The 57671-nt window shown below is 64.1% G+C and carries 38 protein-coding genes (1 of these 38 running past the window's edge); 16 read left to right on the forward strand and 22 right to left on the reverse strand.

Annotation, left to right across the window (positions count from 1 at the left end; genetic code table 11):
• Window positions 1-43: 43 nt before the first annotated feature.
• The 7 genes from ilvC to OUZ45_RS14645 all read right to left on the reverse strand — a co-directional run bounded on the left by ilvC (window position 44) and on the right by OUZ45_RS14645 (window position 8821).
• The gene (gene ilvC, locus OUZ45_RS14615; protein ID WP_266170859.1) at window positions 44-1060 is read right to left on the reverse strand and encodes a ketol-acid reductoisomerase; all 1017 of its coding nucleotides are present in this window, start codon (window positions 1058-1060) and stop codon (window positions 44-46) included.
• Complete coding sequence (gene ilvD / locus OUZ45_RS14620) at window positions 1057-2763, reverse strand: dihydroxy-acid dehydratase (RefSeq protein WP_266170860.1); 1707 nt, start codon at window positions 2761-2763, stop codon at window positions 1057-1059. The genes ilvC and ilvD overlap by 4 nt, the downstream gene beginning before the upstream one ends.
• 186 nt (window positions 2764-2949) lie before the next feature.
• The gene (gene leuB, locus OUZ45_RS14625; RefSeq protein ID WP_266170861.1) at window positions 2950-4047 is read right to left on the reverse strand and encodes a 3-isopropylmalate dehydrogenase; all 1098 of its coding nucleotides are present in this window, start codon (window positions 4045-4047) and stop codon (window positions 2950-2952) included.
• 11 nt (window positions 4048-4058) lie between these two features.
• Window positions 4059-4643, reverse strand: coding sequence for a 3-isopropylmalate dehydratase small subunit (gene leuD / locus OUZ45_RS14630; RefSeq protein ID WP_266170862.1), 585 nt, complete (start codon window positions 4641-4643; stop codon window positions 4059-4061).
• Window positions 4644-4830: 187 nt separating this feature from the next.
• Window positions 4831-6243, reverse strand: coding sequence for a 3-isopropylmalate dehydratase large subunit (leuC, locus tag OUZ45_RS14635; RefSeq protein ID WP_266170863.1), 1413 nt, complete (start codon window positions 6241-6243; stop codon window positions 4831-4833).
• The gene (locus tag OUZ45_RS14640; RefSeq protein ID WP_266170864.1) at window positions 6240-7181 is read right to left on the reverse strand and encodes a branched-chain amino acid transaminase; all 942 of its coding nucleotides are present in this window, start codon (window positions 7179-7181) and stop codon (window positions 6240-6242) included. Before OUZ45_RS14640 ends, leuC begins: the two co-directional genes overlap by 4 nt.
• On the reverse strand, window positions 7178-8821 hold the full coding sequence (locus OUZ45_RS14645) for a 2-isopropylmalate synthase (RefSeq protein ID WP_425601697.1): 1644 nt from the start codon (window positions 8819-8821) through the stop codon (window positions 7178-7180). The genes OUZ45_RS14640 and OUZ45_RS14645 overlap by 4 nt, the downstream gene beginning before the upstream one ends.
• 506 nt (window positions 8822-9327) lie before the next feature.
• On the opposite strand from OUZ45_RS14645, the gene OUZ45_RS14650 reads away from it, so the two are divergent.
• Window positions 9328-9903: a hydrolase gene (locus OUZ45_RS14650; protein ID WP_266170866.1), complete on the forward strand. Its 576-nt coding sequence runs from the start codon at window positions 9328-9330 to the stop codon at window positions 9901-9903.
• Between the two features lie 182 nt (window positions 9904-10085).
• Here OUZ45_RS14650 and thrC read toward each other — a convergent pair whose 3' ends face one another.
• The 4 genes from thrC to OUZ45_RS14670 all read right to left on the reverse strand — a co-directional run bounded on the left by thrC (window position 10086) and on the right by OUZ45_RS14670 (window position 13803).
• Window positions 10086-11420: a threonine synthase gene (thrC, locus tag OUZ45_RS14655; protein ID WP_266170867.1), complete on the reverse strand. Its 1335-nt coding sequence runs from the start codon at window positions 11418-11420 to the stop codon at window positions 10086-10088.
• The gene (locus tag OUZ45_RS14660; RefSeq protein ID WP_266170868.1) at window positions 11417-12397 is read right to left on the reverse strand and encodes a homoserine kinase; all 981 of its coding nucleotides are present in this window, start codon (window positions 12395-12397) and stop codon (window positions 11417-11419) included. The genes thrC and OUZ45_RS14660 overlap by 4 nt, the downstream gene beginning before the upstream one ends.
• The gene (locus OUZ45_RS14665; protein ID WP_266170923.1) at window positions 12394-13500 is read right to left on the reverse strand and encodes a homoserine dehydrogenase family protein; all 1107 of its coding nucleotides are present in this window, start codon (window positions 13498-13500) and stop codon (window positions 12394-12396) included. The genes OUZ45_RS14660 and OUZ45_RS14665 overlap by 4 nt, the downstream gene beginning before the upstream one ends.
• Window positions 13501-13644: 144 nt before the next feature.
• On the reverse strand, window positions 13645-13803 hold the full coding sequence (locus OUZ45_RS14670) for a hypothetical protein (protein ID WP_266170869.1): 159 nt from the start codon (window positions 13801-13803) through the stop codon (window positions 13645-13647).
• A gap of 202 nt (window positions 13804-14005) precedes the next feature.
• Between OUZ45_RS14670 and OUZ45_RS14675 the strand changes: the two genes are divergently transcribed.
• Window positions 14006-14587 carry a hypothetical protein gene (locus OUZ45_RS14675; protein WP_266170870.1) on the forward strand — a complete coding sequence of 194 codons (582 nt, stop codon included), beginning with the start codon at window positions 14006-14008 and terminating at the stop codon, window positions 14585-14587.
• Window positions 14588-14624: 37 nt separating this feature from the next.
• Complete coding sequence (locus OUZ45_RS14680; RefSeq protein ID WP_266170871.1) at window positions 14625-15482, forward strand: NIPSNAP family protein; 858 nt, start codon at window positions 14625-14627, stop codon at window positions 15480-15482.
• Window positions 15483-15529: 47 nt separating this feature from the next.
• Here OUZ45_RS14680 and OUZ45_RS14685 read toward each other — a convergent pair whose 3' ends face one another.
• On the reverse strand, window positions 15530-16879 hold the full coding sequence (locus OUZ45_RS14685) for a hypothetical protein (protein WP_266170872.1): 1350 nt from the start codon (window positions 16877-16879) through the stop codon (window positions 15530-15532).
• 325 nt (window positions 16880-17204) lie between these two features.
• Between OUZ45_RS14685 and OUZ45_RS14690 the strand changes: the two genes are divergently transcribed.
• Entirely contained in the window at window positions 17205-17507 is a 303-nt protein-coding gene (locus OUZ45_RS14690) for a DUF6916 family protein (RefSeq protein ID WP_266170873.1), read from the forward strand.
• A gap of 22 nt (window positions 17508-17529) precedes the next feature.
• Here the strand turns inward: OUZ45_RS14690 and OUZ45_RS14695 are convergent, their stop codons facing one another.
• The 4 genes from OUZ45_RS14695 to OUZ45_RS14710 are packed head-to-tail and all read right to left on the reverse strand — an operon-like array spanning window position 17530 to window position 19752.
• A complete protein-coding gene (locus OUZ45_RS14695; protein ID WP_266170874.1) occupies window positions 17530-18099 on the reverse strand; it encodes a GNAT family N-acetyltransferase in 570 nt (189 codons plus the stop codon).
• An 8-nt stretch (window positions 18100-18107) separates the two neighbouring features.
• On the reverse strand, window positions 18108-18644 hold the full coding sequence (locus tag OUZ45_RS14700; protein WP_266170875.1) for a phage tail protein: 537 nt from the start codon (window positions 18642-18644) through the stop codon (window positions 18108-18110).
• 52 nt (window positions 18645-18696) lie between these two features.
• Entirely contained in the window at window positions 18697-19227 is a 531-nt protein-coding gene (locus tag OUZ45_RS14705; protein ID WP_266170876.1) for a phage tail protein, read from the reverse strand.
• A gap of 18 nt (window positions 19228-19245) precedes the next feature.
• Window positions 19246-19752, reverse strand: coding sequence for a phage tail protein (locus OUZ45_RS14710; RefSeq protein WP_266170877.1), 507 nt, complete (start codon window positions 19750-19752; stop codon window positions 19246-19248).
• Between the two features lie 335 nt (window positions 19753-20087).
• On the opposite strand from OUZ45_RS14710, the gene OUZ45_RS14715 reads away from it, so the two are divergent.
• Window positions 20088-27323 carry a putative Ig domain-containing protein gene (locus OUZ45_RS14715; protein WP_266170878.1) on the forward strand — a complete coding sequence of 2412 codons (7236 nt, stop codon included), beginning with the start codon at window positions 20088-20090 and terminating at the stop codon, window positions 27321-27323.
• Between the two features lie 101 nt (window positions 27324-27424).
• Here OUZ45_RS14715 and OUZ45_RS14720 read toward each other — a convergent pair whose 3' ends face one another.
• Window positions 27425-29410, reverse strand: a complete 1986-nt coding sequence (locus OUZ45_RS14720; protein WP_266170879.1) for a bifunctional 2',3'-cyclic-nucleotide 2'-phosphodiesterase/3'-nucleotidase — start codon at window positions 29408-29410, stop codon at window positions 27425-27427.
• A 311-nt stretch (window positions 29411-29721) separates the two neighbouring features.
• Between OUZ45_RS14720 and OUZ45_RS14725 the strand changes: the two genes are divergently transcribed.
• Window positions 29722-31440 (forward strand): LTA synthase family protein, encoded by a 1719-nt coding sequence (locus OUZ45_RS14725; protein ID WP_266170880.1) that lies wholly within the window; start codon window positions 29722-29724, stop codon window positions 31438-31440.
• A gap of 212 nt (window positions 31441-31652) precedes the next feature.
• Here OUZ45_RS14725 and OUZ45_RS14730 read toward each other — a convergent pair whose 3' ends face one another.
• The 5 genes from OUZ45_RS14730 to OUZ45_RS14750 form a co-directional block, all read right to left on the reverse strand.
• Complete coding sequence (locus OUZ45_RS14730) at window positions 31653-33683, reverse strand: alkaline phosphatase family protein (RefSeq protein ID WP_266170881.1); 2031 nt, start codon at window positions 33681-33683, stop codon at window positions 31653-31655.
• A 313-nt stretch (window positions 33684-33996) separates the two neighbouring features.
• Window positions 33997-35160, reverse strand: a complete 1164-nt coding sequence (gene nagA / locus OUZ45_RS14735) for an N-acetylglucosamine-6-phosphate deacetylase (RefSeq protein ID WP_266170882.1) — start codon at window positions 35158-35160, stop codon at window positions 33997-33999.
• The gene (locus tag OUZ45_RS14740) at window positions 35160-36194 is read right to left on the reverse strand and encodes an SIS domain-containing protein (protein ID WP_266170883.1); all 1035 of its coding nucleotides are present in this window, start codon (window positions 36192-36194) and stop codon (window positions 35160-35162) included. Before OUZ45_RS14740 ends, nagA begins: the two co-directional genes overlap by 1 nt.
• Window positions 36195-36237: 43 nt before the next feature.
• Window positions 36238-37305, reverse strand: coding sequence for a LacI family DNA-binding transcriptional regulator (locus OUZ45_RS14745; RefSeq protein ID WP_266170884.1), 1068 nt, complete (start codon window positions 37303-37305; stop codon window positions 36238-36240).
• A 121-nt stretch (window positions 37306-37426) separates the two neighbouring features.
• Window positions 37427-38713: a sugar MFS transporter gene (locus OUZ45_RS14750; protein ID WP_266170885.1), complete on the reverse strand. Its 1287-nt coding sequence runs from the start codon at window positions 38711-38713 to the stop codon at window positions 37427-37429.
• Between the two features lie 411 nt (window positions 38714-39124).
• Here OUZ45_RS14750 and glk point away from each other — a divergent pair, with 411 nt between their 5' ends.
• From glk to OUZ45_RS14800, 10 genes are all read left to right on the forward strand, one after another.
• The gene (gene glk / locus OUZ45_RS14755) at window positions 39125-40216 is read left to right on the forward strand and encodes a glucokinase (protein WP_266170886.1); all 1092 of its coding nucleotides are present in this window, start codon (window positions 39125-39127) and stop codon (window positions 40214-40216) included.
• Window positions 40217-40311: 95 nt separating this feature from the next.
• Window positions 40312-43083, forward strand: coding sequence for a TonB-dependent receptor (locus OUZ45_RS14760; protein WP_266170887.1), 2772 nt, complete (start codon window positions 40312-40314; stop codon window positions 43081-43083).
• A 214-nt stretch (window positions 43084-43297) separates the two neighbouring features.
• A complete protein-coding gene (locus OUZ45_RS14765; protein ID WP_266170888.1) occupies window positions 43298-45628 on the forward strand; it encodes a family 20 glycosylhydrolase in 2331 nt (776 codons plus the stop codon).
• On the forward strand, window positions 45625-46698 hold the full coding sequence (locus tag OUZ45_RS14770) for an acyltransferase family protein (RefSeq protein ID WP_266170889.1): 1074 nt from the start codon (window positions 45625-45627) through the stop codon (window positions 46696-46698). Before OUZ45_RS14765 ends, OUZ45_RS14770 begins: the two co-directional genes overlap by 4 nt.
• Window positions 46699-47285: 587 nt before the next feature.
• Window positions 47286-49028, forward strand: a complete 1743-nt coding sequence (locus tag OUZ45_RS14775) for an alkaline phosphatase family protein (RefSeq protein WP_266170890.1) — start codon at window positions 47286-47288, stop codon at window positions 49026-49028.
• A 220-nt stretch (window positions 49029-49248) separates the two neighbouring features.
• Entirely contained in the window at window positions 49249-51573 is a 2325-nt protein-coding gene (locus OUZ45_RS14780; protein WP_266170891.1) for a TonB-dependent receptor, read from the forward strand.
• 171 nt (window positions 51574-51744) lie between these two features.
• Window positions 51745-52839, forward strand: a complete 1095-nt coding sequence (locus OUZ45_RS14785) for a glycerophosphodiester phosphodiesterase (RefSeq protein ID WP_266170892.1) — start codon at window positions 51745-51747, stop codon at window positions 52837-52839.
• Window positions 52840-52907: 68 nt separating this feature from the next.
• Window positions 52908-54239: an alkaline phosphatase family protein gene (locus OUZ45_RS14790; protein WP_266170893.1), complete on the forward strand. Its 1332-nt coding sequence runs from the start codon at window positions 52908-52910 to the stop codon at window positions 54237-54239.
• A gap of 405 nt (window positions 54240-54644) precedes the next feature.
• On the forward strand, window positions 54645-56918 hold the full coding sequence (locus OUZ45_RS14795) for a TonB-dependent receptor (RefSeq protein ID WP_266170894.1): 2274 nt from the start codon (window positions 54645-54647) through the stop codon (window positions 56916-56918).
• A 182-nt stretch (window positions 56919-57100) separates the two neighbouring features.
• Window positions 57101-57671 carry the 5' portion of a lysoplasmalogenase gene (locus OUZ45_RS14800; protein ID WP_266170895.1) on the forward strand. The gene runs 167 nt beyond the window's last position, so the window shows 571 of its 738 coding nt (coding positions 1-571); it begins with the start codon at window positions 57101-57103; its stop codon lies off the right edge, out of view.

Raw genomic sequence — 57671 nt, forward strand, 5'->3', positions numbered from 1 at the left:
AAATGGCGGCGCCCATCACCGAAGCGATGGGCGCCAACGGGGTTTAGCCGACCTTCTTCAACGGCTCGGTTGTCGGCTTAGCCGCAGCGGCCTGCAACCACGGCATACGCGCACGCAGCTTCGCGCCGACCTGCTCGATCGGATGCTCCAGATCCGCCTGCTTGAAGCGCTTGTAGTTCGGCAGACCGGCTTTGTGCTCGGCGATCCAGTTGCGCGCGAAGGTGCCGTCCTGGATGTCGGCGAGCACGGCTTTCATGCGCTCCTTGGTGGCGGCGTCGATCACGCGCGGGCCGCTCACGTAGTCGCCGTACTGCGCGGTTTCGGAGACGAACTCGAGCATGCGGGCGATGCCGCCTTCGTAGAACAGGTCCACGATCAGCTTCAGCTCATGCAGCACTTCGTAATAGGCGATCTCCGGCTGGTAGCCGGCTTCCACCAGCGTCTCGAAACCGGCCTGCACCAGCGAGCTGGCGCCGCCGCACAGCACGGCCTGTTCGCCGAACAGATCGGTCTCGGTCTCTTCCTTGAAGTCAGTCTTGATGAGCAGTGCGCGACCGCCGCCGATGCCGTCGGCATACGCCTTGGCCTTCGCTTCGGCCTGGCCGCTGACATCCTGGTGCACCGCCCAGATGCACGGCACGCCGCGGCCGATCTCGTACTCGCGGCGCACCAGTGCGCCCGGGCCCTTCGGCGCGACCAGGATCACGTCGATGTCGGCGCGCGGCTCGATTTGCTTGAAGTGCACGTTGAAGCCGTGCGCGAACAGCAGAGCGGCACCTGGCTTGATGTTCGGTTCGATCGACTCGTGATACAGCGCCGGCTGCACCATGTCGGGCGTGAGTACGGCGACCAGATCGGCGCCGCGCACGGCTTCTGCTGGCTCGGCCACATTGAAGCCTTCGGCGCGGGCCTTCTCCCACGACGGGCCGCCCTTGCGCAGGCCGACCACGACATCCAGGCCAGAGTCGCGCAGGTTGAGGGCGTGCGCGCGGCCCTGGCTGCCATAGCCGAGCACAGCGATGCGGGCCTGGGCCAGCGTGGGGTTGGAAGTGGTACTCATGCAGTGACTCCTTCGGTAGCGGTGACTTGGACGTGTTTGGGGATGGAGACAGCGGTGTCGGGATGCGTGGTGGCGCCGTCGGAGGCGGAGCCGACCAGGCGCGCGTATTTGGCGAGCGCGCCGGTAGTGACCTTCGGTGCGGGTGGCTTCCAATGCTTGCGGCGCTCGACCAGGTCGGCGTCGGTTTCGATTTCGCGCAAGCCGGCGTCAATGCGGATCAAGTCGCCGTCGCGCAGCAGTGCGATGGGGCCGCCGCGTGCGGCTTCAGGTGCGATGTGGCCGACCATGAAGCCGTGTGTGGCGCCGGAGAAGCGACCGTCGGTGATCAATGCGACGTCGTCACCCAGGCCACGCCCGATCAATGCGGCGGTGACGCCGAGCATTTCGCGCATGCCGGGGCCACCGGCCGGGCCTTCGTTGCGGATCACGATCACATCGCCCTTGGCGATGCCACCAGACTGCACGGCGGCGAAGGCTTGCTCCTCGCTTTCGAATACACGTGCGGTGCCTTCGAAATGGCTGGCGCCTTTGCCAGCGAGTTTGAGGATGCAACCTTCCGGCGCGAGATTGCCGTACAAAATCGAATAGCCACCGCGAGGCTTCAGCGGCTGGCTGACCGGATGCACGACATCCTGTTGTTCCGCACGTGGTGCAGCGGCCGCTTCTTCGAACAGGGTGCGGCCGGTGACGGTGGGCGCATCGTCGAGCATGCCGGCAGCGATCAGTTCCTGCGCCACGCGCGCGCTACCGCCGGCACCGAACATTTCGACGGCGGTGTAGCGGCCGCCCGGCAGCAGGTCGGCGATCACCGGCGTGTGCTTCGAGGCCGGCTCGAAATCCTCCAATGTCCACGGCACACCGGCTTCGCGTGCGATGGCGAGCAGGTGCAGCACCGCATTGGTAGAGCCTGCGGTGGCGGCGACCATACGCGCGGCATTGCGCAGCGAGGTGCGGTTGAGCAGGGCGCGTGGCGAGCGTTCTTCGCGCAGGCAATCCATCACCAGCTCGCCGCAACGACGTGCCGCCGCGGCCTTGGCCGGATGCGTGGCGGGAATGTCGTTGAAACCCATCGGCGACAGGCCCAGTGTGGTCAGCACCATCGCCATGGTGTTGGCGGTGAACTGTCCGCCGCAGGCACCGGCACCGGGGCAGGCGTCGCGCTCCACCGAAGTGAGTTCGGCATCGTCGATCTTGCCCGCGCCATGCGCGCCGACGGCTTCGAACACCTGCTGGATGGTGATCGGATGGTTGTCGTGTGTGCCGTGCGCAATGGTGCCGCCATACAAAGCCACTGCCGGAATATCCAGCCGTGCCATCGCCATCGCGGCGGCGGGGATGGTCTTGTCGCAGCCGCACAGCACCACCATCGCGTCGAGGCAGTGACCATCCACAGCCAGCTCGATCGAATCGGTGATCACCTCGCGGCTGATCAGCGAGGCGCGCATGCCCGGCGTGCCCATCGCGATGCCGTCAGTGACGGCAATGGTGTTGAACTCGATCGGCGTGCCGCCCGCCGCGCGAATACCTTCGGCGACGTGTTCGGCCAGTTCGCGCAGATTGAGGTTGCACGGGCTGACGTTGGACCAGGTATGCACCACCGCCACCAGCGGTTTGGCGATGGCGTCGTCGTCGAGGCCGGTGGCGCGCAGCATGGCGCGCGCAGGCGCGCGATCGGCGCCGGTCTTGATGAGGTCACTGCGCATGAAGGCTCTCGGAGGTGTGGCGAACGGAAGGTGCCCTCCCTGCGTGCGAGGGGGTGCGGGACGGGGCGCAAGGAGAGGCGGACACCCGGGGCAAGGTGCTTAGCGCCCTCGATACCCGCTGCACGCAGGGAGAGGCAGACAGTGCAGAGGCCATGCGGCCTCCGCGATAAGTGAGGCTGGCCTTGCTCAGCCGCATGCGCGCGCTCCGGCGAAGAAGGCTTCAGACGTGGCGGCGTGATCTTCGAGTGCGGCCAGCACGGCATCTCGCACGGCATCGGTGCCGGCCTGGCCTCCGATGTCGCGACTGTGTGGACCACGTTCCAGCACATCCGCTACCGCGGCTTCGACAGCGATCGCTTCGTACTCCAGGTCCAGCGAATGACGCAGCAGCATCGCGGTGGAAAGAATCGCGCCGATCGGATTCGCCACGCCCTTGCCGGCTATGTCTGGCGCGGAGCCGTGAATGGGTTCGTACAGACCGGCCTTGCCTTCACCCAGCGACGCGGAGGGCAGCAGGCCCAGTGAACCGGCGAGCGCAGCGGCCTCATCGGTGAGGATGTCGCCGAACAAGTTTTCAGTGACGACGACGTCGTAATGCGACGGTTGGGTCAGCAACAGCATCGCCATCGAATCGACCAGCTGGTGTTCCAGCTTCACGTCCGGATAGTCGGCGGCGACGCGCTGCACCGTGCTGCGCCATAGACGGGAGGTTTCCAGCACGTTGGCCTTGTCCACCGAGGTGACTTTGTGGCGGCGGCCGCGCGCGAGTTCGAAGGCGCGGCGGGTCACACGCTCCACTTCGGCCACGGTGTATTTGCACTCGTCGATGGCCGTGTCGGTGGTGCGGGTCTTGGCGCCGAAGTAGGCGCCGCCGGTCAGTTCGCGCACGAACAGCACATCGACGTTCTTCAGTTTCTCGTTCTTCAGCGGTGACAGCGCGGCCAGCGCGGGATGCACTTGCAGCGGGCGCAGGTTGGCGTACACGCCGAGTGCGGCACGCAGAGCCAGCAAGCCTTGCTCCGGACGCACCGGCGCATGTGGATCGGACCACTTCGGTCCACCCACCGCGCCCAGCAGCACCGCATCGGCGTTCTTGCACGCTTCCAGCGATGCGGCCGGTAGCGGTTCGCCGGTGGCGTCGATGGCGCAGCCGCCGATCAGATGTTCTTCGTAGCTGAACTCGTGACCGAAGTGTTCGGCTACGGCGTCGAGTATGGCCACGGCGGCGGCGGTGACTTCGGGGCCGACGCCGTCGCCGGGCAGGGTGACGATGCGAGCTTTCATGCGGCCCTCTTTCATGCTGCGTGCTCCATTTGGTTTTCGTAAGCGGTGATGGCGTCGGCGTGTTGCAAGAGGTAACCCAGCTGGTCGACGCCGTTGAGCAGGCAGTGGCGAGCGAAGGCTTCGAGCGTGAACGGCACGTGGCCCCCATCGGGCAGCGCGATGAATTGCCCGCGCACGTCAATGGTCAGCTCGATACCCGGGTGCGAGAGCAGCCAGTGGTGCTCGGCCTCGGAGATCACGATGGCGAGCAGGCCATTCTTCAGCGCGTTGTTGCGGAAGATGTCCGCGATCTCGCTGCAAATCACCGCCTTGATGCCGTAGTCCAGCAGTGCCCACGGCGCGTGCTCGCGCGACGAGCCGCAGCCGAAATTGCGGCCAGCGACCAGGATCGAGCAGCCCTTGGCCTCGGACTTGTTCAGCGGGAACGCCGGGTTGTCGCTGCCGTCCGGCTGATAGCGCCAGTCGTGAAAGCACAGCTTGCCCAGGCCGGCGCGCTCGGTGGTGGTGAGGAAGCGTGCAGGGATGATGCGGTCGGTGTCGATGTTCTCGTCCGCCAGCACGGCGGTACGGGAGTGGATGCGGGTGATCGGATTCATTAGAAAACTCCCGAGGGACGGACTCCCTTCTCCCCTTTGGGGAGAAGGTGCCCCGAAGGGGCGGATGAGGGGCGGGTGCTCGCGGAGACGTACATCGAAGCCCGCTTCGAACCTACGGTGTCGCAAGAGTGGCCCCTCACCCCAGCCCTCTCCCCAGAGGGGAGAGGGAGACCAAGGCGCTGCGTATTCATGCCGCCACCTCCGTCAGGTATTCGCGCGGATCGGCAATCACGCCAGCCAGTGCCGACGCGGCAGCAGTGGCCGGACTGGCTAGCACCGTGCGCGCCCCTTTGCCCTGACGGCCTTCGAAGTTGCGATTGGAAGTGCTCACCACCAACTGCCCCGGCTGCGCCAGGTCGCCGTTCATGGCGATACACATCGAGCAGCCCGGCACACGCCACTCGGCGCCGGCTTCGGTGAACACCTGGTGCAGGCCTTCGCGTTCCGCATCGCGGCGTACCGCTTCGGAGCCCGGCACCACCAGCATGCGCACGCCGCTGGCGACGCGGCGTCCACGCAGGATGTTGGCGGCCTCGCGCAGATCGGACAGGCGCGAGTTGGTGCAGCTGCCGACGAACACCACGTCCACCGGCGTGCCCTGCATCGGCTTGCCCGGTTCGCTGCGCATGTAGTCGAGCGCACGGGTTTCCTGTGCGGAGCGCGCGGCGGGCACGGGCTTGTCCATCGCGATGGCCATGCCCGGATGGGTGCCGTAGGTGACGGTGGGTTTGACCTTGCTGGCGTCGATGCGCACTTCGCTGTCGTACTGCGCACCCGCATCGGTACGCAGCGCGCGCCACTTCGCCACCGCAGCATCCCAGGCGGCGCCCTGCGGTGTGTGCGGGCGGCCCTTCAGCCAGTTGAAGGTGGTGTCGTCCGGTGCGATCAAGCCCGCACGTGCGCCGGCTTCGATCGACATGTTGCAGACGGTCATGCGCTCGTCCATCGACAGCGCTTCGATAGCGTCGCCGCGGTACTCGATGACGTAGCCGGTGCCACCGTCCACGCCGATCTCGCCGATGATGTGCAGGATCAGATCCTTGGCGCCAACACCCTTGGGCAGATGGCCGTCCACATGGATCGCCAGGGTCTTCGGCTTGCGCTGCAGCAGGCACTGCGTCGCCATCACATGACCGACTTCGGTGGTGCCGATGCCGAAGGCCAGCGCGCCGAATGCACCATGGGTGGAGGTGTGGCTATCACCGCAAACGATGGTCATGCCTGGCTGCGTCGCGCCCAGCTCGGGGCCGATCACGTGCACGATGCCGCGGTCGTTGCTGTCCCAACCGTGCAGCGCCACGCCGAACTCACGGCAATTCGCTTCCAGCTGCGCGACCTGTGCTTTCGCCTCGGCATTTGCGTACGGGCGCTCGCCGTTGGCGGCGGCGGGCAGGGTGGGTGTGGAGTGATCCAGCGTGGCCAGCATGCGATCCGGGCGACGCAGTTTCAGGCCGCGCTCGCGCAATTCGGTGAAGGCCTGCGGCGAGGTGACTTCATGCACCAGGTGCAGGTCGACGTAGAGGATCGCTGGTGTATCGGTGGTTTCGGGTGCGACGACATGCGCGTCCCATACCTTCTCGAACAAGGTCCGCGGACTCATGCGGCCTCCTTCGCGGTGGCGTCGGCATGTACGGGCGTCAACCAGTTCCAGCGGTCTTCGGTGCTGCCATCGAACAGGCCGAAGAACGCCTGCTGCAATGCGCGTGTCACCGGCCCGGGACGGCCGGCGCCGACGGGTTTGCGATCGACCGAGCGCACCGGCGTGATCTCAGCAGCGGTGCCGGTCATGAACACTTCGTCGGCGCTGTACAGCGCTTCGCGCGGCAGGTCGCGTTCTTCGACCTTGATGCCCAAGTCTTCGGCCAGCGTCATCACCGTGTCGCGGGTGATGCCGGCGAGGATGCCGGCGCTGGTCGGCGGGGTGAGCAGCTTGCCATTCTTCACCACGAACACATTCTCGCCCGCGCCTTCGCTGAGCAGGCCGTTGTGGCCTAGCGCGATGCCTTCGGCGTAGCCGCCGCGGCGCGCTTCCAGTCCGATCAGCTGGCTGCTCAGGTAATTGCCGCCGGCCTTGGCCCAGCTCGGCACGGTGTTCGGTGCGGGACGTTGCCAAGAGGACACGCACACATCCGCGCCGTGTTCGCGCGCATCGCCGAGATAGGCACCCCATTCCAGCGCCATGATCGCCACGTCCACCGGTGCGCCGTCCTTCGGCAGTACGCCCAGGCCGCCGGCGCCGCGGAAGACGATCGGGCGCACATAGGCCGAGCCCATGCGGTTCGCGCGGATCACTTCCATGCAGGCGGCGTTGATCTGTTCTTCGGTGTAGCCGATCTCGATCTCGTACACGCGGGCCGATTCGAACAGACGGCGCGTGTGATCGGCCAGGCGGAAGTAGGCGGGGCCTTGCGGCGTGGCGTACACGCGCTCGCCCTCGAACACCGAGGAGCCGTAGTGCAGCGCGTGGGTGCTGACGTGGACGGTGGCTTCCGTCCACGGCTTGATGTGGCCGTTGTGCCAGAGAAAAGGCGTGGTCATGCGAGGTTCTCCTTTTGCGCGCGTCCATTCGCGCGAAGGTCAGAAAGCGGCCTTCCATGGCCGCACTCATTAAGTCCGGTCTGTCGTTCGATGCGGTTGACGATGGCGAGCGCGGCGAGGGCGGTCGCTTCGACGATGTCGGTGCTGACGCCGTTGCCGCGCCAGTCGCGCGCGGCGTGGCGGGCGGTGAGCTGGGCCTGGCCCTGGGCGTCGCCGCCTTCGCTCACGGCGCGTACCTGGAACTGGGTCAGTTCGAGCGCAGTGTCGGTGGCGCGCTGGAATGCGCGCAGCACGGCATCGACCGGGCCGTCGCCGATGGCGGCCTCACCGATCTCGCGGCCGTCGTCGTGGGACAGCTTCACCGAGGCCGACGCGCTGCCGCCGAGATGCGAGGCGGTGTTGAGATGCACCAGATGCCATGGACCGGCAGCGTCCGGGTCCTGGCCCAGGGCCAGCGCTTCCAGATCTTCGTCGTGGATCTCTTGCTTCTTGTCGGCCAGCGTCTTGAAGCGCGCGAACACGCCGTCCATCAAGCCGTCGTCCAGCTCATGACCCAGTGCCTGCAGGCGCTGGCGCAGTGCATGACGGCCGGAGTGCTTGCCCAGCACCAGCTTGGTCTCGGCGATGCCGACGTCCTGCGGGCGCATGATTTCGTAAGTGCCGCGATGCTTGAGCATGCCGTGCTGGTGGATGCCGGACTCATGCGCGAACGCGTTCTCGCCCACGATGGCTTTGTTGCGCGGCACGGCCTGGCCGGTCAGCTGGGTCAGGAGGCGCGAGGTGGGATACAGCTTGCGGCTATCGATACGCGTGCCCACGCCGAAGTGTGGCGCACGCACGCGCAGTGCCATCACGATTTCCTCCAGCGAGGCATTGCCGGCGCGTTCGCCGATGCCATTGATGGTGCATTCCACCTGGCGCGCACCGGCGCTCACCGCAGCCAGGCTGTTGGCGACCGCCATGCCCAGGTCGTCGTGGCAATGGGTGGAGAACACCACGCGTTCGGCCCCCTTTACGTGCTGGCGCAGGTAAGCGAACAGCTCGGCCATTTCGGCCGGCGTGGTGTAGCCGACGGTGTCGGGTGCGTTGAGGGTGGTAGCTCCAGCGGCGATGGCGGCGCTGAAGACTTCGGCCAGGTACTCAGGTTCGGTGCGCAGTGCGTCTTCGGCGGAGAATTCGACTTCGTGACACAGGCCATGTGCGCGTTCGATGGCGGCGACGGCGGTATCGATCACCTGCGCCTTGCTCATGCCCAGCTTGTGTTCGCGATGCAGCGGGCTGGTGGAGAGGAACACGTGGATGCGCGAGTGCTGCGCTGATTCCAGTGCGCGTCCGGTGGTATCGATATCGCCAGGCTGACATCGCGCGAGGCCGCAGATGGTGGAGTTCCGCACGACTCTGGCGATCTCAGCGACAGCAGCGAAATCGTCGGGCGACGCCTGCGGAAAGCCTGCTTCGATGATGTCGACGCCAAGCGCTTCGAGCGCGTGCGCCATGCGCAGCTTGGCGCGTCGATCCATGGCAAAGCCGGGCGCCTGCTCGCCATCACGCAAGGTGGTATCGAAGATGCGCACGCGGTCGGCAGCTACGTCACTCACGTCGCTGCTCTCGCCGCTGTTGGGTTGATCCTGGGGTTTCATCATCAGCTCCGCTGAGGCGTCGCCGAGGGCAATAAAAAACCCCGCATCCGTTTCCGGGTGCGGGGTTCTTTGGGGTATCTAGGTTAGTTTTGCTTTACCTGGACACAAGCCCTCAGCCCGCACCTCCGTTGGTAATAAGGAGTACGAGTACGAGGGTAAGAAGGAGGTTGCCGCGCAGTCGCAGCAGGCCGTAGAGCGTCGGGGGACGGCTCTTTTCGGCGGTGCTGAGGTGGTTGTTGCGTTGCGACATGTGATCGAACGTAACGGCGGTCGCTAGGGCTTGTCAACAGTTTCTTGTGGAATGATCTGAAAAAGTTTGATCGATCACATTTGGACGTCCAGATGTCTGGATGGAAATGCTCTTCGCGCGTGATGCGTACCCCCGCGTACTGAAGGCACGACTCCGTTGCGACTGAAACTTTGTCTGTCCACTGAGCGGGGCCGCTTCGACGTTGGGGGTAGTGAAGGCGGATAATCAAAGGCTTTCCACCACCTCTGGAGTCCCGATGGACAAGCTCGACTCTCGCAGCACCGCCCTGGTTTTGATCGACCTTCAAATGGGCATCGCCGGTTTTGCCGGTGGTCCGCATTCGGCGGACCAGGTGTACGAGCGTGCCGGCGCCCTGGCCGCCCGATTCCGCGCGCTGAAAGCCCCGGTGATCCTGGTGCGCGTGGGCTATGCCCCTGATTTTGCTGATGCGCCGCGGCAAATGGTCGACCGCCAGCCGCCGATTCCGCCGGGCGGTCTGCCGGCACATTGGTGGGACTTTCCGGAGCAGCTGGCCGTAGCCGACAGCGACATTCGTATCGTGAAGCGGCAATGGGGTGCCTTCTACGGCACCGATCTTGACCTGCAGCTGCGACGCCGCGGCATCCAACGCATCGTGCTGGCCGGCATCACCACCAACAACGGCGTGGAATCCACGGCGCGTGCGGGTTGGGAGATGGGGTATTCGCAGGTGTTGGTCGAAGACGCCATGAGTGCGGCGAACGCCGAGTTTCATCGCTTCTCGATCGACAACATCATGCCGAGACTGGGACTGGTGCGTAGCACGGCGCAGATATTGGAGGCATTGAGATAACGCATCTTGCTCCTCCCCTTGCTCGCAGGGGGAGGTTGGGAGGGGGTGAGCCCTTGCGAAAACCTTTCCCGAAGCGCTTTCTCAAGTGCTCACCCCTCCCCAATCCTCCCCTGTCCCACGGGACTAGCTTTGCGTCGCAAACAAGGGAGGGAGCCGCGTTTAGCCCCTGGGAAAGGGGAATTTCAGCTCGCACGCCTTGCTTCAATGCTTTCACCCGAATCGAGCAGCCACCGCTTCAACGCTTCGTCACTCGCCTCCAGCGGCTCCGCCTGCGCGGATCGATTAAGCATCGCTGCCAACGCGGACGGCACCGGCACGGGCCGGCCGAGCAGTGGCTCGATCACGCTTTCGAACTTGGCTGGATGAGCTGTGGCGACCACGGTCCAAGCATCTTGCGCACCTTTCAACTGATCGAGTCGATGCATGGCGGTAGCGGTGTGCGGGCAGAACACCTCGTGATGATCGGCGGCGTGGAACAACACGGTGTCGCGAATGGTGGCGTCGTCCACGCTATGCGCGTGTACCTGGCGGCGTAAATCGGCGTCGTGAGGAAAGGTCCAGCGCAGGCGTTCGAAGTTGCTCGGTGCCCCCACATCCATCGCGTTGGCGAGTGTGGCGACAGCGGCACGTGGCGTGTATGGCGCACCGGCGAAGTAGTCGCTCAAGGTCTCGTTGGCATTGCAGGTCAGCTCCACCTGGCCGACTGGCAGGCCCATCTCGCGCACCCACAAGCAGGCAAGTGCGTTGCCGAGATTGCCGGTGGGCACGATGAAGTTCAGCGGACGGTGATGCTCATGGTGCCAGCGCAGCGCGGCGTGGGCGTAATAGGCCATCTGCGGCAGCAGGCGGCCGAGGCTGATGCTGTTGGCGGAAGAGAGTGGTCGCTGCGCCTGCAGTGCGGCGTCATTGAGCGCGGCTTTCACCATGCGCTGGCAATCGTCGAAGCGGCCCGACACGCGCAGCGCCTGCACGTTCTCGCCGAAGCAACCGAGCTGATGCGCCTGGCGCGGTGAGACCAGGCCGTCGGGATAGAGGATGACGACTTGCACGCCGGGTTGGCGATGGAAGGCCGCGGCCACGGCGGCGCCGGTGTCGCCGGAGGTGGCGACGAGGATGGTCAGTGGTCGAGGATCCTTGCGATGCAGGCGGCGGAAACAGCTCGCCAGAAAGCGCGCGCCGAAATCCTTGAACGCCGCGCTGGGGCCATGGAACAGCTCAAGCATCGACGCGCCCGGATGGTGCGGCAGCGGGCGCAGCGGCGCGTTGAAGGTGAACGCCTCCGCGCATATCGCCGGCAATTCGTCGGCCAAGGCATGGCCGGCGAAGAACGGCATCAGCAGGCACGAGGCGGTATCGGCCAGGCTGCCGTGCGGATCGAACGCGGCCAGATCGAGTCGAGGCAAGGCTTCCGGCACGTAGAGACCACCGTCCGGCGCGAGTCCGGCGGCGATTACTTCGTCGATGCGTGCGCCGGACGTTACGCCACGGGTGCTGTGATAAAGCAGCGGTTCGCTCATGCCTTCCTCTCGGCGTCGACCAGCGCGGCGGCCGGGCCATTGATCGGCGACACCAGCACATCGCTGGCCAGGCCGGCTTCGGCGAAGGCGGCGGACATGGCGGCCGAAGCCTTCAGTGCTTCGTCGCGCTGCTCGAACCAGCCGAACACGCTAGGACCGGCGCCGGAAATGCTGGCTCCCAAGGCATGGTGATCCATCGCGGCTTGTTTCACGCGGCCGAAGTTCGGGATCAGCGGCGCGCGGCGCGGTTCCACCAGCACATCCTTCAGACCGTCGCGCACCAGCGCGGCTTCACCGCGATAGCAGCCCGCCAGTACCAGCGCCAGGTTGGCGCTTTGCGCAACGAACTCGCCGAGTGGGTAGTCGCCAGCCAGGGCCGCGCGTGCCTTGCGTGTCTCGAGCACCATGTGCGGATGGACCAGCGCGCAATGCCAATGTCCCGGCACCGGTACACGCACCAGGCGATCGCGCGTGGCGAGCACCAGGCCGCCGAGCAGCATGGGGCCGACATTGTCGCCATGGCGTCCGCCGCTGGCGACGGCTTCGCCTTCCAGCGCAAAGCCGTACAGCGATTCGGCGGGCAGGGGCCGTTCCAACAGCGCATTGGCCGCCACCAGCGCGGCCACGCAGGACGCGGCCGAGCCGCCCATGCCTGAACCCAACGCGATGCCTTTGTGCAGCACTAGCTCGAAACCATGCCGCAGGCCGAGCGCCTTGCGCAGCGCCATCAGCGCGACGCCAGCGGTGTTCTGGCCGGCGTCCATCGGCAGCGCATCCACGCAACCGTCGATGGCCGCGATGCGCACGACAGGCTCTTCGATGCGGCGCACTTCGGCGCGATCGCCGGCACCGGCGACGCTATGGCCAAGAATGTCGAAGCCGATACCGACGTTGCCGACACTGGCAGGTGATAGAGCGTGAGCTGAGAGAGCGCGTTGCGGTACGACAGACATCGGTTCCACCCATTGAGCATTCATGCGCGCGCCTCCAGCGATTCGGCAATGCGCAGTAGATCGCCGAATACACCGGCTGCCGTTACCTCCGGCCCGGCGCCCGGCCCCTGCACCAGCAGCGGATTATCGTGGTAACGGCGCGTGGTGAATTGGACCACGTTGTCGGTCAACCGCGTATGGGCGAACGGATGAGATGCGGGCAGTACGGCCAATTTCACGCTAGCGCGGCCCTGGCGGTCGAGGCTGGCGACATGGCGCAGCACACCGTTTTGTGCGCGGGCCGTGGCCAGTTGCGCAGCCATCGGTGTGTCGAGCTGAGCGAGTTGGGTCATGAAATCGTCGATGGACAGCGCGGCGAGTTCGGCCGGGACCAGGCTCTGCACCTCGACATCGTCCAGCGACAAGGCCCAGCCCGCTTCGCGCGCGAGGATCACCAGCTTGCGCGCCACATCCATGCCGGAGAGGTCGTCGCGCGGGTCCGGTTCGGTATAGCTCAGCGCGTGCGCCTCGCGCACCAGGGTAGAGAACGGCTGGCTGCCGTCATGGCGATTGCACAGCCAGGCCAGCGTGCCGGAGAACATGCCATCGACGGCGAGCAGTTCGTCGCCGGTATCGAGCAGGTCGCGCAATGTCTGCACCACCGGCAAGCCCGCGCATACCGTGGCTTCGTAGCGGAAGCGCATGCCGGCGCGACAGGCTGCGCGAATGGCTTCCCAGCGCTGCAATGGGCCGCTGCCAGCGAGTTTGTTGGGTGTCACCACGTGCACACCTTCGGCGAGCCAGTCGGCGTAGTGCGAGGCGACGAAGTCATTGGCACTGCAATCGATCAGCAAAGCATGGCGGTGGTCATCGCCGCGAACATGCGCGGCGAATTGCTGCAGGTCGGTAGGGCGCCAGGTCTGGGCGCGATCACAACGGTAGTTGAGTTCCGGATCGTCGCAGTCCAGCCACATGCGCTTGCTGGCGGCCACGCCGCACAGCTTCAGTTCGAGTCCCCCCGCCGCCAGGCGTCCTTGCGCCGCACGCAGTTGAGTGAGCAGGGCGCTGCCGACACGACCGGGGCCGATCAGACCCACGGCCAGCGTACGGCGTCGTGGAGTGGTCGTCGGCAGCGCCCGTTCAAGCAGCGGATGTTTGGGCGGCTCCTGCTGAGCCTGTTCGAGTTGCGGGGCAAGAGCGTTCACGGTGGTCTCCTGGGTGGAGCCCCGTCTCGCTGGCGGTTCGGTGTGTGCCGGCCCGCCTCATCGAGGGCGGGGCCGTTGCGTGTGATGTTACTCGCGCGCGGACACCCACCCGTAGCCGGTGGTACCGGTACCGGTGGTAATCGTCGTGGCGGACATGGTTGCGGACATGACGCCGGCGCTCAGCGGCATGCGCCCGGTGCAAACCGGGGCGTGGTGCATGCGTGCTGGCTGGGATAGCGGCGACATGTGGCCGACCATACGAGCCATGCTGCGCTGCAGTCAACAGGTTTATTTGAAACTTTGTCGGGCATGGCGCCTGCCCGCCGGGAGTCATTCAAGGGGTGAAATTAATCAGGGCGAATGGCGCCCTATATGGCATTTACCTTGGCTGGCACGGCGTGGAGGGGGCTCTCCGCCGCATCCACAACACCTCCATCAAGGTACTGCCATGACGATCAGACCGCTCTTTCTCGCCGCTGCCGTTTTCGTGGTTCCGTTGGCGTTGCCCACGCCTTTGCGTGCCTCCTCGCCCCTGGTGAAAGAGATGGCCGGCAGCGTCGCGCACGACGGTTCCAAGGATTTGGACTTTCTCCATGGTGGCCCATGGCACGTGCACAACCGCCAGCTGGCCAAGCGCCTGGTTGGCTCGAAGGAGTGGGTGGAGTTCGACGCCACCGACGAGTTCGCTGCCCTGCCGGGCAACATCGGCAACGAGGAGCACTACCGCACCGATCACTGGAAGGACTTCGTCGGCATTTCGTTCCAGCTCTACAACGCGCAGACGCACCAGTGGAACGAGTACTGGGCGGACAACCACGGCGCTCCCGGCGTCCTGCAACCGCCCGTCACGGGCGGGTTCACCGGTGACATCGGTCTGTTCGAAGGCTCCGATACCTATGAGGGCAAGCCGATCACCGTGCGCACCCGCTGGAAGCGGCTTGGCGCGAATCACGTGACCTGGGAGCAGGCCTTCTCGCCGGATGGCGGCAAGTCCTGGGAAACCAACTGGTTCATGGACTTTACGCGCTGATGCACCGCTGTCTTCATCTTCAAATCAAAGGCTATTCATGAATCACTTCGAACGTTTGCTGGTGGGTGCTCTCGCATCGGCCATTACTTGCACAACCGCTATGGCGCATGAAGCACAACCCAGCGCGCCCGCTCCCATGGCCGAGAGCGTGAAGCACTTGCAGGAATTCCAGGTCATCGAGCTACGCCGCTACACCACCTCGGACGGCGCACGCGCACGCTTCGCCAAGTACTTCGATACCTATTTCCCGGAGGCCTTCGAGCAACTCGGCGCGATGGTGTTCGGGCAGTTCCTCGAGCGCGACAACCCGAACCACTTCACGTGGCTGCGCGGATACAAGGATCTGAGCGCGCGCCCCATCGTCAACGCCGCGTTCTATTACGGGCCGCTGTGGAAAGAGCACCGCAGCAAGGTCAACGCGATCCTGCCCGACAGCGACAATGTGATGCTGATGCGCCCGTTGCATGCCGAGCAGGGCATCACCGTGCTGCCTGCCATCGATCCGGTCGATGAAGACAAAGGTGCACAGGGCGTGGTGGTGATGCAGATCTTCGCGGTGAAGAAAGGCAGCGAAGAAGCGTTTGCGAAACAGGCGGAAACCGCGTTCTCCCGCTATCACATCGACGGCGTGCATGAGGCCGGCGTGTTGGTGACGCTGGATGTGCCCAACAATTTCCCGCAGCTGCCCATTCGCACGGATGGGCCATGGCTGGTCTGGGTGGGTGTGGTGAGGGACAACGCGACGCTGGATGCGAAAATCGCACCCGTCATGAAAGCTGTCGAACAGTCGCTCGCCGGCACGGATTTGCTGCGTGGCGAGACCGAGCGTGTGGTGATGAACCCCACGCCGCGCTCGCGCCTGCGCTGGCGGGAGGCAAGTCCACCGGCACCGTGAGAGATCGATCTTGCACGGGCGGGGTGGTTCCCCGCCCGTGCGTTCGATCAATGCAGTTCTTCCAGCACCGGGTCGCGCAGAATCTTGTAGACCTTCTCCGGTGGTGTGTTGGACTTCATGAGCTTCAGTCTCAGCCCCTTTGCCTGCTGGCAGGCATTGGCGCTATCGAGGAACACGCCGCCCTGTTCGCACTTCCACTCGTAGAAGTTGGCGATGCCGCCAGCGAGCTGCAGACTGAAGTCCGTGCTTTGCGCAAGCGGGCTGAACGGCACGCCAGCTTCCTCGTTCTGGAACCAGCGCATCCACTCCTTCGAGCCCATCGGCGGCACTTTGTCGGGAGCCTGGAAGGTGGGGTTCATCGGCGCGAGCTGCGGGCTCTCCGCCGTCATGTGACAGCTCAGGCAGGCGCTGATGGGGTTGTCCACGGGGCCGTCCAGGCGCCCGTTCCATCCAAGATGCGTGGGCGGCAATTCCTTGGTGTTGGCGTTGATGGCCGTCTGCTTGAGATTGGGGTTGATCTTGGTAACGGTCGGCTGCTTGTTGGTGTAGCTGTCGCCGTTGTCTTCCGGATCATTGCCAAACTGCACACCCACCGGCACCAGGTTGTCCCAGCTCGGTTTGCCGGTCATCGCGCCGTTGTACTGGAACGTACCGAAGATCCAGCCGGTGCCGGGAACGCGCGAGTCGCGCACGGCGAAATCCATCTGGATCAGCGCCACATTCTTGATGCTGCGATTGGCCGAACTGAAGGTGTCGGTGATGTACGCCTGCCACAGCACCGGGTTCACCAGGAACGGCACCTGCTGGAGGTCCACGTCCGCAAACAATGGTTTGCAGACCACCGTGCCGTCATGAAAGCTGTTGGGCTTGGAGGTGAAGGACGGGTTCGGGTCCTGCGGATTCTTCCAGACCTCGCCAAAGGTAAAGCCGCCGATATCGTTGTAGACGCCAACCGCATAGGTTTGACCCGTGCTGGTCTGCGTCGGCGCCAGCTGCTTGATCTGGATCTGCGCTTCTTTGGTCAGGCCGTGAATGCCTTCGCGACCCAGCGGTCCGTAGTGTTGCCACGGTGCGTGATACCAATGGCGAACAGGGTTCTTTTGCACGACCCAGTCGTTGTCCACATTGCCTTCAAGGCAGTATTTCTTTGCGGCCTCGGCGTAAGGGCGCCATTTCTCGAAGTCGTTGCTGAGCGGGCTTGGCAGCAGCTTGAAGAAAGCCGGCAGCGGGGCCTGGGGCAGCTGCTTCGGATAATCCTGGCTAAGGCGGAATGGCGCGCCCTTGTAGGTCGACGGCGGTGCATAGCCGAAATCCGGAAACGTACCCGCGCTGACCGCTCCTGTGAACAACATGAGCACCGCGACGGCGCCCATGGTTTTGCCTCGTACGAAACGCATGATCTACCCCTATGTAATGCGTTGATCCCCTCACGCTGGCATAGCGCCAACGTGTAACGTGTGTCCGGCTAACTAAAGAGAGCCCCGGACCGGCTTCGTGCCGATCGACCAGCGATGTGCATCGCCGGAATTTGTGGGCAGAATGACTGACTTGTCACTCTAAGGCGCCCGTCCTTGCGCGGCCGCGGTAAAGTCTCGCGGGGTCCGCGCATGAAGTGTGACGGAAAAGGGGCGACGACATGTTTTCACACGCAACGACAAGCCCGCATTCCACGCGAGTGCGATCCCATACCTGCAAGGCAGATACAGCAAAGGCGGCAACGTAATGAAGTTATTCACCCTGGAGCAGTTTGCCGCACATCTCAACGAGACCTTCATGGTGTCCATCGAAGGCGACGGTCGAACACCGTTCGTGCTGGTCGAGGCCAGGCCGATGTCGAAGGACGAACGCATGATTCCAGGCATGATGCGCGCTCCGTTTTCGCTGCTGTTTCGCAATGAATCGGCGATCGTGTTTCCGCAGAAGATCTATCCGATGACGCATGATGCGCTGGGTGAGTTCGGGATTTTTCTAGTGCCCATCGCACGCGACAAGCAGGGTTTCATCTACCAGGCCCTGTTCAACTGAGTATTTCTCAATTGAGTACTTCTCAACCGAGCCCTTCGATGCTCTCCGCACAGCACGGCCAAACCATTTCGAAGCGTTGGCCGTCGCTTTCGCCGGTGAGGGTGAAGCCCATTCGCTCATAGAGTCGGCGCGCTGCGATATTGCGTTGCTCGACTTGCAGGATGAGGCCGCGCGCCGATGCTTGTTGTGCGGTGTCTTGCGCGGCACGGATCAATGCCGTGCCAATGCCCTTGCCACGCCATGGGGGCATCAAGGCGATGTCGACCAGCACGAAGTCCGGTTTCCCGTGGTGCACATAGAGACGGCCGATGGGCGTCTCCCTGTGTTCGATCAGCAGGAAGTCGCCGGGTGCGTAGTAACTGACGTAATGCCGGTGCTGCAGGGCGAACTGATAATCCAGAAACGCCCACTTGGCCGACTTCGGCCAGAGAAGCGCTTCCAGTTCTCCCGCACGCAGCTCGCCATACAGCTCGCGCATGAAGGGAATATCCGCATCGCATGCCGCCCTTGCCGAAAAACCGCCTGCCTGCAGATGCGGGGGCAGGCGGATTGCCGATGTCTGGCTCGGCGGAAGCGTCAACGTCGCCAACATGGCAGCCTTCAAGACCGTGCTGGGAATATTCCGGCAAGCGCAATGCAGAAGTTGACGGCAAGATACGGCTGCTGATTTTCATGCGGTAGGCCGCTGCCGCCGCCGGGCCCCGTCATCGCGGCCGGAAAAGTGGTGTTCGACGTGGCGCTCGTGGTGAACGGGCCGTCGTGGCCGGGTATCAGTACGGCATCGCCACTGAGCGGAATACCATGGCGTTTGGTCGCATCAGGTTGACCGAAGATGTGCATATTGTGGTTGTGCGCGGCCATCTCTTGGCTATTCAACGAGACCGTGGTCGTGCCAAATATCTCGCCCACATCGCGAGGGCTCAATCCGGGAGCCTGTCCCTGTGAACAGGGCACGTTGCCCTGGAAATTCGGCAGGGCGAAGTTGGACTGGCCGTTGCCGCCAAAATTTGTGCCGAGCAGCGAAAACAAGGCCGTGTTCTGTGAGATGGGCATCAGCTGTCCACTGCACTGCGCCCATCTAAAGGGGGCAAAGTTGAAACCGAACAGCTGGATTTCGCCTAGGAACGGTGTAGTCATGATGTGATCCCCTGTTGCTACGGAACGCTCCGCGAAGCGTTGCGGCGCATCGTCAAGCCTGTGACGGAAAGATGCCCTGAGTTGCTATGCAAAAGCGCACCGTCAGAGTCGGCATCGTGTTGTCGTGCGGTTGGCTGCCGCCAGTCGGCGAGATCATGGTCGACGCGGGAGATTCGCTGGCGCGGCCGCTGATGTCGCTGGTGTACATGTAGTCGCCGGACAAGCCGCCCAGCTGCACGCTGCTGCCTGGCGTGACGCTGCTAGCTGTGTCGCTGGTAGCGGAGAACGAATGCAAATGCGCTGGCAACTGGCCGGCGGTCAATGACACCGCTTCGACGCCACTCCTTTCACCCAGTAAGCGGTTGGTAAGACCTTGGCCCTGGCCCTGATGCAGTGGCAGGCGGCCACGTAAATCAGGCAGGCAGAACGTGGTCACGCCATCCCCGCCAAACGTGGTGCCGAGCAGCTGAAAAAGCGCGTCGTTATCCGCAATGCTGAGATACGAGCCGTCGCAGTCGGCCCAGCCGACTGGCGCAAATGTGTACGACAAAAGCCGGATTTCTCCGAGATACGGTTGGCTCATGGGAATGCTCCGGTGGCGTCAGTTGCGCGACGGATAGATGCCGTTCAGCGCGATGCAGAAATTGAGTACCAGATAGGGCTGCATGTTTGTGTGCGGCTGATTCTGGCCGCCCCCATCCAGCGTGGCCGGGTTGAGCACGACCTGGGCGCCGCCGGAGGAGCCGTAGATGGATTCGGTGCCCGATTTGCCATACAAACCGCTGGTTGGATTACGCGCACTGCCTGCGTCGGTACTCGCATTGGCCTGATGCGTGTGCAGCGGTATCTCGCTCGAAATCAGCGTGACGGACTCTACGCCGGCCACTTCGCCAAGGACATTGGCGTCGCCGAATCCGAGCGGAGTGCGTCCTCGCAGGTCGGGCAGCACGAAGTTGGTTGTGCCGTTGCCACCGTAGGTCGTCCCAAGCAACGAGAACAACGCCTGGTTCTGGCTGATAGCAAGAGTCGCGCCGTCACATCGGGCCATGCCTTTTGGCGCGAAACCGAATGGCGTGAGCATGATCTGCCCGAGAAATATCGATGCCATGTTTCCCCCTGGAAGATGTCGCGCCCCCCTGGCCGACATGCGAGGCGCACTCTCGCCCAAGTCACCCTGGCTTGACAAGTGCAATTTGTGACGAGCTACTATGTTTGATCGCTGATCGCGATGTAAAGCACGTTGTAACGACGATTCCGTCGATGCCGAGGGGGGAAGATCTCTTCGGCCGCTTACGAAAACTATCCGTTTTTCGTTCATGGCCGTTCGGACGGCCAAGCTAAGGGTTACGTAGCAGGGGTTCCATGTTCCAAACCGTCGCCAGGTGGCGGCGTTTGTTCGTGAGCGATTGACTTTGAAGTCGATGCGGGGCCAAGGGGACGGACATGCAGTTTCGACAGGGGAAGGATCGCGCTTCGGTGCGGCTTGGGCGTCATTCGGGCTGGATGCACCGACTCGGTGCCTTCGCCTTGCTTTGTCTCATGATGCTATGGACATCGTCCGCATACGCGGCGGCGCTCTGTCCAAATTTCAGCGTCCCCGACTCGCATACCACACCGTCGACGTCGCCCATGGCATCGGGTGGAACGATCACGATTAACGCGGTCAGTTGCGATTCGTCTCCGGGTACGGGTCTTGGCGGTATCGGTCTTGTCTCGACGACACCGTTGCACGGCAGTGCTTCTACGGATAGCAGTACCGACATCGTCACCTATGTAAACAATGGCGACGGCGTAACCAGCGACAGCTTTGCTTTCCTCGACAGCAACGGTGTTCCGATTACCGTCACCGTTGCCATCGGGCCCGTCTCGCCGATCACCGTCAGCCCAGCGACCTTGCCGACGCCCAACGTGGGAACGTTCTACACCGCGTCGCTCAGCGCTTCCGGCGGTACATCGCCGTACACGTTTACGCTGACCAGCGGCAACGCGAGCTTGCCGTCCGGCCTGACCATGACCGGCAACGTGATCTCCGGCACTCCAAAGACGGCGGGCACCTCCACGATTTCCGTGCATGTCGTCGATGCGGCGAGCGCAGCGGCGGACAAGAGCTACTCAATCACCGTACCTGTTCCCACCATCACGCCGAGCGCTTTGCCCAATCCAGTGCAAGGCGCACCGTACAACCAGACATTGAGTGCCAGCGGAGGTACGGCTCCGTATAGCTATAGCTTGGAACCGGGACTGGGATCGCTTCCGCCAGGGCTGAGCATGAATGCCAGCGGTGTGTTCTCGGGTACGCCCACCACGCAGGGTACGTACAACTTCACCATTAAAGCCACCGATAGCAGTTTGGATCCTGCCCACGGGGGGACTGGCCCCTATTTCAACGATCGCGCTTACTCCCTCACCGTGCTGGCGCCACCGCCCCTGACGTTATCGCCGACCAGCTTGAGCAATGGCCAGGTTGGCGTGGCGTACAGCACGACAGTTACCGCCAGTGGTGGCACCGCGCCGTATACGTACAGCGTCTCTGCAGGCAGCCTGCCACCCGGCCTTACCTTCAACACATCCACCGGAGCGCTGACCGGTACACCCACCGGCGGCGGTCCGTTCAACTTCACGATCAGCGCGCATGATGCAGGCGCCAGCACGGGTTCGCAGGCGTATGCCTTGACGATGACGGCGCCGACTATCGTTCTGGCACCGGCGACGTTGCCGGCGGCGACGCAAAACAGCGCTTATTCGCAGGCGGTGACCGCCAGCGGCGGCACATCAACGTATACGTATGCCGTGACCTCCGGTGCCTTGCCGGCGGGCTTGTCGTTGTCCAGCGCCGGTGTGCTCAGCGGCACATCTACGGTGTATGGCACGTTTACCTTCCAGGTCACCGCAACGGACAGCAGTGCCAGCGCCGGTCCCTACACGGGCACTCGCAGCTACTCGCTGACCGTTCATGCTTCTCCGCCGGTCATCACGACGAGCTCGCTGCCAGCAGGCACGGTCGGCACGGCCTACAGCCAGACCATTGCTGTCAGTGGAGGCGTTGGTCCCTATACCTTTGCCGTGACGGCGGGCAGCTTGCCTGCCGGGTTGAGTTTGAGCAGCGCCGGCGTGGTATCCGGCACGCCGACGGCGGGCGGCACGTTTCCTGTCACGGTCACCGTGACGGACTCACAGAGCGGCACAGGCACACAATCGTATTCGCTGATCATCAGTGCGCCGACCGTAGCGGTAGCGCCGGGCACGCTGCCCGCGGCCACGTTGCATGCCGCCTATAGCCAGACGGTGAGCGGCTCCGGCGGCACGACGCCTTACATCTTCAGCGTGACCAGCGGCGCGCTGCCGCCCGGCGTGTCGCTGAGCAGTGGAGGTGTTTTAAGCGGCCATCCGACGACCAACGGCACCTACAACTTCGACATCACAGCGACGGATTCGAGTACCGGCAGCGGTCCGTATGCGGGCGTGCAGTCGTATTCGGTGACGGTGAGCGCGCCGACTATCACGCTCAGCCCGAGCGGCAGCCTGCCGGCAGGGCAGGTGGCTGCGGCCTACGGTCAGAGCATCACGGCCAGTGGCGGTAGCGGTCCCTACACCTATGCCGTGACGTCAGGAGCGTTGCCTGCCGGTCTGGCGTTGAGCAGTGGCGGTATCGTGTCCGGCACGCCGACGGCGGGCGGCCCGTTCTCTTTCACCGTGACCGCTACCGATGCAAACACCAATACCGGCAGCCAGAGCTACACGTTGACCACAGCCGCACCGACCATCACGGTCGCTCCGGCGACGCTGCCTGCGGCCACATTGCACGTCGCCTATAACCAGGTAGTGAGCAGCTCCGGCGGCACGACGCCCTACACCTTCAGCGTGACCAGCGGTGCGCTGCCACCCGGCGTGTCGCTGAGCAGCGGTGGTGCGCTGAGCGGGCACCCGACAACCAGCGGCACCTACACCTTCGACATCACGGCGACCGATTCGAGTACCGGCAGCGGGCCGTATGCGGGCGTGCGGTCGTACTCGGTGACGGTGAGCGCGCCGACCATCACGCTCAGCCCGAGTGGCAGCCTGCCGGCCGGGCAGGTGGCTGCGGCTTACAGCCAGAGCATCACGGCCAGCGGCGGTAGCGGTCCCTACACTTATGCCGTGACGTCGGGGGCGCTGCCTGCCGGTCTGGCGTTGAGCAGTGGCGGTGTGGTGTCCGGCACGCCGACAGCGGGTGGCAATTTCTCCTTCACCGTGACCGCCACCGATGTAAATACCAATACTGGTAGCCAAAGCTACACGTTGACGACGACCGCACCGACCATCACGGTCGGTCCGGCGACGCTGCCTGTCGGCACCGACGGCGTGGCGTATTCGCAAAGCCTCAACGCCAGCGGCGGTACGTCGACTTACAAGTTCACCATCGCCTCCGGTGCGCTACCACCTGGCCTCAACCTAGCGACCGACGGCACGCTTTCAGGTACGCCGACGGGTGCGGGCCTCTACAGTTTTACAGTGCAGGCGCAGGACAGCAGCACCGGCACGGGACCGTATACGGGGAGTCGCAGCTACAACAACTTCAATGTGGCCAACCCCACCCTGACGCTTGCGCCGGGAGGATCGACGCTCAGCGGCACCTACATACAGGCGTATACGCAGACGTTCACCGCGAGCGGCGGCACAGGCCCCTACACGTACGCCGAGAGCGGCACCTTGCCGACCGGCGTGACGTGGAACGCGTTGACGGCCACGCTTTCCGGCACGCCGATCCAGTCTGGCAATTTCCCGATCACGATCACGGCGACGGACAGCAGCACAGGTTCCAGTGCGCCATTCAGTGTGCCTGGGAGCTACACGCTGAGCATTGCGGCGCCCACGATCGCCATCGCGCCCGGTAGCGTGCCGGCCGCAACCGTGGGTACGGCCTATAGCCAAACCCTCACCGCGAGTGGTGGCGCTTCGCCGTACACGTATACGGTTTCTGCAGGTGCGGTGCCGGCAGGGTTGAGCCTGAGCAGCGCCGGTGTGATCAGCGGCACGCCCACCGCGGCTGGCCCCTTCAGCATCACGGTGCAAGCTACCGATGCGCACGGCGCAAGCGGCTCGCAGACATACAGCGCGACCGTCAACGCAGCGACGGTAGTGTTGAGTCCTGCCACCTTGCCGGCCGCGACCGCCGAAAGTGCTTACAGTCAAACCGTCACCGCCAGCGGCGGGACGGCGCCTTACACCTATGCGATCAGCGCTGGCGCGTTGCCCGCAGGTGTGACGTTGAACACCAGCAACGGCGCTCTGTCGGGCACACCCACCGTATCGGGACCTTTCAACGTCACCATCCGCGCAACCGACAGCAGCAGCGGCACTGGCGCGCCCTTCCACGCCACTCAAAGCTACGCGCTGACCGTCAACGCGCCCAGCATCACGGTGAGCCCGGGCACGTTGGGCACGGTCCAGGTGGCCGCTGCCTTCAGCCAGCCGTTGAGTGCCAGCGGCGGCAATGGCAGTTACACCTATGCGGTGAGCGCGGGCAGCTTGCCGCCGGGGACCAGTCTGAGTTCAGCCGGTCTGCTGACTGGTACGCCGACCACGGCTGGTAGTTACAGCTTTAGTGTCACGGCAACGGATGGTTTGAGCTTCACCGGCACGCAGGCGTACAGCGGGACCGTCATTGCGCCATCGATCGTCGTGAATCCATCGACGTTGCCGGCGGGAACGGCGGAGAGTGCGTATACGCAAACGGTGACTGCCAGCGGCGGAACTGCGCCGTATACCTACGCGATCAGTGCAGGCGCATTGCCAGCAGGCTTGTCATTCAACACCAGCAGCGGTGCACTGTCGGGCACGCCCACGGTATCGGGAACCTTCAACGTCACCATTCGCGCAACCGACAGCAGCAGCGGCGCGGGTGCGCCCTTTAGCGCCACACGCAGCTACTCGCTGAGCGTGAATGCCCCGGGTATCACGGTGAGTCCGGGCACGTTGAGCACGGTCCAGGTGGCCGCTGCCTTCAGCCAGCCGTTCAGTGCCAGCGGCGGCAATGGCAGTTACACCTATGCGGTGAGCGCGGGTAGCTTGCCGCCGGGGCTCACTCTCAGCGCAGCCGGTCTGTTGGCGGGTACGCCGACCGCAGCCGGTAGTTACAGCTTCAGTGTTACGGCAACGGATGGTTTGAGCTTCACCGGCACGAAGGCGTACAGCGTGACGGTCAATGCACCATCGGTGGTGGTGAATACAGCGAGCTTGCCGGCTGGTACGGCGGAAAGTGCGTATGCGCAAACCGTGACCGCGAGTGGCGGCACTGCGCCGTACACCTACGCGGTCAGCGCGGGCGCATTGCCGGCCGGCTTGACGTTGAACGCCGGCAGCGGTGCGCTATCGGGCACGCCCACGGTATCGGGAACCTTCAACGTCACCATCCGTGCAACCGACAGCAGTGGCGGCGCGGGTGCGCCGTTCAGTGCGACGCGAAGCTACACGCTGAGCATCAATGCGCCGGGTATCACGGTGAGTCCGGGTGCGTTGAGCGCGACCCAGGTGGCCGTTGCCTTCAGCCAGCAGTTCAGTGCCAGCGGTGGCAATGGCAGTTACACCTATACGGTGAGCGCGGGCAGCTTGCCGTCGGGACTCACTCTCAGCGCAGGTGGTCTGTTGGCGGGTACGCCGACAGCGGCCGGTAGCTACAGCTTCAGTGTCACGGCAACGGATGGCCTGAACTTCACCGGCGCACGCGCTTTTACCGTCAATGTAGGCCAACCCGTGCCTGTGGCGGTCAACGACAACGCGAGTACGCTGGCCAATAGCGCCGCGACCTTGGCGGTGACGACCAACGACACCGGCCCGATCACCAGCATCGCCATCGCCCAGGCACCCACGCATGGCACAGCCAGCGTCAGCGGCCTCAATGTGATCTATACGCCGACCGCCAACTACTACGGCAGCGACACGCTCACCTATACGGCGACTGGTCCCGGTGGCACGTCGGCACCGGCGACGGTGAGCATCACGGTGACGCCGCTGGCCGTACCGGTGGCGAGTGCGCAGACGGTGACGATACTTGCGGGCAAACCCGTAACGATCCACGCCACGGCCGGTGCCACCGGTGCGCCGTTCACCGTGGTAGCGATGGCCGCGCAGCCGGCTACGGGCACGGCTACCGTCAGCGGCACGGACATCGTCTACACGCCGCCTGCGAACGCCTCCGGCAAGGTGAGCTTCACCTACACCATCGCGAACGCGTTCGGTGTGTCGGCGCCGGCCACCGTCACCGTCACGGTGAACCCGATGCCGGTCGCGCCTTCGCTCACCGTCAATGCCGTTGCTGGTACTTCGGTGCAGGTTGACCTCACCCGCGGTGCGCAGGGCGGCCCGTTCACCGACGGAAACGTGTTGTCGATTACGCCTGCGCAGGCTGGCACGGCGACGCTGCATGACACCGGTTCCGGCTACATGCTGAGCTTTGCGGCAGCGCCCACCTTCAGCGGTGCGGCGCAGATCAGTTTCACGCTCAACAATGCCTACGCCACGTCACTGCCCGGCACGATCACGGTCGACGTCGCTGCGCGCAGCGATCCGTCGCACGATACGGAAGTCCTGGGCATTCTCGCGGCTCAGGCCGATGCTACGCGGCGCATGGCCACCGGGCAGATCGGCAACTTCCAGCGGCGTCTGGAAAGCTTGCACAGCGGCGGAGTGCAGAGCGGCTTCAGCAACGGTCTCAGCTTCAGCTCCGGCAGTAACCGTCAACATCGCGATCCGTTGCTCGGCATGCGCGCGGACGATGAGTGGAGCCGGCGCTATTTGGTGCAGCCGAATGCACCGGCGGCTGACCGCTCCGGCGGCACGGCTGGCGGTGGCGGTCTACCCGGTGACATCGCCGTCTGGACCGGCGGCGCGGTGAACTTCGGCTCCCGCGAAATCGGCGGCAGTTCCAACGGCATCGACTTCACCACCTCGGGCATCAGCGTCGGTGCGGACAAGCAGATCACATCCACACTCGCGCTGGGTGCCGGCCTTGGTTACGGCCACGATGCCTCCGACATCGGCCATCACGGCAGCCGAAGCACGGTGGACAGCTACAACTTCGCTTTCTACGGCAGTTATCGTCCGAGCGAGGCTACGTACATCGACGCGCTGGCGGGCTATCAATGGCTTTCGTTCGACGCGCGCCGCTACGTCACCGACAACGGCAGCACGGTGCAGGGCAGCCGCGACGGCAACCAGGTGTTCGGCTCGCTGTCGGTGGGCTACGAACGGCGCAGGGATACCTGGGTTCTCTCGCCGTATGCGCGACTGGACCTGGCCCACGCCACGCTCGATGGTTACACCGAACACGGCGGCGGGATCTACGCACTGAGCTATCAGCACCAGACCGTGGACAGCAGCACCGGTAGCCTGGGCCTGCGTGGGGACTGGGTGATCAAGCGCGATTACGGTGTGTGGATGCCGCGCTTCCGTATCGAGTACCAGCGCGACTTCGAAGGAGCAGGCCAGGCGACGATGCGCTATGCCGATCTGCTCACCGGACCGGTCTATCACGCCACCCTCAATCAGCAGGTGCGCAACCACACCCTGTTGGGTTTGGGTCTGCAGCTGCAGACGTTACGTGGGCTGATGCTGCGGGTGGAGTACCAGAACCTGCTGGACAACAGCAGCCACGACAACCAGTCGATCCTGTTGGGTGTGGAGCAGAAGTTCAAGCCCTAAGAGCCAGTGAGGAGTTAGGAGTTAGGAGTGAGAGAAGAGTGTGGCGTTGCTGCCTTTGCCTTTGCTTCTCTCTCTTCTCACTCCTCTCTACTCACTTCTAGTCAGTGCGATAGATCGATCGCGTAAGTCGCCGTGCCGTCGCCGTGATCCTTCACCTGGTGCACGTTCTTCACGCCAGCCCCATGCGCTACGGCCTGCTTGCCTGCGGCGCCGTTGAACACCACCGGGCCATGCACCTTCAACGGGGCGAAGTGCCATGACGTCGCCGGCAAGTCTTTCGCGCCGATGATGCGATGGCGCTCGATCCACTTGGCCAGAATCTCGCGTGTGCCGTCCGGCGCGCTAAGCACGATGTTGCTGCCGTCCAGGCCGGGGAAGTTGCCGCCGCCGCTGGCGCGGTAATTGTTGGTGACCACGATGAAAGCCTGCTTCGCGTCCACCGGCGTGCCTTTCCAGCGCAACGCGGTGACGCGCTCGCCGACGGGTTTGGACACGTCGATGGTGTAGGCGATGTCACCCTGGATCTGGTCGAAGTTGAAGCCGGGCATGCGATCGTTGATCAGTGCTTGCTCGGTGGTCAGTGCCGGGTCGATGCGGTTGAAGCGCTCGGCGGATTTCTCCAGCCAGGTCTTGAGGCCGGCGCCATCGATCTTCACGGCGGCCAGGGTGTTCGGATAGAAGTACAGGTCGGCGGCGCTGCGTAGGCTCAGCGGGCCGGCGGCGACGTCGGTGTAGTCGTCCGGGCCGCCGAAGCCGGTGCGGAAGGCGGCGGCGGCGGATAGCACTGGCACGTTCGCCAACTCCGGGTGCGTCTTGGGCAATTCGCTGATGACGTAGTCGCGCTGCGCGGCGTTGACCGCGGCGAGCGCTGTCATGTTGCCCTCGTCGGCGAAGTAGCTGCTCATGTGCACGCGGCTTTCGCCGATGGGCGTATTCACGTGGATCAGCGCGGCCTGGTGCGCCTTCGCCACCAGCGGCGCGATGGCCGGATCGGCAGGCACGCAATCGTTCTTCTGTGCACAGATCGGGCGCACTTCGCTATGCGTCTGCTGCTTGTCGATCACCCACTGGCCGTTCTTGCGGGCGAGTGCCAGCTTGATTACGCCGAGATCCTTGCCGAAAAAGCCGCCCATCACCGCGGGTGTGCCGCGCACGAAACCGCGTTCGGCATCGACGTCCTTCATGCCCTTGTAGTGCGGGCCGGGGAACTCCGTATGCGAGTGACCGAGCAGCAGCACATCGACACCAGGGATGGCGGCGAGGTACCAGCCGCCGTTCTCCATCTCGGAGGTGTAGGTGTCAGTGCTGAGGCCGCCGTGCAGCACAGCCACGATCAGATCCGGGTGCTGCGCCTGCAGTTCGGGCAGGTATTTCTTCGCGGCTTCCACCACGCCGGTCACCGTGACCTTGCCTGCCAGGTTGCGCCTGTCCCACTCCATGATCGGCGGCGGGGTGAAGCCGATGATGCCGATCTTGAGCGGCACACTCAGCTTGCTGCCGTCCGGGGTGTAGGCGTCGATAGGCTTTTCCACCACCGCCCACGGCTTGAAGATCGGCGCGCCGTCGCGCGCGCTGAACACATTGGCTAACACCAACGGGAAGTGCGGACCGGCGCAGCGATCGCTGCGGCCGCCGTCGACGTTCATCGGCGTGCCGGTGACCTGCGACAGGAACGGCAAGCCGTAGTTGAACTCATGGTTGCCGGCAGTACCGCCGTCATAGCCGAGGGCGTCCATGGCGGTGTAGATCGCCAGCTCCTCGTCGCAGCCCACCGGCTTCGCCAGGGCCTGATAGTCGGCCAGCACGCTGCCCTGGATGGTGTCGCCGCTGTCGAACAGGAAGCTGTTGGGGAATTCCTGGCGGGCGCGGCGGATCAGGGTGGCGGTGCGCTCGTAACCCAGCGAGTTATCCGGCTTGAGCTTGTAATAGTCGTAGCTCAGCACATTGGCATGGATGTCGGTGGTTTCCAGAATCGCCACGTCGGCGCGGGCGCCCTCGGGCAGCTGGCCAGGCTTGAAGGCCTGGCTGGCGCAGCCGGCCAGAAGGGCAGAGATGAGGGCAGCGAGAGAGAGCAGGCGAGGCGTCATGGGGATTCCCTTCGAACGAGCGGACCGCTCACGCTAGCAGATCGATATGGCGGTTCGCCGACGCTCTGGCTCCTCCCCCCCTGCTTGCGGCCTGATTAGCGTCGACTCTCAGCTGGTGCGGTTTTGCTCCTCCCCTTGCTTGCAGGGGGAGGGAGCAGGTCGTCAGGTCCTGGCAGACTCTCTGCTGGCAACGCCGGCTGAACCCTTTTCCACGGCCATCTGGCCGTTACCTCCAGTTCTGTCTGTGACCATGGCAAGACCGTAAGATGGCGCCTCGATGACAGATCGGCCGACAGGGGGCCATGCGCAACATGCAAGCAAAATCGTTTCGCTTTACGCGGAACAGCGCGGCGTGGTTGTGCGCAACGCTCTTCTTCGCAGGCTGCATCCGGGCCACCGCCGGGCAGGAACCGGTACTGCAGCAGCAAGGGTTCGTGCTGGCGCTGATGCTGTGTACCTTCGGCGTGCTGTTCTTCACCTTCGCGCGCGTCGCCACCGCTTTGGTGGTCAGCGGCGGCTTGTTCCTGGCGCTCAATTTCCTGTCCGTGCTCAAGCTGCGCTATCTCGACTCGCCGCTGATGCCGTCGGATTTCGTTTATTACATGCGCTCCAGCTTGTTGGAAACGCTGGGGCATTACCCGCACTTGTTCGCGCTGAGCATGGGCGTGATCGTGCTGGTGCCGCTGGGCTTGTGGCTGGTGTGGCGCGGGGATCGCCGCCTCCTCACCGGGCTCTCTCCGCGCAAGGCTTTCGCGGTGCGCGTCGGCGGTGCGGTGCTGTGCGGGCTGGCGTTCTGGGTGTGCCTGCAGCCGGCAGGGCCATTCGCCAAGGTGCACGCCAAGGATGTGTGGCAGAAGCTTTCTGACGACGCCCAGCTCACCAACTTCTTCATCAACTTCCACGACTCCGACGTCACCTTGCCGGCGATGACCGGCGACGCGATGGCGGAACAGGAATGGAGCGCCACCGCGCATGGTGAGCCTGCCGCCGTGCAGCCGCCCTATCCGGACATTGTGCAGGTGCTGGAGGAAAGCACCTTCGATCCGTCCAACTACACCGCCTGCAACATCCCCGAATGTCGCGTGCGGTTGTTCAAGCCGGACGAGCACACGCTCTCGCACGGGCCGCTGCGTGTGCATACCTTCGGCGGTGGTACCTGGGTCAGCGAGTTCGCCGCGCTCACGGGCATGCCGCAGGACATCTTCGGCCCCGGTGGCATGTATGCACCCTATGTGTTGTCGCCGCACGTGCGCGATTCGCTGCCGCAGCAACTGCAGCGGCTGGGTTATCTCACGGTCGCGATCTATCCGACCAACGGCGCCTTCCTCAACGGTCGCAATGCCTACAAAGCCTACGGCTTCGACCAGTTCTATGACGCCAAGGAACTGGGGCTGACCGAGTGGGACGAGACCGACACGCAGATGTTCGACGCCGCCAAGCGCGTCTACGACAAGGTAAGGAAGCCAGGGCAGCCGGTCTTCATGATGATCCTGACGCTGGCGCAGCACGGCCCGCACGACATGGATCCGCTGTCCACGCTGCCGGCGCCGTTCAATCGCGGCCTGCTCAAGGGCTTGCCGGGAAAGCAGGCGCTGAACCTCAACACTTACCTCTCCAACCTGCATAACTCCGACGTGGCCATGAGCGGACTGGAGAAGAATTTCCTGGATCGCCCGGACCCGACAGTGATCGTGCACTTCGGCGATCACCAGCCGTCCTTCGGCGGCCTGATCCGCGATATGCCGCGCACCTGGCCAACCGCGCTGCAGCCGTACAAGCACTACCTGACCTACTACATGATCAAGAGCAACGTGGCCGGCCGCCACATGCCGAGCTACCCGATGCTCGACATCGCGCACCTGCCCAACATGGTGCTGCAGGCGGCTGGCGTGCCGATGGACCCGTACTTCTCCGCCGCCACCGTGCTGCGCACGCGTTGCAACGGCTTATATAGCGACTGCATCGACCAGGACTTGGTGAAGTCCTATCACGCGTGGACGTTCAACCATTTGCACGTTTACGAGGAGTGAGTGGGCGCTCTGGGTTGGGGAGGGTGTCGCAAGGGTTCACCCCCTCCCAACCTCCCCCTGTCCCACGGGACTAGCTTCGCGTCGCAAGCAAGGGAGGGAGCAGGTTGTCGCGAGCTTTAGCTCCTCCCCTTGCTTGCGACGCGAAGCTAGTCCCGTGGGACAGGGGAGGGCTGGGGAGGGGTAAGCCCTTGCGATAGCGCACCCCGAACGCGCTACTTCCTTTCCGGCTTCGCCAGATCGAAATACGTCCAGCGCTTGCCATCCGCACTCTCCAGCTGCTTGAGCTGCACCACAAAGTTGAAGCTGCTCGCTGCCACGGTGCTGCCATCAATGCGTTGCGTGGCAAGGCCAGTGGCAGCCTCCTGCGGTCGCAGTTCGGACGGTGTCAGGCGATAGCTGTCAGCCGCTTGTCCCAGCGCGCCGCCCAGGGCCTCGTGCAGTACGCGTCCTTGCGCTTGCGGCAGCTTCAAGCCAAGTAGCGCTGCGATGGTCGGTGCCACATCCACATTGCCGCTGGGCAGCGCGTCGCGGAAGCCGCCGCGGAAACTCGGGCCGGCTGCAAGCAAGGTGTTGTGCACATCGATCGGGCTGAAGCTGCCGTGCTCGCCGCGTTCGCTGGGCAGGTCGGGGAATACGGTGGCGTACTCGGTGCCGCGGAAGCCTTGGATCATCGCGTCGGCATCCCAGGCATAGCTCACGATGATGTCCGGGCCGCGCGCGGCGTTCTCCAGATGCACGTTCTCGGCCGGCAGCGTGCCGGGGATCTGGCCGTAGCGCTTGGCCACGAACACCGCCGCCACGTAGTCGCGCGACTGCAGGAAACGCACGGTGCGCTTCACGACGTCCGCGTTGTGCTCGGGCTGATAGAAGTATTCCGTGCCGCCATTCGGCGCCAGCACCAGCGCGCCCTTGGGCAGCTCGTCGGGTAAGACATAACTGGGCGTGGTGTACGGGCCGGGCTTGCCACAGAGATGGCCGTCATCGTCGTAACGCGTGGGCATCAGCTGGGAGCCGTCGGCGCGGATGCCGGTCATCACGGGCGCATAAACACAGCCCAGACCGTCGAAGGCGGGAATGTTGGCGCGGGTCGTCAGCTCGTGCGCCATACGGATGCCGCCGGAGACCGAGTAACCCCAATCCTTGTCGACACCGGTGACGCGACCGTCGTTGATCTGGCGCAGCGGAAACAGGCTGCTGGGGCCGGCGATATTGCTGTGGCCGTGGTCGGACACCACGATGATGTCGGTGTCCTGCGCCATGCCCAGCGCCTGCAGCTTCGCTTCCAGTTGGCCGAGCAAGGCGTCCTGCGCCTGCAGCGCGAGATGGAATTCCGGCGAGCCGACACCGTACATGTGCTGGGTGGTATCCGGGTTGCGCAGCCACACCACGCTGAGGTCGGGTCGATGCTTGGGCAGCACTTCCTCGAGATAGGCCTTCATCATCCACGCGTTCGCAGCGGTCGGCGGCGTATCGCTGGCCACCGTGGCATCGCTGGTGGCGCCGTCCTTGAGCTTCGCTGCCTTGCCGCGTTCGGTGGGATCGCCGTTGTCTTCATGCAACGCCAGCTCACCATCGGCGTACGTATTGAGCGTGGTCTTGGGCAGCGGATAGCCGGCCTGCTGCAGCTCCTGCGCGAAGGCTAAAGGCAGGGCGGTCTTCTCATCCAGCAGCAGGCCGACGTGATCCGGGTCGCCGTGGTTGGGCAGGCGATGGTTCTGCAGGAAGGCCGCGCCCGACTTGCCGATCGCCGCGGTCTTCAAACCCGCCTTCTGCGCGGCGGCGAACAAGGTCGGCAGTTCAAGCAGATCGTCGCCGCTGGCCTTGTTGAGTGCGCGCAGCACGAGGTCGTCCTCGACATAAACCGGGCTGCGGAAATCCACGTCTTCTCCGCTCGTGCTGCGTGCGGTAGGCGTGGTCTTCAAGCCGGTCTGGCGCGTCGCCCAAAAGCGATTGCCATAGAAACCAAGCGGCCCCGGAAACGCGCCAGTGGCGAAGCTCGACGCATTGGCCATGGTGAAGGTGGGGTAGGTCGAGTGGTTGTCGTCGAACCAGGTGCCACGCTGGGCGAGCGCGAGCAGGTTCGGTGTGTCTTCCGCGCTCACCGCATCCGGGCGCATGCCGTCCCATACGAACAGGATCACTCGATGCGTCGAGGGTGCGGCGAAGGCCGAGGGGATCGACAGGCTGGCGAGCAGGGCGATGCGAGAGAGCTGGCGCAGCGAGCGGCGGAAAGAAAGGGACATGCACAGGCCTTCAAGATGGTGCGGGGCAAGCCGACCATGCTGGGTGAGGCCTGTTGCAGTTTTGTGTCGGAGGGCTTCTTAGGAGATGCGCGAGCGTGAGGCTTGGCGCAAGGGTTCACCCCCTCTCAGCCTCCCCCTGTCCACGGGGCTAGCTTCGCGTCGCAAGCAAGGGGAGGAGCTAAAAGCTTGCGACTACCTGCCCCCTCCCTTGCTTGCGACGCGAAGCTAGTCCCGTGGGGCAGGGGAGGGTTGGGGAGGGGTAAGCCCTTGCGATAACGCTGCTACTTACTGCGGTGAACCCAGCTATCAGCCATCACGCAACATCGTAAGCAACCCCACCCACCCACGTCTGCCGCACCACCAGCCCATCATCAAGCACGGCAAAGTCCGCACGCTGTCCAGCCACAAGGCGGCCCTGCACACGATCCAACCCCAGCCACGCGGCCGGGTAGTTGCTCGCCATCCGCGAAGCTTCGGCCAGCGGCAGGCCAACCATATTGACGAGGTTACGCACGCCGGTCGCCATGTCCAGCGCCGAGCCGGCGAGCACGCCTTCGTCGCTCTGGCAGACGCCGTCGCGCGCGACGATGGTCTGGCCGTTGAGTACGTACATGGGGTTGTCGGAGCCCACGGGCGGCATGGCGTCGGTGACGAGCACGCTCTTGCCGCGTGCCTTGGCGGCGATCGCCACGCGCAGGGTGATGGGGTTGACGTGGTGGCCGTCGACGATCAAGCCGCACCAGCTGTGCGGATCGTCGAGGGCGGCACCGACCACGCCGGGTTCGCGGCTGCCCAGCGGGGTCATTGCGTTGAATAGATGGGTGAAGCCGCGTATGCCGGCGTCGAGCGCGGCGCGTGTGGTGTCGTAGTCGGCGGCGGTGTGGCCGGCGGCGGCGATCACGCCGGCTGCGGCGAGCTGGCTGATGGTTTCGAGCGGTACCCGGTCGGGTGCGAGGGTCATCATCACCACGCCGCGATGTTTGGCGGTGAGCGCAGCGATGTCGCTGGCGTCGGGTGCGCGGAACAGGTTGACGTCGTGGATGCCCTTGCGCGCAGGTGCCAGGAAGGGGCCTTCGACGTGGATGCCGAGCACACCCGGGACACCTTCGTCGATGGCGGCGTCCACCGCGGCGAGCGCGGCGCGCATCACCTCGGCGGTGTCGGTAATCAGCGTGGGCAGGAAGCCGGTGGTGCCGAACTTGCGGTGCGCGGCGGCGATGCCGCGCAAGGTTTCCACGCTAGGGTTGTCGTTGAAGAGCAAGCCGCCGCCGCCGTTGACCTGCACATCGATGAAGCCGGGCAGCAACAGCTTGCCCTGCAGGTCGTGTTGTTCTGCAGTGGCGACGCGCTTGTCGCCGGGCAGCACCAGCGCCTCGATGCGGTCGTCACGAACCAGCACGACGACGTCGTCTTGCAAACCGTGATCGGTTAGGACACGGCCGTTGACCAGGGCCAGTAGGGGCTGTTCGACGTTCATCACATGGTCTCCGTGACCTTGCGTAGATGCGGCGGTACATCGGGATCGTAGCCGCGCGCGAGCGCGAGCGCACTGGCGGCACGGTAGAAACTTTGCACGGTGAGCAGCGGCGTGACGATGGAGTCGATGCCTGCCGGCAGCGGCAGGACGTCCGGCTGGTCGACGCCAGGCGCCGCCACGAATACACGGGCACCACGTGCGCGGAATTCGTTGGCGACGGCGAGCGTGTTATCCAGCGTGCCGTCGTCCTGCGCGAAGAACAGCACCGGGAAACCTTCGCCGACCAGCGCCATCGGGCCGTGCTTCACTTCGGCGGCGCTGAACGCCTCGGCGTGCAAGCCGCAGGTTTCCTTGAGCTTGAGCGCGGCTTCCAGAGCCGCGCCAAAACCGAAGCCGCGGCCCACCACGAACAGGTTCTGGGTATTGCGCAGGCCCTGGCTCAGCGCGCTCCAGTCGCTGGTCCAGCCGCGGCGCAGATCGTCGGGCAGGCGCTGGATGATGGCGTGCAGAGAGTCGTCGTTGCTCCAGTGCGCGGTGAGCTGCAGGATCGCCGCAAGCGTGGCGAGGTAGCTCTTGGTGGCGGCCACGCTCACTTCGGGGCCGGCCTTCAGCGGGATCACGGTGTCGGCCAGCGCGGCGAGCGGCGAGTCCTCCACGTTGACCATCGCCAGCACCAAGGCGCCCGCATCTTTCGCGGCCTGCGCGCTGCGCAGCAGGTCGGGGCTCTTGCCGGATTGGGAGATGGCGATGAACAGCGCGCCGTCGAGTTTGACGTTGGCATCGTAGATCGAGGCGATCGACGGCGATGCGGACGCGGTGATCAGGCTCAGCCGGGTTTCGAACACGTACTTGGCATACGCCGCGGCGTGATCGGAGCTGCCGCGCGCGCAAGTGACGATGAAACGCGGAGGATTCGCGCGCAGCCGTTCGCCCAGCGTTTTCAGCACGGCGGCGTTGTCGCGGAGCTGGCGCTCGACAACGTCAGCGGCCTCGTGGGCTTCGCGGAACATCAGGGTGTCACTGGCTTGCTTCATGGATGGCAATCTCGATCTTGATAGCTGCGCTTGCTTCCCGCCGTCAGGTCTTGCGCGGCGGGCTATTGCGAGGCGTGTTGTTTCGCGGTGGCGCGGTGGAGCCGCGAACCACCAGCTCGGGGATGAAGCATTCATTGGGCGGCGCGCCGGTCGGCTCACTGCCTTCGCGTTGCAGGTCGGCCATCAAATGCAGCGCGGCATGGCGGCCGATCTCACTGGTGGACTGACGCGCCGTGGTGAGCGCCGGCCACGCCTGCTTGGAGAACGGGCTGTCCTCGAAACCGGCGATGGATAGATCCCACGGCACATCCAGCCCGCTGGAACGCGCCGCCGCCAACACACCGGCCGCGATTTCGTCATTGCTGCCGAAGATCGCCGTGGGCGGATCCTTCAGCGCGAGCAGTTTGCGGGCGCCGCGGAAACCGTCGTCGAAGGCATAGCGGCCCGGCAAGACCAGCTTCTTGTCGAGCGGAAGGCCGTACTCCTTCAGCGCGTTGGCGTAACCCTGGTAACGCTCCGGACTGGAGCGGTGGTGCGGTTCGCCCCACAGGAAACCGATGCGGGTGTGGCCGAGCTGGATCAGGTGTTCGGTGATCGCATAGGCCGCGCTGCGGTCATCGACATAGACGCAGGGCGAGCCGTCGTGCGGATCTTCGCGCGACGAAATGATGCGCACGAAGCTGATCCCTTGCTCCATCAGCGTGGCGACCAGATCGGTCTGCTCCGACATCGGTGGCGCCAGCACCAGGCCGGCCAGCCGGTTGCGTTCCACCAGCGCGCATAGCTCGTCAGCCAGGCCGGGCGAGGTGGAGTCGCAAGGATGAATTTGCAGACCGAAGCCGCGTTCGCGGCAGGCCGAGAGCACGCCGTCCTGCATGCTGATGACGTAGTGCGCGTTCGGGTTGTCGTAGACCAGGCCGATGGCATACGCATGCGTGCTGCGCAGGCCACGGGCGGAAGGGTTGGGTTGATAGCCCAGCGCCTCGATCGCTCGCTCCACCTTTTCGCGCGTGTCCGTGCGTACCGACGCTTCCCGGTTGATCACGCGGGAGACCGTTTTCAGCGAGACGCCAGACCACTTGGCGACGTCCTTGATGGTGGGGTTGCGCAACGCGGGAAACTCCGGAAAAACGGTAGGGCATCGTAGCCCAGCGGATTGTGATGAGGATGGCGTGAGGGGGATGAGTTGCGGGGCCATGACGGTCAGGCCCCGCCAAGCGCAATGAGCGGGTTCAGTGGGCGTGCTGGCCGACCCGATGACCGCGCATCCCGTAGTAAAGGATGTACAGGTAGCAGGGCACCATCAGCAGCATGAAAACCAGCTGGAAGTCGAAGTACTGCTTGAGATGCACGAACGCCTGCGGAATCAGCGCGCCACCGGCGATACCCATGATCAGCAAGGCCGAGCCGGCCTCGGTATGCCGGCCCAGGCCCTTGATCGCCAGCGGGAAAATCGCCGGCCACATCATCGCGTTGGCAAAACCGAGCGCGGCCACGAAAGCCACCGAGGCATAGCCGTGGGTGAGATAGGCGCCGAGTGTGAACAGCACGCCAAGCAGCGCCGACACCGCCAGGTAGGCCTGCTGTGAAATCACCTTCGGGATCAGCACCAGGCCAGCCACATAACCGGCGAGCATGGCGACCAGGGTGTAAGAGGTGAAGTGCTTGGTCGCGTCCAGCGGCAGGTCGAAGCCGCGGCCGTAGGTTCCGATCGCGTCGCCCGCCATCACCTCGACGCCGACATAGACAAACAGGCACACCACGCCCAGCCACAGGTGCGGGAAGCTGAAGATGCTGCCCTCGGCATGACCGATCTCGGCCTCGGCATTCGCGCCGGACGGCTTCACTTCCGGCAGCGCTGAGCGCACCACCCACACCGCCAACAGCACCAGCAGGCCGGCCATCACCATGTACGGCATGTGCACTTTGGCGGCGAAGGTATCCAGCAGCGCCTCGCGCGCTTCATTGGTCGGCGCCGCCTTCACCTGCTGGTCGAACGTGTCGATGCCGTTCAACACCAGCCAGCCGAACACCAGCGGCGCCAACGCACCGGCCACCTTGTTGCAGATGCCCATGAAGGCAATGCGCTGCGCCGCGCTGTCGATCGGGCCGAGGATGCTGATGTACGGGTTGGAGGCCGTCTGCAACAGCGACAGGCCGGCGCCGATCACGAACAGCCCGGTGAGTGCGCCCGGATACACCCGCATGGTCACGAACTGGCCGAACATCACCGCGCCAATCGCCATCACGAACAGGCCAAGCCCCATGCCCTTCTTCATGCCGGTGCGGCGTAGCACCCACGAAGAGGGCAGCGCCAGGAAGAAGTACGACAGGTAGAACGCCATCGGCACCAGGAAGGCGTTCACGTCGTCCAGGTTGAAAGCCAGCTTGACGAAGGTGATCAGCGGCCCGTTGAGCCAGGTGACGAAACCGAAAATGAAAAACAGCACGCCGATGATCATCATCGGCAGCACGCTGGATGTGCGGGACTCGCCGGCGGCAAGCGTTGTGGACGACATGAAGTAACTCCCCGAGTGTTCTGATGCCGACGGCCGGCCGGTTGGCCGCGTCGCCCCCGGTTCGATTTATCCGCGCTAACTAGCAACGTTGTCAATTGCCCTGACGCGAAGGACATTCCTGTCTCGCTCCCTGGGGATGACTTGAGACACCCCCTTTCCGCAGCTGTGGCGCAGTGCGGCAAACCCGCCATCCGCTTGGCAAAAAGCATGCAAACCGGCCGCGGGTCGGGCTTTGACACGTTGTTCACAAGCGCAGGTTCTTGCCCTCCCAAAGCGGATTGCTGCGCTGCGAAAGCGGGCGAGCAGCGACTAGGAACTTGACCGGTTGACAACGTTGTCATTCGTTATCCAGACTCCGGCGAAATGGGGCTGTTTGACAACAGCGTGACGTCCGCATGACGGCGTCCACAAATGAGGGGAGGGGTTGTGGCGAAACTGGCCAACCACGGCAGCGTGCTGAAGAGCGCCTCGCAAGGCATGCCTTTCCTGGCGGCCGATGTCGGCGGCACGCATGCGCGCATCGGACTGGTGAGCCAGCATCCGGACGGCATGCATCCCGTCACGGTGCTGCAGTACCACCGCTACGCCTGCGCGGAATGGCCCAGCCTGACCGCCGTTCTCAAGGATTTCGTCAGCCATCTCGGCAGTACCGTGCACGTGGATCAGTGCGCCGTGGCCAGTGCCGGCTACGTGCTGGGCGACGCCATCGTCAACGACAACCTGCCCTGGCCGGTGTCGATCCGCGACATCCGCGACAGCCTCGGCATCGAACGGCTGGCCGTCATCAACGACTTCGAAGCGGTGGCCTATGCCACCCAGTTCCTGGCGCAGGCCGACACCACGCCGGTGATCGAGGCCGAGTTGCCGCTCAGTCCCGGCCCCGTGCTGGTGATGGGGCCAGGCACGGGTCTGGGTTCGGCCGTGCTGCTGCCGGGCCATCCCCACGCCACCGTGTTGGCCACCGAGGCTGGGCAGATCGCGCTGTCGCCGGGCAATGAACGCGAGATCGAGATCCTGCGCCTGCTGTCGAAAGACCGCACCTATGTCTCGTTCGAACATGCGTTGTCGGGCCCAGGCCTGCTCAACCTGTATCGCGCGCTCTGCACGTTGCGCGACATCCCCACGACGCTGACCAAGCCGAGCGAAGTGACGTGTGCTGCGCTGGACCACAGTAACGAAGCGGCCGTTGAAGCGCTCGATGTGTTTTGCGGCTTGCTCGGCAGTTTCGTCGGCGACCTGACGCTGCTGTACGGCGCTCGTGGGGGCGTATTCCTCGCAGGCGGCATCCTGCCGCAGATCCGCGAAGTGCTGCTCGCCAGCCGTTTTTCCCAACGTTTCTTCAACAAGGGGGTGATGCGCGCCTTCTTGCAGCAAGTACCCGTTCGACTGATGGAGCACGGCCAGCTCGGTGTGATCGGCGCGGCCGGCATGTATCTCGACGGCATGCGTCTGGACAGCTGGACGTCCAAATCGCCGGGGAGCGATGTACCAAAGATTTCGTAGCCCATGTTGCAACCAACCGGGCGCAAGCCCAGCCACCAATCAGCGGATGTCGCCACGCTATCCGCCAGTGATTCGCCTTTGAGGGGAGGACCACCATGTCACACCGCAAGACGCTACTAGCCGCAAGCATCATCGCCAGCCTCTGTCTGGCCGGTTCCGTGTACGCACAAGACGCCGGTACCACGACCAATGCGTCCCAGACCAAGGCCGATCGGGCCAAGGCCAAGGAACTCGGTCAGGTGACCGTCGTCGGTATCCGCGACAGTGAAGCCGAGTCGCTGAACCTGAAGAAAGAAGCCAACTCGCATGTCGAGGTGATCACCGCCGAAGACATCGGCAAGCTGCCGGCCAAGAACGTGGCCGACACGCTGCAGCGCCTGCCCGGCGTCAACATCAGCTCGTCCAGCGCCACTGAAGGCGGCTTTGACGAAAGCGATCGCGTGAGCCTGCGCGGCACCAATCCCAGCATGACGCAGACATTGGTCAATGGTCACACCGTCGGCACCGGCGACTGGTTCGTGCTGAGCCAGGTGCAGACCGTGGGCCGCAGCGTGAGCTACAGCCTGCTGCCGTCGGAAATCGTCAGCGAAGTGGTCGTGCACAAATCGTCCGAAGCCAAGCTGCAGGAGGGCGGCAGCGCGGGCACGGTCGACATCATCACGCGCAAGCCGCTGGAGTTCGCCAAGCCGATCACCGCGGAAGCCTCGATCGGCGGCGTGTACGCCGACCTGCCGGGCAACACCAAGCCGCAGTTCAGCGGCCTGTTCAACTGGAAGAACAACGACAACACCTTCGGCGCGATGGCGCAGGCCTTCTACGAGAAGCGTAGCCTGCAGCGCAACGGTCAGGAGATTGTCGGTGGCTACAACCAGATCGGCGCCAAGGATCCGATCGCCGTCGCCCACCCGGATCTCGCCGGGGTGTACTACCCGAACGAAACCGGCCAGACGCTGTTCACCCAGACGCGCGAGCGCAAGGGCGGCACCATCGATCTCGAGTGGAAGCCGCTCGACAACGTGACCCTGAACCTCAGCAGCTTCTATTCCAAGCTCAAGGCCGACAACTACAACCGCAACTACATGATGTGGGCGAGCCAGTTCGTGCCGAGCGGCGCGGGCTTGCAGCCGGGCTACACGGTGCAGAACAACGTGCTGAAGAACGCAACGTTCGCGCCGCCTTCGGCGACCGATATGTGCGGCACGACCCTGTGCAGCGCCACGGCCTATGGCGTGTATGACCAGATTTCACGTCCGCGCGCCTCTTCGTCATCCGCCTACACCACCCTGGACGGCGAATGGCGCGCCACTGACCACCTGACCTTCACCGGCCAGGCCGGTACCACCAAGGGCAAGGGCGACAGCCCGACCCAGGACGTGAGCGAACTCGGCTTCGGCGCTGGTGCCGGCGCCAACTGGGCCATGCGCGGCACCGGCCAGCCGATCAACTGGGGCATGGGCGGCGACAACAGCTCCCCGTCCGGCATCATTCCTTCCGCGGGCTGGATCTTCGGTGGCCAGGACATCCACGTGAAGGACAAGGAGAACTTCTACCAGGCCGACGGCGAGCTGGCCTTCGACGACTCCAAGTTCTTCCTGTCGTCGCTGGATTTCGGCGTGCGTTATTCCGACCACACGCGCGAGAACAAGAGCGAAATCGCCCAAGGCCCGACCGGCGACTGGCAGAACCCGGCCAACTATCCGCAGTCGTTCCAGCACTATCCCAGCGGCTTCAACGGCGATCTTGGCGTCAACGCTCCGGGTCCGGTGTGGTACTACAGCCAGGGTGCGCTGGCCGCATTCGATGCCAAGTACGCCAACCGCAATCCGGTGACGCGTTTCTACTGGCAGGATCTCTACAAGGTCAACGAGAAGGACACGGCGCTGTATCTGCAGGCCAACTTCAGCGGTGATCGCTGGAGCGGCAACTTCGGTGTCCGCTATGTCGATACCAAGGAAGACATCACCTACAACACCCCGACGGTGTCGCAGTACACGACATCGGGTCCGATCACGGGCTCGGCGTTCGGTGACTACTACAAGAACACGTACAAGCACAGCTATGGCCGGTTCCTGCCCAGCCTCAACTTCAAGTTCAACCTGACCGACGATCTGCTGGCTCGTTTCGCCGCCTCGCAGACGATGACGCGTCCGGACTACTCCGCGCTGGCCGGCTCGTTCTCGCTGGATGACCTGACCCACACCGGCACCGGCGGCAACCCGCAGCTGAAGCCGCTGATCGCGACCAACTTCGATGCCGGCCTGGAGTGGTACTTCGCACCGCGCGGCCTGGTGTCGGCTGGCGTATACAACATGCAGCTGAGCGACTATGTGACCTTCGGCAACAAGAACATCCTGTTCAAGGACCAGCAGGCCAGTAGCCAGCAGGGTCACGACGTCTTCTCCAACTACATGGTCAGCGTCCCGACCAATACCAACGGCAACGTCAAGGGCGTGGAGCTGAACTACATCCAGCCGATCGGCGACAACTTCGGCGTGCAGGCGAACTACACCTATGCCAGCGGCCACGCCGACGGCAACAAGCCTCTGCAGGGCACCTCGAAGCACACCTACAACGTGTCGGGCTACTTCGAGAACCAGCAGTTCAATGCGCGCTTGAGCTACACCTACCGTTCCTCGTTCTTCGACGGTGTGAGCCGTTCCGATACCTTCTATCAGGCGGGCATCGGCAATCTCGCACTGTCGCTGGGCTACAACATCAACCAGTGGATGGCGCTGTCGTTCGACGCGATGAACCTCAACAACCCGAAGTTGAAGTACTACACGATCAATCCGGGTTACGGCAGGCAGCCATCCGACTTCTATGTGAACGGTCGTCAGTACTACCTCAACCTGCGTTTCAAGTATTGAGCGCAGCCACCGCGCGAGCCGCCTGTTGGCTGACCTTGTCCGGGTCAGTCAACAGGCGCTTGTCGCCTTGCATGGCACGCATCACCTTTTGAAGCCACCGGCTTCACTCCCCACAGACCTGGCCCCCCATTGCCAGGTCTGTTTTTTGCCCGGGAGAATGGGCCGGGTTCGACCCCGGCACGTTCGCTCCCACCCGTTATCGCCGAGACATGCCATGAGCAAGTTGCGCCTACTGTTCCGCCTGGCCCCGTTCTGCCTGGTTTTGTCTGGCTTCGCATCGCTGGGTCATGCCACGGATGTGATTCCGCCCACGGTGGCGCTGATTCCCAGGCCCGTACAGATGGTGGCAGGGAGCGGCAGTTTCCTGGTGCAGTCCGGGGCGGTGGTCGCGGTTCCGGACGAGGATGCGGCGACCTTGCGCACCGCCAATTATTTTGCAGGCTTGCTGCAGCGTACGCGCGGTCTGGCGCTTTCCGTGCGCAGCGGCACGCCCCGCGGCACAGCGATTGAGCTGCGACGAGACCCTCACGCAACCGTGGCCAACCCGGAGGGCTATGTGCTGGACGTAACGCCACAGGGCGTCAGCGTTACCGCGCGCACGGAAGCTGGCCTGTTCTACGGCGCAATGACCCTGTGGCAGCTGCTCACGCCGGACGACGAACGAGGCGAAATGCGCCTGCCCGCGTTGCACATCGAGGATGAACCGCGCTTCGTTTGGCGCGGCGTCATGCTCGACGTTGCAAGGCACTTCACGCCGCCGGCCGAGATCGAGCGATTGCTCGACCAGATGGCCCAGCACAAGCTCAACACCTTCCACTGGCACCTCACCGACGACCAGGGCTGGCGCATCGAGATCAAACGCTATCCCGAACTGACCCGCATCGGTGCGTGGCGCACGCCGCCGGGTGCGGGCAAAGAGGGTGAGCCCAAGCGCTACGGCGGCTTCTATACGCAGGATGAGATCCGCCACATCGTTGCCTACGCCGCCGAACGGCAAATCACCGTGGTACCGGAGATCGACCTGCCAGGCCATGCGCAGGCGGCGATAGCGGCCTATCCACAGCTCGGCGTCACCGGTAAGCGGCCGACGGTGTCCACCGATTGGGGCGTCAATCCGTATCTCTACAACGCCAACGAGCCGACCCTGCGCTTTGTCGAGAACGTGCTGGACGAAGTGATGGCGCTGTTTCCCTCGCGCTATATCCATCTCGGCGGCGACGAGGCGATCAAGGACCAGTGGAAGGCCTCCCCGGCGATCCAGGCGCGCATGCGCGCGCTGGGCGTCAAGGACGAGAACGCTTTGCAAAGCTGGTTCATCAATCAGCTCGGGCAATATCTCGCGGAGCACGATCGACGCCTGGTCGGCTGGGACGAGATCCTCGAAGGCGGGCTGCCGGCAAGTGCGACGGTGATGTCCTGGCGCGGTACCAAGGGCGCCATCGAGGCCGCAAAACAAGGCCATGACGTAGTGTTGTCGCCATCGCCGGAGCTTTATTTCGACCACGTGCAGAGCGACCGCGACGATGACCTCACCGGCCGCCTGCCGCCGATCACCCTGGCCAGCGTGTACGGCTTCGAAGCCGTACCGGCGGAGCTGGACCCGAGCCAGGCGAAGCACGTGCTTGGCCTGCAGGCCAACGTGTGGACCGAACACCTGCCCACGTTCGTACATGTGCAGCACGCACTGATGCCGCGCCTGGATGCCCTGGCCGAGGCAGCATGGTCGCCGGTGGCGATGCGTAACTGGGATGGTTTTCTCACGCGCCTGCCGGCACAGCTGGCCAGGTACCGCTTGCAAGACGTGCACTATGCAGACAGCGCCTTCGCTCCGGCCATCGAACTGGATCGCAACGCAGCGCTCGCCAACGGCACCGCGCACGTCACCATGGCTAGCCAGGCGCGCGTCGGCAGCATCCATTACACGCTCGACGGCAGTGCCCCTGGGTTGAACTCGCCGCACTACAGCCAGCCCTTCGATATCAAGCTGCCGGTCACGATAAAAGCGGCCAATTTCTACGCTCACGGCGGCCCACTCCCGATGTCCGCGCCACGCGAACGCGTGCTCGACCGCGCACACCTGCTCAGCCGCAACAGCGGTGAACTGCCGAATTGCCCCGGCAGCGATTTCACCTTGCGTGTGCAGCCGATGCCGGACGCGACATCGCTCGCGCCCGCCTACAACCTCAACGTGTTCGACAGCTGCCGCATGTTCCGCGCGGCACCGTTGGACGACATCGCCTCCATTCGCGTGGACGTGGCCCGCCTGGCGAACAATTACGCGCTGGCCGATGATGCGAAGCTGGTGGTCTCGCGCAAGGCCCGCACGGCGCATGGCGAACTGGTGGTGTACCGGGATCGCTGTGATGGCCCGAAGCTCGCCGACTTGCCGTTGCCGGCGGGCGGCACGAGCAGCTTCACTCTCAGCGGCCCCTTGGCAAAAGCGCAAGGCGCGCACGACCTCTGCCTGGTCTTCACAGCACCGGCTCATGGTCCGTTGTACGCGATAGGACAGGTTTCACTGGTGCCGGAGGAACGGGCGCCGTGACCTCGCGTGCTGCGCGTCTAGGCTCCGTCGATGCGCTGCGCGGCTGTACCGTGGCGGCGATGTTGCTGGTGAACGATCCGGGCGACTGGGATCACGTCTTCGCACCGCTCGAACATTCAGCGTGGAACGGCTGCACGCCGACCGACCTGGTGTTTCCATTTTTCCTGTTCGTGGTGGGCGTGTCGGTGGCGCTGGCCATCGGGCCGCGCCTGGAGCAGGGAGCCGACCGCGGCGTGCTGATGCGTGCCGCAGGGGGGCGCGCGTTGCGCATCGTGGCACTTGGCGTGCTGATCAACGTGCTGGCCTGGCTGATCATGCCAGGCGCGCATCTGCGCTTTCCGGGTGTGCTGCAGCGGATCGGCGTTTGCTTCGCCGCGGTTGCGGCGTTCGAGATCTATGCCAGTCCGCGCACGCAGTGGGCATCCCTGGCGGCGATCCTGCTCGGCTATTGGGGATTGCTGACGTTGGGCGGTTCGCTGGAACCGTGGACCAATCTGGTCAGTCGCGTGGATAGCGCGGTGTTCGGGCCCTTCGTTTATCAGATCGATGCGGTGAGTGGGCGCGGGCATGATCCGGAGGGATTGCTGGGTGTTCTTCCTTCCATCGCGACCTGCTTGCTCGGCCTGCGGGCCGGGTATTGGTTACGACAGGAGCGGCTCAAGGTGCTCTTGCTGGGCGCTGTTGTCGCACTGGCGCTCGGTGCTGTCTGGTCGTTGGTGTTTCCGTTCAACAAGAATCTTTGGACGTCCTCGTTTGTGTTGTGGACGGGTGGGTGGGCGATGCTCGCGCTGGCGTTGTTTCATGTGCTGGTGGACAAACGCGGTTGGCCTGCATGGGGGCGGCGGTTTGGCGTGAATGCGGTGGCGGCGTATGCCGGCTCGGAGTTGATGCAGATTCTGTTGCCTGGGCTGCGTATCCAGGAGCCGCTTTATCGCGGTGCGTTCGCTGGGTGGATCACGCCGATGGCGGGGCCTTATGTGGCTTCGCTCGCGTTTGCTATCGCGTTTGTTGCAGTGTGGTGGGTGATTGTGTGGGCGATGGATCGCAAGCGCCTGTACATCAAGCTCTGATGGAGTAACTCCCTCTCCCCTCCGGGGAGAGGGTTGAGGTGAGGGGCGGGTGCTCGAGACTACGTTCCCTACTTCGTCATTCCGGCGAAAGCCGGAATCCAGTGCCTCTACGCTTCGATATTCGCCTTATCGCGACCTGGCTCGCCTGCGGCGGGCTTTCGAACCGCTGCCGCGGTCCGAGTCACTTTCTCTTGCTTGCCCAAGAGAAAGTAACCAAAGAGAAGGGCACCCCGGTTTCGCGCTCTACGGGCTTCGCCCTTCGAGTCCGTGAGGTCTGGCCGGGCTTTTCGACACGACGTCCCTGTCGTGTCGAAAAGGCATCGACGTCCTGTCGATGCCCCCTTCGGGGCCTGATCGTCCAGCCCTCACCGCTGCACAGGGGACCCGTGTACGGCTCGCTTGCGCATCGCCTTGCTTTGCTCCCTCTCCCCCGTTCACCGATTTGTGCAGGGGGGAGAGGGTTGGGGTGAGGGGTGGGTGCTTGAGATGGCGTTGCTATCTGCCTATGGCGCGAAAACTCGACCTGACATTTGCCTCGGCTATCATCGGCTGCTCACTGACATGAAGCTGACGAAAGGGGTCTGTTGATGAAGCACACACTACCGCTCGCGCGTCGCGGGTTGATGCTAGCCATGGCTGCGTTGTTGAGTGCTTGCGCGAGTCAGTCAGTGACGCTGCCACAGACCACGCGCACCGCATCGATCGACGTGCCGTCGATCAAACGGCCAGATGGCGAGACGGCGCAGTGGTGGTTTCGCAGTGGGGCCGCTCAGGCTGCACTGGCTTCTGCGCAGGCGAATTCGCAAGGGCAGAAGGCGAAGAATGTCATTGTGTTTCTTGGCGACGGCATGAGTATTCCGACGATTGCGGCGGCTCATGTGTTGGCGGGGCAGCGCAAGGGATTGGATGGCGAGAGCTATCGGCTGAGTTTCGAGCAGTTTCCATTCAGTGCGCTTAGCCGCACGTATGAAACCGATCAGCAGACGGCGGATTCGGCGGGGACCATGACCGCGATCATGAGCGGCGTGAAGACGCGCGCGGGTTTCATCGGTGTCTCGCAGGTGCCGCGCCGCCAGGACTGTGCCGCCAGCAAGGGGCAGGAGCTGGTCACTACCTTGGAGTTGGCCGCCACCGCCGGCATGAGCACGGGTGCGATCACCACCACGCGCATTACCCACGCGACGCCAGCGGCAACTTATGGCCATCTGCCCGAGCGCAATTGGGAAGTGGATGCGGAGTTGACGCCGGAAGCGAAAGCGCAGGGCTGCAAGGATTTCGCCGCGCAGCTGATCGACTTTCCCAGCATCAACGGACTCACCGTGGCGATGGGCGGTGGCCGCACGGAATTCATGCCAGCCGGTAAAACCGATCCGGAGTATGCGAACAAGGTGGGCCAGCGCCTGGACGGGCGTGACCTGCTCGGCGAATGGAAGGCCAAGCATCCCGATGGCGCTTACGTGTGGAACGAGCAGCAGCTGAAGGCGCTGGACCTCTCTCGCACCCCGCGCCTGCTTGGCCTGTTCGAACCCTCGCACATGAACTTCGAGCACGAGCGCGCGAAGGACAAGGCGGGCGAACCCAGTCTCGCCGAGATGACTTCCAGTGCGATCGAAGTGCTCAAGCAGAATCCGAACGGCTTCTTCCTGATGGTGGAAGGTGGCCGTATCGATCACGGGCTGCATGCCGGCAACGCCTTTCGCGCGCTGGACGAAACCATTGCGTTCGCCGATGCGGTGAGCGCCGCGCTGGCGCATACCGATCCGGCCAACACGCTGATTGTGGTGACCGCCGATCACTCGCACACGATGACTTTCGCCGGCTATCCCAAGCGCGGCAACGACATCCTCGGCCTGGTCAAAGGGCACACCGATAGCTACGACGAGGAAGGCGGTACAGGCGTGGCCCACGACGCGGGTGGCAAGCCTTACACCACGCTGGGCTTCGCCAACGGTCCCGGCTACACCGGCGCCAGCAATCGCCAGCCGGAAGGTTCCAAGCGCTATCCGCACAACCCCAGTGAGTTCAAGCCCGTTACCAAGGGCCGTCCGGACTTGAGCAAGGTCGACCCCACCGATCCGGACTATATGCAGGAATCCATCGTGCCGATGAAGGCGGAAACGCATGGCGGCGAGGATGTCGCCATCTTCGCTAACGGTCCTGGCGCAGCGGCCTTCCATGGCGAAATCGAACAGAACGCCATCTTCCACATCATCGTGCAGCACAGCCCGCTCATCCGCGCCGAACTGTGCAAGCTCGGCAGTTGCAACGCCGATGGTGTGCCGGTGGATCGGCCGACTTACGAGGCATGGTTGAAGCAGGTGGGTAAGTAACCGCTTGAGCTGGGCTTGCGATGTCCAGCTCAGCCCGCCCTGGCAAGTAATGACGATAGCGTTGCATCCACACGCAACCTCAGTGTCAACGAAGCGACATGTGATGGCGCCACGATAGCTGGCTGTTTGCTTAGAGCCTGTCCCTTATCTCTGCACGGACCACGCAGCGATAGGGAACAGGCGCTTAGGCAAGCGCCCCATTCCCCTGGAGCTTCACATCATGAAGAAAAACATCCTGGCGATGGCGACAGCCATCGCGCTGGCCGCCCTATCTCAAAACGCCTTGGCGGCTGACGTCGACCAGCCTGCCGCCGATGCTGCGGCCGCCAAGCCGGATGCCGCCAAGAACCTGGAAGTGGTCTCGGTGATCGGCCAGGGCGAGACGCGTCAGGTGCAGCGCGTGAAGCCGGCGGATACCACCGTGCTGCCGGCCGGCACCAGCATCCAGAAGGTGCTGAACCGCATGCCGGGCGTGAATGTGCAGTCCAACGATGCGTTCGGCGCGAACGAGGAATCACAGACCATCAGCCTGCGCGGCTTCAACGGCCAGCGCCTGGGCTATACGTTGGATGGCGTGCCGCTCGGCGACAACGCCTACGGCAACTACAACGGCCTCAACATCAGCCGCGCGCTGATCTCCGAAAACGCGGTGGGCGCGGAGCTGGCCGAAGGCATCGGCAGCCTCGGTATCGCCTCCACCAGCAACCTGGGCGGCGCCATCCAGTATTTCTCGGCCGATCCGCAGGCCAAGTTCGGTGGCCGTTTCGCGCAGACCTTCGGCACGGACCAGAATCGCCGCACCTATCTGCGACTGGATACCGGCGACTACCACGGCTTCTCGATGTACTTGTCGGGCATTCGTGCGACTGCCGACATGTGGGCGCGGCCGAATTCGCCGACCACCACCAAGCAGTTCAATGCCAAGGCGGTGTATCAATTCGACGGTGGTCGCATCACCGCGTTCGCCGATACCTCGCGCACCTCGCAGGCGGACTACGCGTACCTCTCCAAGAGCGGCATGGGGCGCGGTCTCGGCTGGGACTGGAACCTGTATGCACCGGATTGGAATCGCGCCCTGGCGGCGGCGTATTGCGCACCGGCCTACACCGTCAAGGGCGTGAAGGATGCGCGCTGCGGGTTCTCCGGCGGCGTCGACAATATCGACGATGCTTACTACCAGAGCCGCGCATTGCGCCGCGACGATCTCTATTACCTCGCCGGCGATTTCTATCCGAGCGACAGCGTGACCTTGCATGGGCAGGTCTATCACCACGAGAACGCCGGCCAGGGCCACTGGTGGTCGCCGGGGCAGAAGTCGAATCCGGGCACGCCACAGGAACTGCCGATCTCGATCCGCAGCACCAACTACAAGATCAACCGCACCGGTGCCATCGCGTCGCTGGCCTGGGATGTCGGCGGCCATCATCTTGAAGGCGGCGTGTGGTACGAGCAGAACCACCACAACGTCGAGCGCAACTTCTACTACATAAGCAGCCCGATCAATGACGATACCTATCTCAGCGATCCCAACCGCCGCCTGTTTAGCCAGGCCTATGTGATCACCACGCGCCAGGCCTATGTGCAGGACAGCTTCAAGCTGCTGGACGATCGCCTCAGCGTGGACGTGGGCGTAAAGAGCCCGCACACCACGATGACCGCCAAGGAGGCCACGGGCATGTTCGAAGCGCCGGTCGCCAATGGCACGCTGAAGGCCGACAAGAACCTGCTGCCGCAGATCGGCGTGGGCTACAAGCTGGACGCCGGCCAGGAGCTGTTCCTGTCTTACGCGAAGAACATCGCCGCGTTCCAGGGCGGCGGTGCCAGCGGTCCGCTGCTGGTGACGCAGGCCTCGTTCAATGCGACACAGGGCAACCTCAAGCCGGAGCAATCGCGCACCATCGAAGGCGGCTACCGCATCGTGCAGCGCGAGTTTGAAGCCTCCGCCGCGTTGTATGACGTGAAGTTCGACAACCGCCTGCTCTCGCTCAACCCATGCCCGAGCATCCAGCAGGGCACCACCCCGGCCTGCACCACGCGCTTCTATAACGTGGGTTCGGTGAGCAGCAAGGGTGCCGAGTTCACCTTCATCTGGAAGCCGTTGGAGCATTTCCAGTGGTACAACTCGGCATCGTTCAACCGCTCCACCTACGACAACAATTACGTACAGAACGGCGTGACCGTGCCGACCCAGGGCAAGATCACGGTCGATACGCCCAAGCGTATGTTCGCCAGCGAAATCAGCTGGGTGTACGGTCCATGGAACGTGAGTCTGCGCGGCAAGTACACCGGCACGCGCTACTACACCTATACCAATGACCAGGGCTTCGGCGGCTACACCTCGTTCGATTTCGGTGCCGGTTACGACTTCGGCGCGGCGTGGTTCGCGCAGGACGTTCGCTTGTCGCTCAACGTCACCAACCTCACCGACAAGCGCTACGCCTCCAACCTCACCGCGTTCGCCAATCTCGATCCGAACGGGCGCCAGTTGGCGTTCCATGCGAGTGCGCCGCGGCAGAGTTTCCTGACGTTGGATGTGAAGTTCTGATAGGTAGTCGCAAGGGTTCACCCCTCCCCAGCCCTCCCCTGCAAGCAGGGGAGGGGGCACGGAGTCGTGAGCTCTTGCTCCTCCCCTTGCTTGCAGGGGGAGGCTGGGAGGGGGTAAGCCCTTGCGACATCGCCACATTCCTCGCTCTAACAAATCACCTCGGACCCACCCATGAAACCGCTATCCTGGCTCGCTATCGCTACCTTGGGCTTGGCCTTGCCTTACGCCGCTCACGCGCTTGAAAAACCCATTGCCGCCAAGGTTCTGGTGATCGGCCATCGCGGCGCCAGCGCGCTGCGCCCGGAGCACACGCTCGCCTCCTACGGCAAGGCGATCGCTGACGGCGCCGATTTCATCGAGCCGGATCTGGTGATGACCAAGGACGGCGTGCCGGTGGCACGTCACGAGAACGAGATCAGCGGTACCACCGACGTTGCCAGTCACGCCGAATTCGCCGGCCGCAAAACCACCAAGACCATCGACGGCCACGCCGTCACCGGCTGGTTCACCGAAGACTTCACCCTGGCCGAGCTCAAAACCCTACGCGCCCGCGAGCGCCTGCCGGAGCTGCGCAGCACGAAGTACGACGGCCAGTTCCAGATCCCCACGCTGGACGAGATCATCGATTTCGTCGCCACGGAATCCGCCACGCACGAACGGGTGATCGGCATCATTCCCGAAATCAAGCACGGCACCTATTTCCAGAAGACCGGACTGCCGATGGAAGATCGCGTGCTGGCGATCCTCGCCGCGCATGCGTACACGCGCACCGCGCCGGTGGAGATCCAGTCCTTCGAAATCGCCAACCTGCGTTACCTGCACGGCAAGCTGGGCAAGGATCATCCGAACATCCGCCTGCTGCAGTTGCTCGACGATGCCAAGGAGCAGCCTTATGACGTGGTCGCGGCGGGTGGCAAGCTGACCTACGGCGAGATGATGAAGCCGGCCGGCCTGCGTGAGATCGCCGGTTATGCCGACGCCATCGGCCCGAACATCCGCGCCATCATCCCGCTCACCAAGGACGGCAAGCTGGGCCAGCCGACGCCGCTGGCGCACGATGCGCACGCGGTGAAGCTGGAGCTGCACCCTTACACGTTCCGTCCGGAAAACCACTTCCAGGCGAAGAACTTCTGGCAGGGCAGCGATCCGAAGACGTTCAACGAAGCCGGCTCCATCGCTGAGATTCGCGCTTATCTCGATGCCGGCGTCGATGCGTTCTTCACCGACGATCCGGCCCTTGGCCGCAAGGCCCTCGACGGGCGTTGAGCCTGCCATCAGATTGTCACCGGGATAGCGTTCACTCGAAGGCTTCCGTCCGCTATTCCGGTTTCCTCATGCGCTCTATTGCCCGCTGTTTCGCTGTCGGCCTGCTTGGTCTTGCCACCATCACCTCGGCGCACGCCGCACCGGTGTTGCTGATTTCCATCGACGGCTTGCGGCCGGCCGACGTGATCGAGGCGCAGCAGCGCGGATTGAAGCTGCCCAACCTGCAACGCTTCATGACGCAGGGCAGCTACGCCAGCGAGGTGCGCGGCGTACTGCCCACGCTCACGTATCCCAGCCACACCACCTTGCTGACGGGTGTGTCGCCGGATCGCCATGGCATCGCCGGCAACCTCACCTTCGATCCCACCAACAAGAACCAACAGGGCTGGGCCTGGTATGCCAGCGACATCCGCGTGCCCACCTTGTGGGATGCCGCCCATGCGGCGGGCCTAAGTACCGCCAACGTGCATTGGCCGGTGAGTGTCGGTGCCATGGTGGATTGGAACCTGCCGCAGATCTGGCGCACCGGTTTACCCGACGATCGCAAGCTGCTCGCGGCGCTGGCCACGCCGGGTTTGCTGCCCGCACTGGAAAAACAGTTGGGGCCTTACGCCGATGGCATCGACGAAAGCCTCGCCGGGGATGTCACGCGCTCGCGCTTCGCGGTGGAGCTGATGGAAGAACACAAGCCCGCTTTCATGACCGCCTACCTCACTTCGCTCGATCATGAGCAGCATGCGAGCGGTCCGGACACGCCGGAATCGAAACACACGCTGGAGCGCATCGACGGTCTCGTCGGCGATCTGGTGAGTGCGGCGATGAAGGTGCACCCGGACGGCGTGGTCGCCGTGGTGTCCGATCACGGGTTCCTGCCGGTGCAGCAGGACGTGAACCTCTATGCGCCCTTCATCCAGGCCGGCCTGATCACGCTGAAGGATGGTGCAGTGACGGACTGGCAGGCGATGCCGTGGAACGATGGCGGCAGCGCGGCCATCGTGTTGCGCGAGCCAGGCAATGCAGCGACCTTGGCGAAAGTATCGGCCTTGTTGGCGCAGTTGCAGGGGAATCCGGCTTACGGCATCGAGCGCGTACTCGATCACGCTCAGTTGGTGGAGCAGGGCGGCACATCGCAGGCGACGTGGTTCGTGCTGTTCAAGCCAGGCTTTGAAATGGCGGTGAAGCCGGATACGCCGCTGCCCGCGCCCAGCCATTACCGCGGCATGCATGGTTACGATCCGGCGATGCCGGCGATGCGTTCCACCTTTCTGGTGGTAGGCAAGGGTGTGCCGGCGGCGAAGAATCTGGGCGCCGTGGATATGCGCGATATCGCGCCGACGCTCGCGCGTTTGCTTGGTGTCAGTCTTGCGCAGGCTCAAGGTAAGACGCTGCTTTCGCCTTGAGCTCCTAATCTCCCTTTCCCCTTCAGGGTGAGGGGCAGGTGCTCAAGACACCCCTCCTACTTCGTCACCCCGGCGTAGGCCGGGGTCCTGAGTGGTGCGCTTCGATGTTCGCGGCTGCGTGCCCGCTGCACAGGGGACCCGGAGATCAAGAGCAACACCAAGAGCGTTTGTGACGCTGTGTTGTCATTTTGCGAACCACTGCTGCTCTGACATGCGTATGTAAACTCAGTTTCACAAATTGCGTACATGCTTGTACGTACGGCTGTGGGAGACGCGCTTCAGTTCGGCCTCGCCGGATTGACTCAGGTGAGAGCGCGTTTTTAAGGGGCAGCCTTCGATTCCATCCAATCAATCAACGACGTGGCCTCCCGCCAAGGGGGACGGCTGCGCAAAGGAAACGTACGCATGTCAGTTCGCAGGGGTTCTATCCGCATGACGGGTCTCGCGCTCGCGTTGTTCGCGGCGTTGCATGGTGTGGCTGCAGCGGCCGATAACGATGTGACGCCGGCCGTGGCGGATGCCGCCGCCGACAAGGCGAAGACGCTTGATTCGATCTCGGTGATCGGCCAGGGCGAGACGCGCCAGGTGCAGCGCATCACCATCGAGGACGTGAAGATCCTGCCGCCGGGCAGCAGCGCGCTGAAGGTGCTGGCCAGCAAGCCGGGCGTGCATTTCGAATCGGCTGATCCGTTTGGCAACTACGAGTGGTCGACCCGCTTCAGCCTGCGCGGCTTCAACCAGAACCGCCTGGGCTTCACGCTGGACGGCATCCCGCTCGGCGATATGAGCTACGGCAACAACAACGGCTTGCACATCAGCCGCGCGCTGATCGCCGAGAACCTCGGCACGGCCGAACTGGCCGAAGGCATTGGCGCGCTGGGCACCGCCTCCACCGGCGACCTGGGCGGTACCGTGCAGTTCTTCTCCGCCGACCCGCTGTCGAAGTTCGGCGTGACCGCCTCGCAGGGTTTCGGCACGGATGCGGCGCGTCGCACTTTTGTGCGCCTGGATACCGGCAACTACAACGGCTTCTCCGCTTACCTGTCAGGTGCCTACTCCACCGCGGACAAATGGAAGGGCGACGGTTCGCAGACGCAGAAGCAGTTCAACGGCAAGGCGGTGTACGACTTCGGCGACAGCCGCGTCGGCGCGCTGCTGACCACCTCCAGCCGCGACGAGACCGACTATCAGGATCTCTCGCTGGACATGCTGCATCGCCTGGGCTGGAACTGGGATAACTACGCGCCGAACTGGAATCGCGCGGTGAACGCGGCCAACGGCGTCTACACCGGCGGCGTAACCAACGCGGACGACGCCTACTACGCGGGCCGTGGTCTGCGTGACGACACCGTCGGCAGCCTGTTCGGCGATTTCGCGCTGGCTGAGGGCCTGCGTTTCAAGGCGACGGGCTACTACCACACCGATCGCGGCCAGGGTCACTGGTGGACGCCGTACCAGGCTTCCTACCCGGGCACGCCGCAGCAGGTGCCGATCTCGATCCGCACCACCGAATACGGCATCGACCGCACCGGCGTGGTGTCCTCGTTGAACTGGGACATCGGCATGCACCATATCGAAGCCGGCGTGTGGTACGAGGACAGCAACCACAACGTGCACCGCAACTACTACTTCATCTCTGGCCCGGTGGATGATCGTCGCTTCCTGCGCAATCCGGACATCCGGGTGTTCGCGCAGCACTACGAGACCACCACCACGCAGTATTACCTGCAGGACAGCATGCATTTGCTGGACGACCGCCTGTCGGTGGACGTCGGCTTCAAGGCGCCGGACAGCAAGATCAAGGCGCAGGCCACACCGGGTCTATTGAAGACCTACGCCTCGGGCGATCTGGAGGCGAAGAAGAACTTCCTGCCGCAGGTCGGTGCCAGCTACAAGCTGGGTGACGGCTATGAGGTGTTCGGTTCGTACGCCAAGAACATCGCCGCTTTCCAGGCCGGCGTGAACGGCCCGCTGGCGACCACGCAGGTGGCGTTCAACGCTTTCGGCAAGCAGCTGCGTCCGGAAGAGTCGCGCACCATCGAGGGCGGCGTGCGTAGCGTCACCGACTTCTACGAGGCTTCGCTGGCCTTGTACGACGTGAAGTTCAAGAACCGCCTGCTGGTGATCTCCCAGTGCAGCGGCATCATGGGCTGCCCCAGCGCGTACGCCAACGTGGGCTCGGTCACCAGTCGCGGCGCCGAGCTGGCCGTCAACTTCAAGCTGACGCCGGAACTGCGCTGGAACAACTCGCTCTCCTATAACAAGTCCACGTACGACAACAACTACGTCGACGGCGGCGTGGTCGTGCCGACCAAGGACAAGACCACCGTCGACAGCCCCAAGCAGCTGTTCGCCAGCGAATTGGTCTGGTTGCATGGTCCGTGGGATATGCGCGTGTCGGCCAACTACACCGGCAAGCGCTACTACACCTACCTCAACGACGCGTCGGTGCCGTCCTACTGGATCTTCAACGCCGAGGCCGGCTACGACTTCGGCAAGTTGGGCGAGACGGTGCAGGATCTCAAGCTGGCACTCAACGTGACCAACCTTGCCGACAAGAAGTACTTCTCGTCGATCGGCACCAACGGCTTCGTGCCGAGCGACCCGCAGGGCCAGTTCGCCACCTTGCAGGTAGGTGCCCCGCGCGCCGCCATGCTTACGGCGACGGTGCGCTTCTGATGCCCTTCTCCCTCCCCTGCGTGAAGCAGGGGAGGGTTGGGGTGTAGCCCCGCAAGTCCCAATGTGGTTCCAGGGGCTTCCCCCCTCCCACTCCCTGCTGCCTGCAGGGGTGCTTGTTACGACAGCTCGAAGACGGCGAATCGGTTCTATGATCGCCACCGGACTATCCGCCGGTTGCATGCATGGCCGCCCTACCTACCGCCACTCCTTCCTACACAACACCCCGCTGGCTCAGCTTCGCTACGTGCTGCCTGGCTCTGGGCGCCATCGCTGGCGGACTGCTGGCGGAGGACACAGCGGACTGGCTCTGGCTGCATTGGCTGTGCAAGCCCCTGGCCACTGCCGTGGTGTTCTGGATCGCCTGGCGTACGCCCGCCCCCCTCTCGTCGCGCTATCGTCAGTGGATTCTCGGCGGCATCGGCTTGTCGCTGGTGGGTGATATTTTCCTGATGCTGCCGCAGGACCTGTTCGTCGAGGGCCTGGTGGCTTTCCTATTTGCGCACCTGTGTTTCCTGGTGGCGCTGAGCATGGACGTGCGTTTCGGCACGCGTCCGCTCGCCTTGCTGGGCTGCCTTGCCTATGGCGCGCTCACGCTTTGGTCGCTCTGGCCCACGGTGCCGGAGGAATTGCATCTGCCGGTGGTCGTCTACACGGTGGTGTTGGCCATCATGGGTGGGCAGGCGATGGGACGTGCGTGGCAGCACGCCGTGCAACGCGACACGCTGGCGAACCCAGCCTGGCTGGCTGCGTGTG

Source organism: Dyella subtropica (genome assembly GCF_026283965.1).
Taxonomy (GTDB): domain Bacteria; phylum Pseudomonadota; class Gammaproteobacteria; order Xanthomonadales; family Rhodanobacteraceae; genus Dyella_D; species Dyella_D subtropica.

What these genes read in the sequence shown, in the direction of transcription:
- ilvC (WP_266170859.1), bottom strand. Translation starts at nt 1,060, where the DNA reads ATGAGTACCACTTCCAACCCCACGCTGGCCCAGGCCCGCATCGCTGTG.
- ilvD (WP_266170860.1), bottom strand. Translation starts at nt 2,763, where the DNA reads ATGCGCAGTGACCTCATCAAGACCGGCGCCGATCGCGCGCCTGCGCGC.
- leuB (WP_266170861.1), bottom strand. Translation starts at nt 4,047, where the DNA reads ATGAAAGCTCGCATCGTCACCCTGCCCGGCGACGGCGTCGGCCCCGAA.
- leuD (WP_266170862.1), bottom strand. Translation starts at nt 4,643, where the DNA reads ATGAATCCGATCACCCGCATCCACTCCCGTACCGCCGTGCTGGCGGAC.
- leuC (WP_266170863.1), bottom strand. Translation starts at nt 6,243, where the DNA reads ATGAGTCCGCGGACCTTGTTCGAGAAGGTATGGGACGCGCATGTCGTC.
- OUZ45_RS14640 (WP_266170864.1), bottom strand. Translation starts at nt 7,181, where the DNA reads ATGACCACGCCTTTTCTCTGGCACAACGGCCACATCAAGCCGTGGACG.
- OUZ45_RS14645 (WP_425601697.1), bottom strand. Translation starts at nt 8,821, where the DNA reads ATGAAACCCCAGGATCAACCCAACAGCGGCGAGAGCAGCGACGTGAGT.
- OUZ45_RS14650 (WP_266170866.1), top strand. Translation starts at nt 9,328, where the DNA reads ATGGACAAGCTCGACTCTCGCAGCACCGCCCTGGTTTTGATCGACCTT.
- thrC (WP_266170867.1), bottom strand. Translation starts at nt 11,420, where the DNA reads ATGAGCGAACCGCTGCTTTATCACAGCACCCGTGGCGTAACGTCCGGC.
- OUZ45_RS14660 (WP_266170868.1), bottom strand. Translation starts at nt 12,397, where the DNA reads ATGAATGCTCAATGGGTGGAACCGATGTCTGTCGTACCGCAACGCGCT.
- OUZ45_RS14670 (WP_266170869.1), bottom strand. Translation starts at nt 13,803, where the DNA reads ATGTCGCCGCTATCCCAGCCAGCACGCATGCACCACGCCCCGGTTTGC.
- OUZ45_RS14675 (WP_266170870.1), top strand. Translation starts at nt 14,006, where the DNA reads ATGACGATCAGACCGCTCTTTCTCGCCGCTGCCGTTTTCGTGGTTCCG.
- OUZ45_RS14680 (WP_266170871.1), top strand. Translation starts at nt 14,625, where the DNA reads ATGAATCACTTCGAACGTTTGCTGGTGGGTGCTCTCGCATCGGCCATT.
- OUZ45_RS14685 (WP_266170872.1), bottom strand. Translation starts at nt 16,879, where the DNA reads ATGCGTTTCGTACGAGGCAAAACCATGGGCGCCGTCGCGGTGCTCATG.
- OUZ45_RS14690 (WP_266170873.1), top strand. Translation starts at nt 17,205, where the DNA reads ATGAAGTTATTCACCCTGGAGCAGTTTGCCGCACATCTCAACGAGACC.
- OUZ45_RS14695 (WP_266170874.1), bottom strand. Translation starts at nt 18,099, where the DNA reads ATGTTGGCGACGTTGACGCTTCCGCCGAGCCAGACATCGGCAATCCGC.
- OUZ45_RS14700 (WP_266170875.1), bottom strand. Translation starts at nt 18,644, where the DNA reads ATGACTACACCGTTCCTAGGCGAAATCCAGCTGTTCGGTTTCAACTTT.
- OUZ45_RS14705 (WP_266170876.1), bottom strand. Translation starts at nt 19,227, where the DNA reads ATGAGCCAACCGTATCTCGGAGAAATCCGGCTTTTGTCGTACACATTT.
- OUZ45_RS14710 (WP_266170877.1), bottom strand. Translation starts at nt 19,752, where the DNA reads ATGGCATCGATATTTCTCGGGCAGATCATGCTCACGCCATTCGGTTTC.
- OUZ45_RS14715 (WP_266170878.1), top strand. Translation starts at nt 20,088, where the DNA reads ATGCAGTTTCGACAGGGGAAGGATCGCGCTTCGGTGCGGCTTGGGCGT.
- OUZ45_RS14720 (WP_266170879.1), bottom strand. Translation starts at nt 29,410, where the DNA reads ATGACGCCTCGCCTGCTCTCTCTCGCTGCCCTCATCTCTGCCCTTCTG.
- OUZ45_RS14725 (WP_266170880.1), top strand. Translation starts at nt 29,722, where the DNA reads ATGCAAGCAAAATCGTTTCGCTTTACGCGGAACAGCGCGGCGTGGTTG.
- OUZ45_RS14730 (WP_266170881.1), bottom strand. Translation starts at nt 33,683, where the DNA reads ATGTCCCTTTCTTTCCGCCGCTCGCTGCGCCAGCTCTCTCGCATCGCC.
- nagA (WP_266170882.1), bottom strand. Translation starts at nt 35,160, where the DNA reads ATGAACGTCGAACAGCCCCTACTGGCCCTGGTCAACGGCCGTGTCCTA.
- OUZ45_RS14740 (WP_266170883.1), bottom strand. Translation starts at nt 36,194, where the DNA reads ATGAAGCAAGCCAGTGACACCCTGATGTTCCGCGAAGCCCACGAGGCC.
- OUZ45_RS14750 (WP_266170885.1), bottom strand. Translation starts at nt 38,713, where the DNA reads ATGTCGTCCACAACGCTTGCCGCCGGCGAGTCCCGCACATCCAGCGTG.
- glk (WP_266170886.1), top strand. Translation starts at nt 39,125, where the DNA reads ATGAGGGGAGGGGTTGTGGCGAAACTGGCCAACCACGGCAGCGTGCTG.
- OUZ45_RS14760 (WP_266170887.1), top strand. Translation starts at nt 40,312, where the DNA reads ATGTCACACCGCAAGACGCTACTAGCCGCAAGCATCATCGCCAGCCTC.
- OUZ45_RS14765 (WP_266170888.1), top strand. Translation starts at nt 43,298, where the DNA reads ATGAGCAAGTTGCGCCTACTGTTCCGCCTGGCCCCGTTCTGCCTGGTT.
- OUZ45_RS14775 (WP_266170890.1), top strand. Translation starts at nt 47,286, where the DNA reads ATGAAGCACACACTACCGCTCGCGCGTCGCGGGTTGATGCTAGCCATG.
- OUZ45_RS14780 (WP_266170891.1), top strand. Translation starts at nt 49,249, where the DNA reads ATGAAGAAAAACATCCTGGCGATGGCGACAGCCATCGCGCTGGCCGCC.
- OUZ45_RS14785 (WP_266170892.1), top strand. Translation starts at nt 51,745, where the DNA reads ATGAAACCGCTATCCTGGCTCGCTATCGCTACCTTGGGCTTGGCCTTG.
- OUZ45_RS14790 (WP_266170893.1), top strand. Translation starts at nt 52,908, where the DNA reads ATGCGCTCTATTGCCCGCTGTTTCGCTGTCGGCCTGCTTGGTCTTGCC.
- OUZ45_RS14795 (WP_266170894.1), top strand. Translation starts at nt 54,645, where the DNA reads ATGTCAGTTCGCAGGGGTTCTATCCGCATGACGGGTCTCGCGCTCGCG.